General features: G+C 62.0%; 55 protein-coding genes (2 of these 55 running past the window's edge). 28 read left to right on the top strand and 27 right to left on the bottom strand.

The features are described from left to right. The 3 genes in view from V1286_RS19905 to V1286_RS19895 are tightly spaced (at most 56 nt apart) and all read left to right on the top strand, a layout consistent with a single transcriptional unit that may run on beyond the window. A protein-coding gene (locus tag V1286_RS19905; protein ID WP_334481917.1) for an ABC transporter ATP-binding protein crosses the window boundary here: on the top strand, positions 1-828 show its 3' portion. 186 nt of this gene lie to the left of the window's left edge; the window shows 828 of its 1,014 coding nt (coding positions 187-1,014); its start codon lies beyond the left edge, outside the window; the stop codon is at positions 826-828. A gap of 2 nt (positions 829-830) precedes the next feature. After that, on the top strand, positions 831-1,859 hold the full coding sequence (locus tag V1286_RS19900) for an ABC transporter ATP-binding protein (RefSeq protein ID WP_334489784.1): 1,029 nt from the start codon (positions 831-833) through the stop codon (positions 1,857-1,859). A 56-nt stretch (positions 1,860-1,915) separates the two neighbouring features. Then, the gene (locus V1286_RS19895) at positions 1,916-3,412 is read left to right on the top strand and encodes an ABC transporter substrate-binding protein (RefSeq protein WP_334481915.1); all 1,497 of its coding nucleotides are present in this window, start codon (positions 1,916-1,918) and stop codon (positions 3,410-3,412) included. 97 nt (positions 3,413-3,509) lie between these two features. Here V1286_RS19895 and V1286_RS19890 read toward each other — a convergent pair whose 3' ends face one another. Beyond that, complete coding sequence (locus V1286_RS19890; protein ID WP_334481913.1) at positions 3,510-3,668, bottom strand: hypothetical protein; 159 nt, start codon at positions 3,666-3,668, stop codon at positions 3,510-3,512. 325 nt (positions 3,669-3,993) lie between these two features. On the opposite strand from V1286_RS19890, the gene V1286_RS19885 reads away from it, so the two are divergent. From V1286_RS19885 to V1286_RS19870, 4 genes are all read left to right on the top strand, one after another. After that, positions 3,994-4,323, top strand: coding sequence for a hypothetical protein (locus tag V1286_RS19885; protein WP_108512901.1), 330 nt, complete (start codon positions 3,994-3,996; stop codon positions 4,321-4,323). Positions 4,324-4,647: 324 nt separating this feature from the next. Next, positions 4,648-4,728 (top strand): pyrroloquinoline quinone precursor peptide PqqA, encoded by an 81-nt coding sequence (gene pqqA, locus V1286_RS19880; RefSeq protein ID WP_108512900.1) that lies wholly within the window; start codon positions 4,648-4,650, stop codon positions 4,726-4,728. Positions 4,729-5,025: 297 nt separating this feature from the next. Then, positions 5,026-5,898, top strand: coding sequence for a hypothetical protein (locus V1286_RS19875; RefSeq protein WP_334481910.1), 873 nt, complete (start codon positions 5,026-5,028; stop codon positions 5,896-5,898). Between the two features lie 110 nt (positions 5,899-6,008). Next, the gene (locus tag V1286_RS19870) at positions 6,009-6,245 is read left to right on the top strand and encodes a hypothetical protein (RefSeq protein ID WP_108512898.1); all 237 of its coding nucleotides are present in this window, start codon (positions 6,009-6,011) and stop codon (positions 6,243-6,245) included. A gap of 21 nt (positions 6,246-6,266) precedes the next feature. Here V1286_RS19870 and V1286_RS19865 read toward each other — a convergent pair whose 3' ends face one another. Genes V1286_RS19865 through V1286_RS19845 form a run of 5 tightly spaced genes read right to left on the bottom strand, consistent with a single transcriptional unit; the run spans position 6,267 to position 9,901 of the window. Then, on the bottom strand, positions 6,267-6,611 hold the full coding sequence (locus V1286_RS19865; RefSeq protein WP_108513433.1) for a hypothetical protein: 345 nt from the start codon (positions 6,609-6,611) through the stop codon (positions 6,267-6,269). Positions 6,612-6,645: 34 nt separating this feature from the next. Further along, complete coding sequence (locus V1286_RS19860; RefSeq protein ID WP_334481908.1) at positions 6,646-7,440, bottom strand: pentapeptide repeat-containing protein; 795 nt, start codon at positions 7,438-7,440, stop codon at positions 6,646-6,648. A 47-nt stretch (positions 7,441-7,487) separates the two neighbouring features. After that, on the bottom strand, positions 7,488-8,216 hold the full coding sequence (locus tag V1286_RS19855) for an ABC transporter ATP-binding protein (protein ID WP_334481906.1): 729 nt from the start codon (positions 8,214-8,216) through the stop codon (positions 7,488-7,490). Continuing rightward, a complete protein-coding gene (locus tag V1286_RS19850; RefSeq protein WP_108512895.1) occupies positions 8,206-8,943 on the bottom strand; it encodes an ABC transporter permease in 738 nt (245 codons plus the stop codon). Before V1286_RS19850 ends, V1286_RS19855 begins: the two co-directional genes overlap by 11 nt. Position 8,944: 1 nt before the next feature. After that, on the bottom strand, positions 8,945-9,901 hold the full coding sequence (locus tag V1286_RS19845) for an ABC transporter substrate-binding protein (RefSeq protein WP_334489781.1): 957 nt from the start codon (positions 9,899-9,901) through the stop codon (positions 8,945-8,947). Between the two features lie 104 nt (positions 9,902-10,005). Between V1286_RS19845 and V1286_RS19840 the strand changes: the two genes are divergently transcribed. Then, positions 10,006-10,365, top strand: a complete 360-nt coding sequence (locus tag V1286_RS19840; RefSeq protein WP_108512894.1) for a hypothetical protein — start codon at positions 10,006-10,008, stop codon at positions 10,363-10,365. Between the two features lie 21 nt (positions 10,366-10,386). Here V1286_RS19840 and V1286_RS19835 read toward each other — a convergent pair whose 3' ends face one another. Together V1286_RS19835 and V1286_RS19830 are read right to left on the bottom strand one after the other, a co-directional pair. Continuing rightward, positions 10,387-11,205 carry a quinoprotein dehydrogenase-associated SoxYZ-like carrier gene (locus V1286_RS19835; RefSeq protein WP_334481903.1) on the bottom strand — a complete coding sequence of 273 codons (819 nt, stop codon included), beginning with the start codon at positions 11,203-11,205 and terminating at the stop codon, positions 10,387-10,389. A 56-nt stretch (positions 11,206-11,261) separates the two neighbouring features. Then, positions 11,262-12,185, bottom strand: coding sequence for a quinoprotein relay system zinc metallohydrolase 2 (locus tag V1286_RS19830; RefSeq protein WP_334481901.1), 924 nt, complete (start codon positions 12,183-12,185; stop codon positions 11,262-11,264). A 210-nt stretch (positions 12,186-12,395) separates the two neighbouring features. Between V1286_RS19830 and V1286_RS19825 the strand changes: the two genes are divergently transcribed. Both V1286_RS19825 and V1286_RS19820 read left to right on the top strand, forming a co-directional pair. Continuing rightward, positions 12,396-13,280, top strand: a complete 885-nt coding sequence (locus tag V1286_RS19825) for a substrate-binding domain-containing protein (protein ID WP_334481899.1) — start codon at positions 12,396-12,398, stop codon at positions 13,278-13,280. Continuing rightward, positions 13,277-13,852 (top strand): PQQ-dependent catabolism-associated CXXCW motif protein, encoded by a 576-nt coding sequence (locus V1286_RS19820; RefSeq protein ID WP_334481898.1) that lies wholly within the window; start codon positions 13,277-13,279, stop codon positions 13,850-13,852. The genes V1286_RS19825 and V1286_RS19820 overlap by 4 nt, the downstream gene beginning before the upstream one ends. A gap of 132 nt (positions 13,853-13,984) precedes the next feature. Here V1286_RS19820 and V1286_RS19815 read toward each other — a convergent pair whose 3' ends face one another. From V1286_RS19815 to V1286_RS19785, 7 genes are all read right to left on the bottom strand, one after another. Continuing rightward, positions 13,985-14,593, bottom strand: a complete 609-nt coding sequence (locus tag V1286_RS19815; protein WP_334481896.1) for a hypothetical protein — start codon at positions 14,591-14,593, stop codon at positions 13,985-13,987. Then, complete coding sequence (locus V1286_RS19810) at positions 14,590-15,438, bottom strand: ABC transporter permease (RefSeq protein WP_334481895.1); 849 nt, start codon at positions 15,436-15,438, stop codon at positions 14,590-14,592. Before V1286_RS19810 ends, V1286_RS19815 begins: the two co-directional genes overlap by 4 nt. Beyond that, entirely contained in the window at positions 15,435-16,256 is an 822-nt protein-coding gene (locus tag V1286_RS19805) for an ABC transporter ATP-binding protein (RefSeq protein ID WP_417021164.1), read from the bottom strand. The genes V1286_RS19810 and V1286_RS19805 overlap by 4 nt, the downstream gene beginning before the upstream one ends. Beyond that, positions 16,253-17,224, bottom strand: coding sequence for a YVTN family beta-propeller repeat protein (locus V1286_RS19800; RefSeq protein ID WP_334489775.1), 972 nt, complete (start codon positions 17,222-17,224; stop codon positions 16,253-16,255). Before V1286_RS19800 ends, V1286_RS19805 begins: the two co-directional genes overlap by 4 nt. 17 nt (positions 17,225-17,241) lie before the next feature. Continuing rightward, positions 17,242-18,423 carry an ABC transporter substrate-binding protein gene (locus V1286_RS19795; RefSeq protein WP_334481893.1) on the bottom strand — a complete coding sequence of 394 codons (1,182 nt, stop codon included), beginning with the start codon at positions 18,421-18,423 and terminating at the stop codon, positions 17,242-17,244. Between the two features lie 107 nt (positions 18,424-18,530). Continuing rightward, positions 18,531-19,376, bottom strand: coding sequence for an S-formylglutathione hydrolase (gene fghA, locus V1286_RS19790; protein WP_334481891.1), 846 nt, complete (start codon positions 19,374-19,376; stop codon positions 18,531-18,533). Positions 19,377-19,409: 33 nt separating this feature from the next. Beyond that, on the bottom strand, positions 19,410-20,030 hold the full coding sequence (locus tag V1286_RS19785) for a response regulator transcription factor (protein ID WP_108512885.1): 621 nt from the start codon (positions 20,028-20,030) through the stop codon (positions 19,410-19,412). A gap of 185 nt (positions 20,031-20,215) precedes the next feature. On the opposite strand from V1286_RS19785, the gene V1286_RS19780 reads away from it, so the two are divergent. Next, a complete protein-coding gene (locus V1286_RS19780; RefSeq protein ID WP_334481889.1) occupies positions 20,216-21,568 on the top strand; it encodes an ATP-binding protein in 1,353 nt (450 codons plus the stop codon). Between the two features lie 177 nt (positions 21,569-21,745). After that, a complete protein-coding gene (locus V1286_RS19775; protein ID WP_417021163.1) occupies positions 21,746-24,190 on the top strand; it encodes a TonB-dependent receptor in 2,445 nt (814 codons plus the stop codon). A 103-nt stretch (positions 24,191-24,293) separates the two neighbouring features. On the opposite strand, the gene V1286_RS19770 is transcribed toward V1286_RS19775, so the two are convergent. After that, positions 24,294-25,262, bottom strand: coding sequence for a helix-turn-helix domain-containing protein (locus tag V1286_RS19770; protein WP_334481888.1), 969 nt, complete (start codon positions 25,260-25,262; stop codon positions 24,294-24,296). A gap of 414 nt (positions 25,263-25,676) precedes the next feature. On the opposite strand from V1286_RS19770, the gene xoxF5 reads away from it, so the two are divergent. The 6 genes from xoxF5 to V1286_RS19740 all read left to right on the top strand — a co-directional run bounded on the left by xoxF5 (position 25,677) and on the right by V1286_RS19740 (position 32,726). After that, complete coding sequence (gene xoxF5, locus V1286_RS19765; protein ID WP_334481886.1) at positions 25,677-27,482, top strand: lanthanide-dependent methanol dehydrogenase XoxF5; 1,806 nt, start codon at positions 25,677-25,679, stop codon at positions 27,480-27,482. 108 nt (positions 27,483-27,590) lie between these two features. Then, entirely contained in the window at positions 27,591-28,070 is a 480-nt protein-coding gene (locus tag V1286_RS19760; RefSeq protein WP_334489770.1) for a c-type cytochrome, methanol metabolism-related, read from the top strand. A gap of 73 nt (positions 28,071-28,143) precedes the next feature. Next, complete coding sequence (locus tag V1286_RS19755) at positions 28,144-29,250, top strand: S-(hydroxymethyl)glutathione dehydrogenase/class III alcohol dehydrogenase (RefSeq protein WP_334481885.1); 1,107 nt, start codon at positions 28,144-28,146, stop codon at positions 29,248-29,250. A 35-nt stretch (positions 29,251-29,285) separates the two neighbouring features. Next, complete coding sequence (gene gfa / locus V1286_RS19750; protein WP_334481883.1) at positions 29,286-29,855, top strand: S-(hydroxymethyl)glutathione synthase; 570 nt, start codon at positions 29,286-29,288, stop codon at positions 29,853-29,855. A gap of 477 nt (positions 29,856-30,332) precedes the next feature. Beyond that, positions 30,333-31,523 carry a fumarylacetoacetate hydrolase family protein gene (locus V1286_RS19745; RefSeq protein ID WP_334481881.1) on the top strand — a complete coding sequence of 397 codons (1,191 nt, stop codon included), beginning with the start codon at positions 30,333-30,335 and terminating at the stop codon, positions 31,521-31,523. Positions 31,524-31,556: 33 nt separating this feature from the next. Further along, the gene (locus V1286_RS19740; RefSeq protein WP_334481879.1) at positions 31,557-32,726 is read left to right on the top strand and encodes a Gfo/Idh/MocA family protein; all 1,170 of its coding nucleotides are present in this window, start codon (positions 31,557-31,559) and stop codon (positions 32,724-32,726) included. Positions 32,727-32,934: 208 nt separating this feature from the next. On the opposite strand, the gene V1286_RS19735 is transcribed toward V1286_RS19740, so the two are convergent. Both V1286_RS19735 and V1286_RS19730 read right to left on the bottom strand, forming a co-directional pair. Further along, the gene (locus V1286_RS19735) at positions 32,935-34,245 is read right to left on the bottom strand and encodes an ABC transporter substrate-binding protein (protein ID WP_334481877.1); all 1,311 of its coding nucleotides are present in this window, start codon (positions 34,243-34,245) and stop codon (positions 32,935-32,937) included. A gap of 309 nt (positions 34,246-34,554) precedes the next feature. Continuing rightward, positions 34,555-35,526, bottom strand: a complete 972-nt coding sequence (locus V1286_RS19730) for a LysR family transcriptional regulator (RefSeq protein WP_334481876.1) — start codon at positions 35,524-35,526, stop codon at positions 34,555-34,557. A gap of 148 nt (positions 35,527-35,674) precedes the next feature. Between V1286_RS19730 and V1286_RS19725 the strand changes: the two genes are divergently transcribed. The 7 genes from V1286_RS19725 to cbbX all read left to right on the top strand — a co-directional run bounded on the left by V1286_RS19725 (position 35,675) and on the right by cbbX (position 43,752). After that, positions 35,675-36,712 carry a class 1 fructose-bisphosphatase gene (locus V1286_RS19725; RefSeq protein ID WP_334481874.1) on the top strand — a complete coding sequence of 346 codons (1,038 nt, stop codon included), beginning with the start codon at positions 35,675-35,677 and terminating at the stop codon, positions 36,710-36,712. A gap of 13 nt (positions 36,713-36,725) precedes the next feature. Next, positions 36,726-37,601 (top strand): phosphoribulokinase, encoded by an 876-nt coding sequence (locus V1286_RS19720; protein WP_334481872.1) that lies wholly within the window; start codon positions 36,726-36,728, stop codon positions 37,599-37,601. Then, a complete protein-coding gene (tkt, locus tag V1286_RS19715; RefSeq protein WP_334481871.1) occupies positions 37,598-39,637 on the top strand; it encodes a transketolase in 2,040 nt (679 codons plus the stop codon). Before V1286_RS19720 ends, tkt begins: the two co-directional genes overlap by 4 nt. Before the next feature lie 35 nt (positions 39,638-39,672). Further along, positions 39,673-40,758, top strand: coding sequence for a class II fructose-bisphosphate aldolase (fba, locus tag V1286_RS19710; protein ID WP_334481870.1), 1,086 nt, complete (start codon positions 39,673-39,675; stop codon positions 40,756-40,758). Positions 40,759-40,813: 55 nt separating this feature from the next. Beyond that, the gene (locus tag V1286_RS19705; RefSeq protein ID WP_334489768.1) at positions 40,814-42,274 is read left to right on the top strand and encodes a form I ribulose bisphosphate carboxylase large subunit; all 1,461 of its coding nucleotides are present in this window, start codon (positions 40,814-40,816) and stop codon (positions 42,272-42,274) included. 12 nt (positions 42,275-42,286) lie between these two features. Next, the gene (locus tag V1286_RS19700) at positions 42,287-42,706 is read left to right on the top strand and encodes a ribulose bisphosphate carboxylase small subunit (RefSeq protein ID WP_334481868.1); all 420 of its coding nucleotides are present in this window, start codon (positions 42,287-42,289) and stop codon (positions 42,704-42,706) included. A 152-nt stretch (positions 42,707-42,858) separates the two neighbouring features. Beyond that, the gene (cbbX, locus tag V1286_RS19695; protein WP_334481867.1) at positions 42,859-43,752 is read left to right on the top strand and encodes a CbbX protein; all 894 of its coding nucleotides are present in this window, start codon (positions 42,859-42,861) and stop codon (positions 43,750-43,752) included. A 43-nt stretch (positions 43,753-43,795) separates the two neighbouring features. Here the strand turns inward: cbbX and V1286_RS19690 are convergent, their stop codons facing one another. Then, positions 43,796-44,269: an Lrp/AsnC family transcriptional regulator gene (locus tag V1286_RS19690; RefSeq protein ID WP_334481866.1), complete on the bottom strand. Its 474-nt coding sequence runs from the start codon at positions 44,267-44,269 to the stop codon at positions 43,796-43,798. Positions 44,270-44,413: 144 nt separating this feature from the next. Here V1286_RS19690 and ald point away from each other — a divergent pair, with 144 nt between their 5' ends. Continuing rightward, on the top strand, positions 44,414-45,529 hold the full coding sequence (gene ald / locus V1286_RS19685) for an alanine dehydrogenase (RefSeq protein ID WP_334481864.1): 1,116 nt from the start codon (positions 44,414-44,416) through the stop codon (positions 45,527-45,529). 79 nt (positions 45,530-45,608) lie between these two features. Here ald and V1286_RS19680 read toward each other — a convergent pair whose 3' ends face one another. From V1286_RS19680 to V1286_RS19665, 4 genes are all read right to left on the bottom strand, one after another. Further along, entirely contained in the window at positions 45,609-46,514 is a 906-nt protein-coding gene (locus V1286_RS19680) for an amino acid ABC transporter substrate-binding protein (RefSeq protein WP_334489765.1), read from the bottom strand. A gap of 383 nt (positions 46,515-46,897) precedes the next feature. Then, the gene (locus V1286_RS19675) at positions 46,898-47,161 is read right to left on the bottom strand and encodes a hypothetical protein (protein ID WP_334481862.1); all 264 of its coding nucleotides are present in this window, start codon (positions 47,159-47,161) and stop codon (positions 46,898-46,900) included. 55 nt (positions 47,162-47,216) lie between these two features. Then, entirely contained in the window at positions 47,217-49,535 is a 2,319-nt protein-coding gene (locus tag V1286_RS19670; protein WP_334481861.1) for a xanthine dehydrogenase family protein molybdopterin-binding subunit, read from the bottom strand. 2 nt (positions 49,536-49,537) lie between these two features. Then, the gene (locus tag V1286_RS19665) at positions 49,538-49,990 is read right to left on the bottom strand and encodes a (2Fe-2S)-binding protein (RefSeq protein ID WP_108512864.1); all 453 of its coding nucleotides are present in this window, start codon (positions 49,988-49,990) and stop codon (positions 49,538-49,540) included. A 724-nt stretch (positions 49,991-50,714) separates the two neighbouring features. On the opposite strand from V1286_RS19665, the gene V1286_RS19660 reads away from it, so the two are divergent. Beyond that, positions 50,715-51,302 carry a QcrA and Rieske domain-containing protein gene (locus tag V1286_RS19660; RefSeq protein WP_334489762.1) on the top strand — a complete coding sequence of 196 codons (588 nt, stop codon included), beginning with the start codon at positions 50,715-50,717 and terminating at the stop codon, positions 51,300-51,302. Between the two features lie 75 nt (positions 51,303-51,377). Continuing rightward, a complete protein-coding gene (locus V1286_RS19655; protein ID WP_334481859.1) occupies positions 51,378-53,102 on the top strand; it encodes a methanol/ethanol family PQQ-dependent dehydrogenase in 1,725 nt (574 codons plus the stop codon). A gap of 142 nt (positions 53,103-53,244) precedes the next feature. Here V1286_RS19655 and V1286_RS19650 read toward each other — a convergent pair whose 3' ends face one another. The 4 genes from V1286_RS19650 to hutC all read right to left on the bottom strand — a co-directional run. Then, positions 53,245-54,030 carry an ABC transporter ATP-binding protein gene (locus V1286_RS19650; RefSeq protein ID WP_334481857.1) on the bottom strand — a complete coding sequence of 262 codons (786 nt, stop codon included), beginning with the start codon at positions 54,028-54,030 and terminating at the stop codon, positions 53,245-53,247. Then, positions 54,027-54,800 carry an ABC transporter permease gene (locus V1286_RS19645; RefSeq protein WP_334489759.1) on the bottom strand — a complete coding sequence of 258 codons (774 nt, stop codon included), beginning with the start codon at positions 54,798-54,800 and terminating at the stop codon, positions 54,027-54,029. The genes V1286_RS19650 and V1286_RS19645 overlap by 4 nt, the downstream gene beginning before the upstream one ends. A gap of 91 nt (positions 54,801-54,891) precedes the next feature. Beyond that, on the bottom strand, positions 54,892-55,836 hold the full coding sequence (locus V1286_RS19640; protein WP_334481856.1) for an ABC transporter substrate-binding protein: 945 nt from the start codon (positions 55,834-55,836) through the stop codon (positions 54,892-54,894). 105 nt (positions 55,837-55,941) lie between these two features. After that, a protein-coding gene (hutC, locus tag V1286_RS19635; RefSeq protein ID WP_334481855.1) for a histidine utilization repressor crosses the window boundary here: on the bottom strand, positions 55,942-56,227 show its 3' end. Its footprint extends 449 nt past the window's final position; the window shows 286 of its 735 coding nt (coding positions 450-735); its start codon lies beyond the right edge, outside the window — the gene reads right to left on this strand; it ends in the stop codon at positions 55,942-55,944.

Genomic DNA, 56,227 nt, shown 5'->3' with positions numbered 1-56,227 from the left:
CTGCCCGACAGCGCCGTCGTCAGCGGCAGCATCCGGCTCGATGGCAGCGAGCTGGTGGGCCTGTCGGATACGAATTACTGCAAGCTGCGCGGCAATCGCATCAGCATGATCTTCCAGGAGCCGATGACCGCGCTCAATCCGATGCACACGATCGGCCGTCAGGTGGCCGAGCCGTTGCGGCGCCACACCAATTGCTCGGCGGCAGAGGCCCGCAAGGAAGCCATCGCCTTGCTCGATCGTGTCGGGCTTCCCGATGCGGCGAAACGCGTCGATGCCTATCCGCACCAGTTCTCCGGCGGACAGCGGCAGCGCGTCACTATTGCCATGGCGCTGGCCTGCCAGCCCGACGTGCTGATCGCCGATGAGCCGACCACCGCGCTCGACGTCACCATCCAGGGACAGATCCTCGACCTGATCGCAGACCTCGTTGCCGAGCGCGGCATGTCGATGGTTCTGATCTCGCACGATCTTGGCGTCATCGCCGAGAATGTACAGCGTATGATGGTGATGTATGGCGGCACCGTCGTTGAGAGCGGCGCGACGAATGCCGTGTTCACGCGCATGGGGCATCCCTATACGCAGGGCCTGTTTCGCGCTCGCCCGCGCCTCGGTGCGCGGAAGGGGACCCGGCTGCAGACCATTGCCGGCACCGTGCCCGAGCTTGCCGATCTGCCCTCGGGATGCACCTTCGCGGACCGTTGCGCGATCGTCGAAGACCGTTGCCGCGTGGCGTTGCCGGCGGCGGTTGATGTCGGCGCCGGCCACGGCGTGCGCTGCCTCAGGACGGATGTTTCGATGGCTGAGGCGGCCGGAGTTTTGAGTGCATGACCATGCTGGACCAGGCGTCACCGTCCGCCGAACCGCCGCTGCTCGAGGTCAAGGATCTGGCCCAGCGCTATACACTGCCGCGCGAAAGCGTGTTCAAGCCGGCCGGGCAGGTGCATGCGCTCAACGGCGTCACCGCGCAGGTGATGGCGGGCCGAAGCCTCGGCGTGGTTGGCGAGTCCGGATCGGGCAAGTCGACCTTCGCGCGGCTGGTGATGGCGCTGGAACAGCCGTCGTCGGGATCGGTGTCGCTGATGGGCCGTGACCTGCACCGGATGCCGGCTGCCGAGTTGCGCCGCGCCCGGCGCGATTTCCAGATGGTGTTTCAGGATCCCTATGGCTCGCTGGACCCACGACAGACCATTGCGCGTATCGTCGCGGAGCCTTTGACCGCGCTCGGGCGCATGGATCGCGCCGCGCTGCGTCAGCGCGTTGCCGGCGTGCTGCGCCAGGTCGGCCTGCGCGACGCCGACATGGACAAGTTCCCGCATGAATTCTCCGGCGGCCAGCGCCAGCGCATCGCGATCGCGCGTGCGCTGATCACCCAGCCAAAACTGATTGTCGCCGACGAGCCGGTCAGCGCACTCGATGTCTCCGTGCAGGCGCAGGTGCTCAATCTCCTGCAAGACCTGCAGGATGAGTTTGGATTGAGCTACATCCTGATCAGCCACGATCTGGCGGTGGTGGATTATCTCTGCGACGAGATCGCGGTGATGTATCTCGGCCGGATCGTCGAGCAGGGCCGGCCGGAAGATCTGTTCGCGCACTGCGCCCATCCTTATACGCGAGCGCTGCTTGAGGCCGTGCCGCGCGCCCGCGCGGGTGGGCTACGCCGCCGCCGCGGCGCCCAGTCGATCGCCTCCCAGTCGACCGGCGCGGCAGGATGCGCCTACGCATCGCGCTGTCCACTGGCCGATCAGCATTGCCGCGACACCGCGCCGGCGCTGCGCAATTTCGGCATAGCGCACCTTGCGGCATGCCATCACGCTGAGGCCGTGATGGCATTGCCTGCAGTGTCGTCGGAGGAGAGTTAGTCTTTTGTGCGGGACTGGCTTAGTCTGGTCACGCGATATGTCAGGGGAGCAAGCGAATGTTCAGGAAGCTAGCCGTTTTTGCACTTATCGCCGCGTTCGCCGCAACGCCGCTGCCGAGCCTCGCGCAGGGCAAGAAGGACAGCGTCGTCATAGGCATGGGGCTGGAGCCGCCGGGGCTCGATCCCACCAACGCGGCGGCTGCGGCGATCGCCGAGGTCACGCTCTATAACCTCTATGAGACGTTGACCAAGATCAACGAGGACGGTTCGGTATCGCCGCTGCTCGCCGAGAGCTGGCAGGCGTCGGCCGACCTGAAGACCTATACGTTCAAGCTTCGCAAGGGCGTCAAATTCCATAACGGCGAGCCGTTCGATTCCGCGGCGGTAAAGTTCTCCTATGATCGCAACGCGGTGCCGACCAGCACCAATAAGGACAAGAGCCTCTACCAGGCGTTTGAGCAGGTCACCGCGCCCGATGCGGAGACGATCGTGGTCGCGCTCAAATATTCCGAACCGAACCTGCCGTTCCTGCTCGGTCAGGCGGGTGGCTCGATCGTCGAGCCGAAGAGCGCGCCGACCAATGCGACGCAGCCGGTCGGCACCGGACCCTATACGCTCGGCGCCTGGGCCAAGGGATCGTCGATCACCCTGAGCAAATGGCCGGATTATCGCAACGCCGCCGCGATCAAGCTTTCCAAGGTGACCATCCGCTTCATCAGCGATCCCTCAGCGCAGGTCGCGGCGCTCCTGTCGGGCGACATCGACGCATTTCCGCGCGCCGCAGTGGCGCGCAGCGTGGCGCAGTTCAAGGCCGATCCGCGCTTCAACGTGTTGATCGGCGGCTCCAAGGCCAAGACCATCGTCGGCATCAACGAACGGAAGAAGCCGCTCGATGATGTGCGGGTTCGCCGCGCCATTCTCGCTGCCATCGATCGCAAGGCGATGATCGACGGCGCCGTTGATGGCTTTGGCGCGCCAATCGGCAGCTTCTATACGCCGGGATCGCTAGGCTATGTCGACACGACAGGCATCAATCCCTACGACCCCGAAAAGGCCAAGAAGCTGCTGGCGGAAGCCGGCGTGAAGACGCCGCTTGAGCTCAGCCTCAAGCTGCCGCCGCCGCCCTACGCGCGGCAGGGCGGCGAAGTCCTCGCAGCCCAGCTCGCCAAGGTCGGCATCATCGCCAAGATCGAGAACGTCGAATGGGCGCAGTGGCTGTCGCAGGTGTTTGCCGGCAACGGTCCGCATAACTTCGATCTCACCATCGTCTCGCATGTCGAGCCGTTCGATCTCGTGAAGATAACCGAGTCCGATTACTATCTCGGCTATAACAACGAGGCCTTCAACGCGCTTTACCAGCAGATCAGGGCAACACCGGCCGAGGCCGAGCGCGCCAAACTGCTTGGCGACGCACAGCGCATGCTGGCGACCGACGCGGTCGCCGGCTTCCTGTTCCAGCCGCAATGGATCACCATCGCGAACAAGAAGCTGAAGGGCGTGTGGAAGGAAGTCCCGCAATTCGAGAACGACTTCTCCGCCTGGTCCTGGGATTAGCCGGCTGGGATTAACCGCGGCGGGCACGAGCCTGCCGCGGCTTTGGCTTCCATCGCACGGCTGATGCCGTGCGGCTGAACCGCGGCGCTGCTTGAGTTCACTCGGTCGGTGTCGTCGTGTCGCGGACAGCGCGGCGGCGCTGGATCACATTGCGCAGCCGTGGCGTTGCACCGTCGTCGCCGATCATCCCGACGGAACATGCGGGCAGGTGCTGGATCGTGGCCTGCTCCCGCGCTTGTCGATCGGCACGTTGCAATTGTCGATCCGTTGCTCGTCCATCCACTTCTTGCCCATGCGCTCTTTTCCGGTCAGTGACGGCCCGTTGGCGGGATCAGCGGTCTCGGCCTTTGGTGCGGTTTGGTCAGGCTGCCTGTCCTGCGCAAAGGCCCCCGACGCAAAGCACACCGCGAAAAGAAAACTGATCAACCCTCGGTGAATCGGTTCCATCGACTGTCCTCACCAAAAACCCGGACGTCAGATTAAACATGCCGAGATTCGCGTAGCCACCCGGAACCTGCAGGCAGCGGGTCGGTTGCCTCTCATCATGTCGAGCGTACTTCACGAGAACAGGAGTGAGACAGATGAAAATGAAACAGCTCATGATTGCTGGTTGCTCCGTCCTGGTTTTGAGCACCGGCGCAGCATTGGCTGGTCCCTGTGATACGAGCCGTGCCGCCAACTTGAAGGATGCAGGCTCCGGACCGGCCAAGATGGGCGACAGCCAGACCACGGGTATGGCCAGCAGCACCGATCGACATCCGCCGACCGAAACGATGAATCAAAAGACCGGAGACGTTGCGGCGTCTTCGCAGGATACGCAGCGGCAGATGCAGGGCGAACCAACGGCGGCACAGCAGGCCGAAGGCGCCAAAGCGGACAGCAAGACCGCAGACGCAGACAAGGATTGCTGAGGGCGTGTAGCTGAGGCGGTGTCGGATTGTCGGCGCTTCGGCCGGCGCTCCGACATCCCCGAGGTGTCCGACTGCAACAGACAGTTTTTGCAGGCGAACCGAATTCGCCAATAGTGACCGACGCGACGTATACGTCGATTCGTCGCTTTCGCTCCTTCGCCTTGTCCAAGAGTGAAGTGGCTTTGCCCAAGAGGGAAGTTTCCGGCGTCAGATGCGCCGGGATGCCGTCAATGTCTGATGTTCCGAGCTTGCGCTACGTTCGAGGTCAACCTAGTTTTGGTGCCGGCACGAATGTCGTGCCAGCACTGCTTGGGAGAAACCCTGATGAGTTGGAAAACTCCGAAGATTGTGGAAGTGCCGGTGGGCATGGAAATCAACATGTACGCCTGCGCGGCGCGTCAATAGACGCGTCGAAACGGTCTGCCCGGCTCCGACAACTGCTTGTTGCTGCGGGCCGGGCAAGCTGTACGATTCCAAGCTGTATGATCCCTGGAAGTTCTCCACTGCCTGCAGCAAGAGCAGGGCGCGGATCCTGCCAAAGTGGACGGGACCCCCTTGTAGACGGCCGCCGGAAGGCGATCCGGTCCTGATTCCTCTCTCCCACATGTTCGCATGGCTCGCCCACGGTCCCCGCACCATGCTAAGGGTATGTTCTCGGCTGACGCCGCCGGAGTTACCCGTTTCAACCCCATGACCCGCTGAATGCGAATATCTACGCGTGCAAAGGCCTTCCAGGCGGCGGTCGTATCTCTTGCAGCGCTGCTGCCGGCCTGCGCCCACGCCGAGGGCATCGATACCGAGCATCTGTTCGGCTTCATGATCGGTACCGATGTCGGCAATGTCGGCGAACGGGAGTTTCAAAGCGAGACGACCGGCCGCTTCGGCAGGAACGGCGGGCGTTATCGGGCCGTCGGTCAGGAGTTCGAGCTTGAGTTTGTGCCGGTCCAGAATTTTCGAATCGAGATCGGGAGCGCGTTTGCGTCACATCTGATCAATGGCGTACCAGGTCTTGACGACCAGCGCCGGATGTCGTGGCAGGGCGGGTCCGTCGATTTGCGCTACCGCTTTCTCGATCGGGAAACGGCCCCATTCGGACTCACTTTCGCGACGGAAGCGCATGCTCATCGGATTGATGAGACAACGGCAGAAAGGGTCCGGAGCTTCGGAACGGAATTCAGGCTGGCGTTCGACCGGGAGCTCGTGCCGAACCGCGTCGTCGCGGCGTTCAACCTGATCTACGAACCGGAGTGGACGCGCCTTGTCGGCAGTGGAGTGATGGAGCGGGAATCCACCGCAGGTGCGGCGCTTGGGCTAATGGCGCAGTTGCATCCCGGTTTCCTGTTGGGCGGGGAAGCGCGTTACCTGCGGAAATATGAGGGGATCGGCCTGGAGGAACTGGCAGGACAGGCATTGTTTGTCGGTCCGACCGCTTATTTCCAGTTGTCGAAACGCTCGCGGCTTACCGCAAGCTGGAGCGTTCAGGCGTGGGGGCGTCCGGCCGGGTCAATTGCCAGCCTTGATCTCGTCAATTTCGAACGCCATCAGGCGCGGCTGGTATTTGGCGTTAACTTTTAGGGTTGAGGCGCGGCCGGGTTCCGGCTTTTCACGGGGTAGTGAAACTTTACGCCGCCCGTTACCGTAGCTTTTGCGTTATCCATTCGGGAGCAATTCAAGGGATATCGAGCATGACCCCGATAGATTTGATCGTGACCGTCTGTGCGGTGCTCTCGCCGGCCACCTGCGAGGAAACCCATCTGGTGTTTTCTTCAGATGTTTCGTTGCGGCAATGTGCCATGGCCGCGCAGCCCTACATCGCCCAGTGGGTGGGCGAACACCCGAAATGGACCGCGGTCAAATGGCGTTGCGAATACCCCCGCAACAACCAAAAGGCTTCTGGAGAGGCCGTGTGGTCTCTCGGCTGAATATTCGTCCAGTCGTAGCGGCTACTTGTTGCAGTCTTTCAAATCCTTGTCTGCGACCGAAAACACGGCATCAGCCTTGATTTCAATGTCGCGAACGAAGCAGTGCTTTGCGCCGCGATAGCCGACCTTGGCGTCATAGCGTCCCGGCTGTACCCCCGTGATGCGCAGGCGCTCGTCGTGATCAACTTCCTTGTCCTTGTCGTTCAGGGTCTGGTTGGGGCCCCAGTCGCTCTTTCCGGCCGGGGAAAGCTGAAACTCCGAAATAGTCGCGGTGGTCAGATTCCACAATCGGATGCCTTTTCCTTGCGCGGCCAGTTCATTGACGCTCGCTGACAACAGCGCCACCAAAGCCAGGATCCATCGCATCGGGCAGTCCTTCATCAGGGAATGTCTAGAGCAGTCATTGCTTTATCAGGCGGTCTCGATTTTTTGCTTTATCGAAGTTTTTCGCCCGGTCGAGGCCGATTGGGGCGATCAACCTGGCTGAATCGAGATCGGCACCATCGAAATCGGTATCGATGACGGTGATGCCGGTCAAGTCGGCTCCCCCAAGCTGGGCTCCCTTGAGAGAAGCGCCCGTGAGGTCGCTACCCTTCAGCGCGGCAAATTCGAGATCGACGCGGGACAGGTCGGCGCCGCGCGCATTCAGCCGTTCCAGATTGGCGGATTTCAGTATTGCGCGCATCAGGCCCATCGACTGGTTACGCATGTCGGCGCCCAAATTCGCGTCCGCGATCGAGGCTCCGACGAGGCTCGCGCCGGTGAGATCGGCGGCGATGCGCGAGCCTGAGAGATCGGCGCCGTCGAGGCGGGCGCGAGGCATCTGCGAGGCGAACAGGTTTGCGCCCTTCAGGCTTGCGCCAGTCAGGTCCGCCTCCAGCAGCCATGCCTGGTCGAGGATGGCACGGTCGAGCCTGGCGCCGGCGAGCCTTGTCTTGTTGAGCCGTGCCGCGCGGAAAATTGCGCCGGACAAATTGAGCCCGGAGAGGTCGAGGCCGGATAATCTCTTTCCCGTGAAATCGGCGGGCGCGACGGTGGTCGCCGCAGCGAGCGCTGCCTCGACCTCGGCGCGGGTCATTTCGGCAGAGACCATGTCGGGCGACGACAGGTCCACATGACGCATCATGTCCTGCGCCGTTGCCGTTATGGTCAGAAGCGCGAGACCGAGCGTTGCGATTCCGATCGAGCGTTTCATCTCCAACCCCGTCGGTGCTGCATGTTAGCACCGGTCTCTGGCAATGCCTATGAGGCATCCCGCTCGGCGGGAGCGCCGTTGATCCGCCGCATGACGTCCAACTTGATCGCGGCGATCTCGGCGTCGCCGCGCTTGCTGCGCGGTGTGCGGATAGGCAGCTGGGCGAGAATCCGAGCCGGTCGCGGCGAGAGCAGGAACAGGCGGTCGCCCAGACGAACCGCGTCGTCCACGTCATGGGTGACCAGCAGCGTTATCATGGAACGGCCGTCCATCAACATGGCAATCTCATCGCGCAGACGGGCGGCGAGGGCGGCATCGAGCGAGGCCAGTGGTTCGTCGAGAATGAGGAACTCCGGCTCGACGGCGAACGCACGGGCGAGCGCAACGCGCCGGGCTAGACCTAGCGATAGTTCGCCGGGAAAGTGATTACGATGCGCTTTCAGTTCGAGAGTTTCGAAGAGGGCTGAAAGCTTCGCTTCATCGGCCAGGGGCGCAGCAAGCCGCACATTTTCTTCGACCGACCGCCAGGGCAGCAGCCGTGGCTCCTGAAAGACGAAGCCTACTCGTGCGCCAGCGGGGCGCGAGACGCGCCCTTGAAATTCGTGGTCGAGGCCGGCGAGAATCCTGAGCATCGTACTCTTGCCGCAGCCGGATGGACCGACAAGGACGCCTACCTCTCCGGCATCAAGCGCGAAGGCCACGCCGGCGATCACGTCGTGCTGCTCGCCCGCCGCGTTCTTGAACGTCTTGCTGGCGATATCGACCTCAAGCCGCACGGGGACGCCACCGGGATAACCGGGCCTCAAACGGCTGCACCAATACGGTTTCAATGAGGAGCACGACCACAGCGAAGCTCAGTGAATAGGCCAGCAATAGCGGAATGTCGAACAGCTGGAACGCCACGCCAATCTCGAAACCAACCCCGTTCGGACGTCCGAGTAACTCCGCAACAAGGACGATCTTCCAGACCAGGGAAAGTCCTGATCGTGCGGCGGCTGCAATGTAGGGCGACAGTTGCGGCAAAATAACGTGCCGGAATTTCTTCCAGCGCGACAACGCAAATACGGTCGCCATTTCGTCGAGCGCCGCATCGAGGGCGCGCGCCCCCTCGCGCAGCGTAACGACGGCCGTCGGGAGCTTGTTGATGGCGATTGCCGCAATTGCGGCGACTTCAGTCAATCCAGCCCAGATGTAGGCGAGCACGATGACCACGAGCGCCGGCAGATTGAGCAGCAGGATCAGCCAGGGGTCGCCCAGCCGGTCGGCAAGCCGTACCCGGCCCATCAAATATCCAATCGCGGCGCCCAACGACATCGCCAGCGTGAAGGCGAGCGCAACGCGCGCCAATGTCACGCCGAGATGGAAGAACAAATTACCCGATCTTGCTTCCGCAATCATGACCGCGAGCACGGTGGGGGGAGGTGGCAGTTTCGCATCACCGGCAAGCAGCGAGCCGATCCACCAGGTTGCGAGGAGCACGGCAAATGACAGCAGGCGCGGCACCTCAGCCTCCCGGGATCGCGTGATAGAATGTTCCGGAATCGAGCTCAGGCGCCGGCCCGACAAGTTCGCGGCCGCCGATTTCAGCCAGCACGCGGTAGAGAATGCGCGCGTCGGCTTCTTCGTCGGCGACCGGGCGACGCGGAATTCCTTCCCGATAGCGATCGCGATAGGCGCGCAACGTTGCAGCGTCGGGAGCACCGGTTAGAGGCACAATTTTCTCCCATTCCGCATCCGAGGTCGACAGGATCTCTTTCGCCGCGCGGGTGATGGCGATGAAGCGGGCAAGCTTGTCCTGGTTTGCGTTCGCCCATTTTTCGTCGAAGACGTAGCCGATCATCGCGGTGCGGCCCTTGGCGCCGAGTTTCGGCAGCAGATCCTCAATGCCGGCAATGCGGCGGAAGCCCTTTGCTTCCAGTGCGGCGCAGAAATTCCAGTAGTTCAGGGTCGCATCCATTTCGCCGCTGAGCGTCTTCGCAGCCAGCAGCGGTGGCGCGCCGTAGGCGATTGTCGCCTCCGACTTCAGGTCGATTCCCCCTTGCTTCAACCACGCCAGCAGCAGCAGCCAGCTCTTGTCGATCGGGCCACCAGCGACGGCGAGCTTGCGGCCCTTGAGATCGGCCAGGGTCTGGATCGGTGATGGGGCAGGTACCATCACGGCGCCGAGCGCGCTCGAATAAGGATAGAATGTCAGCTTGGCGCCAAGCCCGCGTTCGCGCGATACCCAAAGCCAATCGGTGACCACAATGTCGGCGTTCCCGGCGCGAAGCGCGATCTTGCCCGCCTCGGGGCTCGCCAGTTCGAGAACCTGGACCGAAAGGTTGGCCCGCTTGTCGAGGCCATGCGCACGGATGACAGCGAGTTCCCAGGCGAATGTTCCGGTCTTCTGCACCGCAACGCGCAAAACCTCGGCGCTGCAGCACGTGCCGAGCGAGACTGAAACAATCGCAGCGAGCAGCATGCGAACAAAAAACTTCATGGCGCCTTGAGCCGTTTCCTCGAACATCCGCTTTTCTGTGGGACAGTCATAGCATAGCTTCCACAATTACTAGCGGGAGGAAGACGATGACCCTTGTCGGATTGGTACGACCTATTGTCGCCGTGTCGACGGCGCTGTTGACGATGACAGCGGTCACGCGCGCCCAGGACTTCAACGATTATCCGACGTCGACGCGCGTCGAATACGCGTTTGGCTGCTTGAAAGCGAACGGCGAGAGCCGGCAGTCGATCGAGCAATGCTCCTGTTCGATCGACGTTATCGCTTCGCTCGTGCCCTATGATCGCTATGTCACGGCCGAAACCGTGCTCAGCCTGTCGCAGGTGCGGGGCGATATGGGCGGCCCGTTCCGCACGTCGGAGCAGGCGGCAAATGCGCTCAACGAACTCAGGCGGGCCCAGGCCGAAGCGGAAGTGCGCTGTTTCTGAGGCGCTGCACGCGGCCCTGCGTCACATCCCGGAATCGTCGATCTTCCATTCGCGCTGGAAGACATGTCCCTCGGTATCCTTGGCCTCGGCGCGGAAGCGCTTCGCGCCATTCGAGACATAGGTGAACCTGATATTGGGATCCTCCGAAATTGAAATGCCGCCTTCCATCGTCAACACCAGGCTGTCGTCCTGCCAGAGACGCAGTTCGTTGACGAAGAATGCCGGCACATACAATTGCGTGACCTGGTCCATCTGCAGGCCGGAATTGTTGGGATGCCCGATCATGATCTGGGCCTCGCGCGCGCCGCTGGCGGGGCCTTCGCCGGTTTTTGCGAACTGCCGGTAGCGCATCTGGCCGAGCCTGCCTTTGGCTTCATCGGCGTTCTTGGCGGCAGGCGCCGAGCAGCCGCCGGATGCCTTTACATAGGTCTTGGTCATGTACAGTTTGCCGTCGCTGAGTTCGGCCACCGCATGAACATCGGTGTAATTGTTAACGCGGACGCGGGTGGAGATCTCAGACACCTTGGCGTCCGGCCCGAGCTGGAATTTGGCCGCCATCGGCGCAGGGTTCTGGTCGATGACCAGCGTAATGCTCAGCACCTGCCTGCTGTCGCCGGGCGACAGCTTCGTTCGCAAGGTCACCGGGACGATTGCAGCATCCTCGGCACGGGTGGGCATTTCGATGCCGATCACGTCGTTGCCATCGTTCATCGGGCGGTTGTTGAAGATGTCTTGCGCCAGGCCGGGCCAAGGGTCATTCGCCTCGGCGGCAAGCGCCAGCGGCGCGCCAAACAGCAGCAGGCCAGCGACACCGAACAGGCGGACGAAAGATCCGGGCATGCACCACCTTCACAGGGATGAAAGCAACGAAAGGGCAATATAGGGCAATGCGCCTGCTATTCCCATTCAATTTCCGAAAATGCTGCGGTTGCGTTGCGGGTGTTGAAGTCGTCGAACAATTCCCATCGGGATCGCTCGGAGCCCGCTGCCGTGCCTGCCGCCGCAATCGGCTCGCCGCGAGCGACGAGCCCGCGTATGTCTGCGGCCAGTGTTTGGAGATAGCGGCGCTCGTCGGCGAGGGCGGCCGGCCATCCGCTCACAGGGCCGTGACCGGGAACCACGCGTAGCGCAGGCAGGGCGCCGAGTTCGCCGAGTACGCCCAGCCAGCCGCGGATGCTGCCGTCCAGCACGGGCGTGTGGGCCAGAAACACCAGATCGCCCGCAAACAGGGTTCCGGATTTTTCATCGAGCACTGTGAGATCGCAATCGCTATGCGCAGCAGGCCACGCCCGCAGGACGAGGGTTCGTGCGCCAAGATCCAGCTTCAGCGTGCCGCTGACGAGCAGCGTTGGCGGCACAATGCGTATCTCGTCGATCAGCTCGTCGCCCATGGTACGGCGAAATGCATCGAGATAGAATTGTCCGCGCGTGGCCAGGGCGCGTGGCAGGTTCGCGTGGCCGACAAAGGTCGTTTCGTTCTGCACGAAAGCGCCGTTGCCGAAAAAATGATCGGGGTGGCCATGCGTATTGATAACGTACCGGATCGGCTTGTCGGTCCGGGCACGAATAGCTGCCATCAATCGTCGTCCCTCGCGGACGCTGCCGCCGGTATCGATCACCGCGACTGCATCCTCTCCAACGATGAAACCGACATTGGCGATCGCACCGTCGTTCTCACGTGTCATCTGCGCGGTTCGGCCGTTGTGAACGAATACGCCATCCGCAATGGAGTTGACGGGCAACTCCTGTTGCTGCGCGCGCGAAGTTGTCATCGTAGCGAGCATCGCGAGCGCAGTCAGGATCCATGCGGCATGAGCCATATTTGGGCCTCGGCAATTCCATGTTTCATCGCAGCGACGTTTGCGTCGCAGCACAGGCGGCGAGTCCGCTACGGGGATTATTCCTGTTGCGCGCTCCAATTGACAAGCATAGCATTTTGCTCATCTGCGGCTTCAACGGAACTTGGTTCGTCGAGGTTGCCGATATTCTTCTGAAGCAACCATGGTGGACCGGAAGTGCAGCAACTTTCGATGACATATGCCGGACAAAGGCGCTGGCTGGCGATCGCAATATTGGCGATCCTCGCCATACTCATCGGGCGCGACTGCGCGCGTGCGCAGATCAAGGAAACCGGCGATCTGTCGATCGAGCTCGTCGATCCCAAGGTGTTGCGCGTCTGCGCCGACCCGCACAATCTGCCGTTCTCCAACGACAAGGGCGAGGGATTTGAGAACAAGCTCGCCGAGCTGTTCGCCGAGAAGCTGAACAAGAAGCTGGACTACATGTACTTCCCGCAGGCGACCGGATTCGTCCGGATGACGCTTGGGGCCCATCGTTGCGACGTCATCATGGGCTTTCCGCAAGGCGACGACCTGGTCCAGGGTACCAATCCCTACTACCGCACCGCCTATGCACTGGTCGCCAAGAAGGGCAGCGGCCTCGAGGACGTTGCGACGCTGGAAGACGAGCGCCTGAAAGGCAAGCATATCGGCATCGTGGCCGGCACGCCGCCTGGCACGAACATGGCAGTCAACGGCCTGATGGCGAATGCCAAACCCTATCAGTTGATGGTCGATACGCGTATCGACTCGTCAGCGGAGGCCATGATCGGTGACCTGATGGCGGGCAAGATTGACGCCGGCATCCTGTGGGGGCCGATGGCGGGCTTCCATGCGAAGAATGCGAACCCGCCGCTCCATGTCACGCCTCTCGTGAAGGAAAAGACCGGCCCGCGACTGGCCTTCCGCATCGGCTTGGGGGTGCGGGCGGCTGACCAGAACTGGAAGCGGCAGCTCAACCGCCTGATCCAGGAGAACCAGCCCGCCATCAACAAGATATTGCTGGACTACGGCGTTCCCTTGCTCGACGACAACGACCGGCCGATCGGCGCAGAGACCGCAACGAAAGCGCCATGAAGGAAGCGCTCGCAGGCCTGATCCTTGCGGCACTCACATTCATCTTTTCGACATCAGCGCAGGAAAAACCTCCCGAGCCCGACGGGTATCGCATGGAAGACTATCGTGCGCCGGTTCCCGCAACCCTTGCCGGCGCGCGTGTTCTGGCAACAGCTGAGGCCGAGGCGATCTGGCGAACCAAGGCGGGCGTATTCATCGACGTCATGCCGCGCGCGCCGAAACCGCCAAACCTTCCTGAAGGAACGGTCTGGCGCGACCAGCCGCGGCTCAACATTCCTGGCAGCGTGTGGCTGCCCGATACCGGCTACGGAAAGCTGGCGGCTGTGACGGAAGACTACCTGCGGCGCGGGCTCGTCCGCGCGACGGCGGGCAACAAGACCGCGCTGGTGGTGATTTACTGCCTGGCCGATTGCTGGATGTCCTGGAACGCGGCAAAGCGAATCCTGACCTTCGGCTACTCCAACGTTGCGTGGTACCCCGAAGGAACGGATGGTTGGGAGCGGGCCGGCCTGGCTCTGACGGAGTCGCAACCGGAACCGCGGGCAGGTGGGGCGACGCCGTCGCCGCACTAGAGCGGGACACAAAATCGCGAAAACAACCCCATGCAAAGTAGAATGGCCCCGGCGGTCGCGGCCCTCAAGCCGCTTGGGTCGGGGGCACGAGAGGGTCCGTCACGGCCCAGCCCAATCTCATTCCGCCAGCGACTATTCGATTTCCTGCTGAATCGTTCGTCCGAGCGCGAACAGCCGCTGGTCGATCGCCGTCGGCACCTCGCAGACGAATTTGATGACGCGCTGCCGGTCCTCGAAGATGCGCGTCTGCCAAACAAGCTGATTGCCGAGGTCGTCGATCTTGGCCTGGTCGGGCGGTGTTTCGCCCTGCAACGCATGCAAGGCAAGCGTGTCGCTGCGGATTTTCTCCGCCGCCTCGCGCTGCTTGCGGGTGACGCGTTCCAGCCCGTTCAGAACCTGGGAGCGTTGAGCATTGAGGGAGTCGAACAGGCCGGCAAACAGCAGCTTTCCGCTTCCGGTCTTGTCGGCCGCACCGTTCAGATATTCCGCAATCGCCTTCTGCGCTTCCTCGAGCGGGGTCCGCCGTGCCGCCAGCTTCGCGACCAGCGCGCTGACCTTGGCATCGTCTTTCCATTTGCCGGAGACGTCGTCGAGCGGCGGGCCTGCCCACACCGCTGCGAGAGAAATCTCCGGTACTTTGGCCTGGGTACACGGCCAGTCCGGATAGCGCGGATCGGCATGGGCGACGCCGATCGTCGCCGTAACGGCAAGCCATGCTGCGATCGCGGTCCGATATTTCATGTCTCGCCTCCGGCCGGCCCGCGGCGGATCAGGCCGCGCGATGGATCGTAGGCGAGGATTGCGCCGACCATGAAGGCAATCGTGCAGCCCCCTACGACCGCGAGCGCAATCCAGTTGATCTGTCCGTACAGCGCAAAACGTATCAGCTCCACGGCATGCGTGAACGGATTGAACAGGCAGACATAATAGAGCATCGGGCTGCTCTCCAGGATACGCCACAGCGGATAGAGCGCTGAAGAAGCGAAGAACATCGGAAAGATGACAAAGTTCATCACGCCCGCAAAATTCTCAAGCTGCTTGATGCCGGAGGAGATCAGCATCCCCAGCGCGCCGAGCATCAGGCCTGATAGCACCAGCGCCGGCAGCACGGTCAGATAGCCGGCCGGCGGCGGCGCGATATCCCAGAACCAGGCAATCAGCAGGAAGGCATACACCTGGAGCAGCGAGACCGCGGTTCCCGCCAGAAGTTTGCAGGACAGGAGAAACCATCGCGGCAGCGGGCTCACCAGCAAGGTGCGCATATTGCCCGTCTCGCGGTCGTAGACCATGGAGAGCGAGGACTGCATGCCGTTGAAGAGCTGGATCATCGCCATCAGGCCGGGCGCGATGTAGACCTCGTACAGGATGTAGGTTTCGTAGGGCGGGATGATGGAGAGACCGAGCACCTGACGGAAGCCGGCGGCGAAGATGAACAGCCATACCAAAGGCCGCACCAGCGCCGAGATGAAGCGTTCGCGCTGATGGAGGAAGCGAAGCGCCTCGCGCCAAACGATGCCGTTGAGGCAGGTGAAATACTCGGCGAGCGAGAAGCCGCTCCTGACTGGCCTTATGGTTGCGGAAGTCATGATGTCGGGCTCCCGCTCTGCGCGGTGGAGCCGGTCAGCCGCATGAATGCCGTGTTGATATCGCTGCCGCCGGCATCGGCGATGACCTGCGCGACTTTGCCCTGGGCCAGTACCCGGCCCTGATGCAGGACAACGAGATCATCGTTCGAACCGATCTCGTCGAACAGATGGGTTGCCCACAGCACGCTTATTCCCTGTTCGGTAACGAGCTGGCGGACGTGGTTGAGGATGTCGGCGCGGGCCTTGACGTCGAGGCCGACGGTTGCCTCGTCGAGCAGCAGCAGGCGCGGGCGGTGCAGCAGCGCGCGGGCGATTTCCAGTCGTCGCATCTGGCCGCCGGAGAGGTCGCGCACCTTGCTGCCGTCGCGGTCGGCGAGGCCGATGCGCGCCAGCACCTCGCGGCTTCGTTCGCGGGCATCGCGCCTGGCGATGCCGTGCAAGGCGGCGTGATAGAGCAGGTTCTGCGTCACCGAGAGGTCGAGATCGAGCGTGCGGGGCTGAAAGACCACGCCGAGCAGCCGCAATGCTTCGCCGGGCGCTTGTGCGACGTCATGGCCGAAAATGCCGATATGTCCGCGCTGGATTCCGAACAGCCGCGTGATCAACGAGAACAGGGTGCTCTTGCCGGCGCCGTTCAGGCCGAGCAGCGCGGTGAAGCTTGCCGGTGCGACGGTGAAGCCAATGTCGATCAGTGCCTGCCGCGCGCCATAGGAATGGCTGACGCCGTCGATCGACAACGCAGGAATCTCCGCGGCGTCCAGCCGGGAAGGGATGTCCCGCTTATCGTGACCGGCGGAAAGTGCGTCAGTGGCCATCATGGCTGTGCAATCGTGATACCCCAGGGCAACTCGCCGACCTGGATCGTCTTGATGACTTTTTGCGCGGCAACGTCAATCACCGAGACGTCGTTCGACACGCCATTGGTAACCATCAGATATTTCTCGTCCGGGGTGAATGCCATGTGCCACACCCGCTGACCCACCAGCAGATACTTCGTGACCTTGTGGCTGGCGGCATCCACAACTGCGATGCGATTGGCAGGGCCGAGCGCGACGAAAGCGGTCTTGCCGTCTTTGGTCATGCCGATGCCGACCGGCTGGATGGCTTCGCTCCGCAGGCCTGGAATGTTGAAGGTGATCTTGTCCGTCACCACCCGCTTGACCGGATCGATGATCGAAACGGTGCCGCCGATTTCCGACGACACCCACACTTCGGAATTGTCACGCTTGAACTCGGCGAAGCGCGGGCGCGCATCGACCAAAACGTTGGCGACGATCTGGCGCGTCGTGGTGTCGATGAAATGCGCCATGTTGGTCGTCTCGGACGTATTGATCAGGATTTTACCGTCCGGACTGATCGCCATGCCCTCCGGCTCGACGCCGACCTGGATTTCGCCGAGACGGGCGCGCTTCTCGACGTCGATGATCGTCACTGTATTGTCGTTTTCGTTGGCGACGTAGAGCATCTTGCCGTCAGCATCGAGGGCGAACAGTTCGGGGTCCGGACCGGAGGGCAGAGTATCGACGACCTCCTGCTTCGCAACGTCGATGACCTGAATGCTGTCGTCGTCGCCGACGGCCACGAATACAAACTTTCCGTCCCTCGTGAACTCAATGCCGCGCGGCCGCTGGCCGACCTTGATGGTCTTGGTAACGGTCCAACTGTCCGTATCGATCACGGTTACGGTGTTGCTCTTCTCGTTCGACACATAGGCGATGAAGGCCGAGGCGGGGGCCGCCGTCGCGAGCAGGAAAGCCATTCCGGAAAGCAGGCAATAACGCCACATACGCAATCTATCCTCCTTCATTGCAGCCTGCATTTGGTTTCGGGCCGATCGCCGCCAAGCGTATCGAGCTCCGACACCTGGTGCAAAAATCCTTCCTGCGGCGAAACCGAAACCACCATGCGTCCATCGACCAGCAGGATTGGCTGACGAAGCTGCAGGTTCCAGTCCCGCAGCGTCAGCCGCCGGCCCTTGAACGCCGCAATGGAAAAGTCGGGCCCTTTAAGGAACGCCGATACCGCCTTTGGGTCGCCAGACTTCGTGCGCGACGCCGCTTCGCCGATCATACGCGCGGCCGTCCAAGCCTGCATGTCCAGTGCGGTCATGTGTCGCGAGTTTAATTTTGCAAACCGGTTCTGGATCTGGATCGCGCCCCACTGATCCTGTGCGGCGTGCCAACTGGTTGGAACCAACCCCGCTGAGCCGGCAACCGGCCGCGGATCCCAGGTGCGGTAGGGCAGGTAGGATGCGAACACCTCACTCTCATCCGCCGCAACGAGGACGTCATAGGCCGGCGCCTGCTGGGTGAATACCGGCATTTGCCGCTGGATCAAGGTGACGCCGCTATCGGTACGACGCGCGCCGCCGGTATCTTCGAAGGTTCGCTCCTGAACGATCTTGGCGCCGAAGCGCGTCGCTGCGCGGCGCAATGCGTCGGCGTACAGCCTGTCCTGCTCATGCGAGCCGACAACGAATAGCCAGCGCTTCCATTGCTTCCATACCAGATACTGGGCGAGCGCATCCGCCAGCATCGAGCGCGTCGGCGCGACGTGAATTACGTTGGCGCGACAGTCCTGCTCGCGCAACCGGTCGTCGATCGCGCCGGCATTCAATAGCAGCGTCCCGCGATCGCGGAGCGCGTCGGCGGCCTTCAACAAATCGTCCGCCGAAAGGTCGGCAATGATGAAGCCGGTGCGCTCGGCGAGTGCTGCTGCGGCCTTCGCGACATCCTCACCATCCTTCAGCCGGACTTCCTCCAGCGTGAAATGCTGGTTGAGGAACTTGCCCGTGGTGTTGTTGTCCTCGATTGAAAGGCGCGCGCCGGCAAAACCGTCGTTTTCCGCCGGCAGTTCGACGAGTGATAATTTCGCTTTGACCCCGGCGCGGCCGAGATAGCCGATGCCGATCTCGATCGGATCGGCCGCGAGCACGGGATTGGCCGCGACGCTCAAGCCGATCGCAATGACCAACCATCGGAACATGGCTTCTCCCTGACAGGTCTTCTCGAATTCGCCGTATGGCGGACCGTTTGACCTGAACCATGACCGAATTGTTTTGGCTTGCAACCACAATTCTCTGTGGGGTGGCTTCAGCCCTTCAGGCGCTCCGCGTGCCAGCGCAGATGATCGGACATGAACGTGGAGATGAAGTAGTAACTGTGGTCATAGCCGGGCTGCCGGCGCAAGGTGAGGGGGATCCTGGCTTTCTCGCACGCGGCCTGCAGCAGCTCCGGGCGAAGCTGCTCGGTCAGAAACGGATCGGCATCGCCGTAGTCGACCAATAGATCGGACACTCTGGCGCCGTCCTCGATCAACGCCACGGTATCGTGCTTGCGCCATGCCTGCCTGATGTCGCCGAGATAGCCGCCGAGCGCCTTGATGCCCCACGGCACCTGCGAGGGCGCGACGATCGGCGCAAACGCGCTTGCCGCGCGATAGCGCCCGGGATGACGCAGCGCGACCGTCAGTGCGCCGTGACCACCCATGGAGTGGCCGAGGATGGATTGTCGATTGGGATCGACTGGAAAGTTCTCGGCGACCAGTTTCGGCAGCTCTTCCGTGATATAGCTCCACATGCGGTAATTGCGCGCGAACGGCTCCTGCGTCGCATCGACATAGAAGCCGGCGCCTAGCCCAAAGTCGTAGGCATTGGCGCGATCGCCGGGCACGCCTTCACCGCGCGGGCTGGTGTCGGGCGCAACGAAGATCAGTCCAAGCGCGGCGCAGGCGCTGCGGAATTCACCCTTTTCCGTGACGTTGGCGTGGGTGCAGGTCAGGCCGGAGAGATACCAGACCACCGGCAGCCTGGCGCCGGCGGTGTGCGGCGGGACATAGACCGAGAAAGTCATGTCGGTCCCGGTTTCGCGGCTGGCGTGTCGATAGACGCCCTGCGTTCCGCCGTATGACATGTTGAGCGAAACCGTCTGCATGGTCATGATCTCAAAACTCCTGCGCCGCGCGGCACGCGCTTACGCCACGCCGCTTTCAATTGCCAGCCGTACCAGTTCGGCGGAGGTTCGCACACCGAGCTTCTGGCGCATGATCGAGGACGTATTGGCAACCGTCTTGTACGAGGAATGAACCATCCACGCGATCTCGGAAAGGCTCTTGCCGGCGCTGAGCAGGCGCAAGATCTCCATCTCCCGCGAGGTGAGCCTGGAAAGCGGGCTGCGGGCGAATGCAGGACCGGCGAATGCGATGCTCCGGGCGATCGCGGAGGGCAGGTAGACCCCGCCCTTGCCGACTTCACGAATCGCCTCGACCAGATCCTGCGGATCGCCGGTCTTGGCGACATAACCCTTGGCGCCGATGTCGATGGCGCGCGCGGCGAAGACCGGATCGTCGTTCATGCTGAACATGATGATCCGAGCGGAAGCGGCGCGTGCAAGAATGCGCCGCGCCAGTTCGAACCCCGACACGGTCGGCAGGTTGATATCGATCACGCAGATGTCGGGGCGCTCAGTGACGAACACGCGTTCGCCGCTTTCAGCGTCGGCGGCCTCCAGCAGCACGACCTCCGGGTCGTCGGCAAATACGGTACGGCAGCCCGAAGCAACGATGGGATGGTCGTCGACGATCAGAACACGCATTGCATCGATCCCCGAACTGCTTCCGTTCCGTTGCTGCATCGCGTCAGGCCATACTGACGCCGGCGCGAGGTCGAATATGCAACACCCGCGAGATTACTGTACGCTTCAATCTGATCGTCGGTTTTTCGACTGTCAACGGTCCTCTCGAGGGAGGAACTGATTGCGACGCGATTGGGGCAAACCTCATGTGGCAGAAATTATCGTTGCGTGGGCGGATCAATTTGCTGCTGGCGTTGGGCCTGACGCTCGGTCTGGCCATCAATATCGCGCGGCTGGTGGTGGAGGCGGCACCCCGCGTGCGGGCCGAGGATCAAAGCGTGATACGGCTGGCGCGCGAATTCGTGGAGACGATCGTTCCCGGTCTCAACGAGGCACCGGACCCGGATGCGCGGCTGAACCAGATCGTTCGCGACCTCAGCCGGCTCCGGCACGTCAGTATCACGCGGCAGGGTGATACCTCCGCAGGCGAGCGCTCCGGTAACGGCGATGACCAACGCTCGCCGCCGGCCTGGTTCATCGCGCTCGTTCATCCGGAAACGACCGCCGTGAGCGTACCGATCACCATCCATGGAAAGCCGCAGTCGCTCGTGATCACGTCGCATCCGAACGATGAAATGGCCGAGATCTGGGACGGAATCATCACCCAGCTTGCGGTCAGTTCCGCCCTCGCCATCGCGCTCTTTCTGGTTACCATGATGGTGGTCGGCCGCGCGTTGGCGCCGCTGCAGGCACTTTCGCAGACCATGGCGAATATCGAGGCCGGGCAATATGGTTCACGCGTCGAGCCCGGCGGCGCGCCCGAACTGGCGGCGCTCTGTGCCAAGCTGAACCACCTTGCGGGCGTCCTCGGCGAGGCGATCGAGGACAAGCGCCGGCTCGCCGAACGCACGGTCTCGCTGCAGGATCTGGAGCGCAAGGAGATTGCGCGCGAGTTGCATGACGAATTCGGGCCCTATCTTTTCACGCTGCGCGCCCACGCCGGCGCCCTGATGCGGCTTTCGGAAGACGGGCGCTCGGTCGCTGCGGATGCACTGCGCAAGCATGGCACCGCCATCATGGAGCAGATCAATGCGCTCCAGCAATTCAATCGCAGGATACTGGAAAAGCTGCGGCCCGTCGGGCTGGCGGAGCTCGGATTGCGTGAGGCGCTCGGCGTGCTCTTGCGTTTGTGGCGTGAGTCGCGTCCCGACGTGACCATCGACGCGAACATTGCATGCGCGCCTGAAGCGACCGGAGAAGTCACCGACTTGACGGTTTACCGCATCGTTCAGGAAGCTCTCACGAATGCCTTCCGCCACGCCGACGCGACCTCCGTCAGCGTCACGGTCGAACAGGCCACGGGAATGCATGGAAATCGCGGCTGCGCTCTGGTGCGCGTCAGCGACAACGGGCGTGGTTTGGCGCCGGATCACAAGCACGGCTTCGGCCTGATCGGCATGCGCGAAAGAATATTGGCGCTGGGCGGAACGCTGAATGTCGTCTCTGGCCACGGAGGCGTAACGGTAGAGGCGGTCGTTCCCCATGGGTCGCACCATTGATGGATTCGACGCGCCGTTCGGGAATTTCTCCCGGTCTCTTCCGGGACGAATGCATTTCGGGAACCCGACCTTTTGCGGCTAGCGCGCGTCGTTGCCTTCTCACTAGTATCGTCCGCAACCTGACCGGCGGGACAATGCCGGAACGTAGTGGGTGGGGACAGAGTGGGGGTGGGGTACATGGGCACGCGTTTAGTGTTGGTCGGGACAATCTCGATGTGCCTCGTCCCCGGGAGTGACTGTGCTCAGGCCCAAACGGCGTCCCGCGATAGCGAAGTCTTGCCGGCCATCGAGGTAACTGCCCCAACGACATCAGCCAGACCAGCGACCCGACCAGCCCGCGGCAGTACTGCACCTCGAGCCACCCGAAATGTGCGCAGGGTCTATGTCTATCCGACCGCGCCGACGCCGACGGTCGGCTCGGGAATGGACGTCGACAAGGTGCCGGCAGCGGTCAACGCCGTTGGCGCCGGGCAGATCGCGCGCACGGGCTCGCTGAACATCGCGGACGCACTGCAACAACAGGTACCGGGTATCATCATCAGTGATACTACCGGCAATCCGTTCATGCCGGACATCCAGTTTCGCGGCTTCGTTGCATCGCCGGTCGCCGGTACCCCTCAGGGACTGGCAGTTTACCAGAACGGCGTGCGAATCAATGAGGCGTTCGGCGACACCGTCAATTGGGACTTGATCCCGACCGCGGCGATCAGGTCGGTCACCGTCGTGACCAATAACCCCGCATTCGGCCTTAATGCGCTGGGCGGCGCCGTCAACGTCCAGATGAAGGATGGATTCAACTATAAAGGTGCCGAAATCAACACGATGGGTGGCTCGTTCGGACGCATCCAGAGTTCGGCACAGTATGGCAAGCAGATCGACAATTTTTCCGTCTATGGTGCGCTCGAGGGAGTGCGTGACAACGGCTACCGCAATTTTTCGGAATCGGCTATCCGGCGCTTCTATGGCGATGTCGGCTACCGGACCGACAGCAGTGAATTTCACCTCAACGTGGGTGTCGCCAAGAACAATTTCGGCGCCTCTGCAGCGGTTCCGGTCGAATTGCTGCAGAAGTACTGGGGCGCGACCTATACGACGCCGCAGACTACGGACAACCGCGTTGCCTACGGCAATCTGACCGGAAAGGTCGAGGTCACACCTACCTGGACCATCGAAGGCTCGGCGCGCGTCCGCACGTTCCGGCAGAAGACGGTGGACGGAAACCCGACCGAGACGGCGCCATGTGCGGCCGATCCGGGGCTGCTTTGCTTCAACGAAGAAGACACCACGCCGGGAGCGCCGGCGAACGGGCTCAACGGAGTCCAGCTTGCAAATCCGTTCCCCACGGATGCGGTGCTGGGCCAGATCGACCGGACGACCACCCGTTCGACCACGACCGGGGCGACCCTGCAGGCAACCAACACCGACCAGTTGTTCGGACACAACAACCAGTTCATGGTTGGCACCAGTTTCGACTCCGGCGTTACCCGCTTCGGGGCCAGCGCGGAATTGGGCACGATAGGCTCAAATTACGTCGTCAGCGGCAGCGGCATATTCCTCGGCCGGTCCGGCGAACCCGTATCCATCGGCCCGGTCTCGCTTCGTGCCACCAACCGATACACCGGACTCTATGCGCTCGACACGTTCGACGTGACGGATGCGTTTTCAATCTCGGGCGGCGGCCGGTTCAACTATGCAAGCATCGTCCTTCAAGATCTGATCGGCACCGACCTCAACGGCAACCATACGTTCAGCCGCTTCAATCCGATGATCGGCGGCACCTACAAGATCACGCCTGAAATGACGGCCTATGCTGGATACTCCGAAGCCAATCGCGCACCGACCCCGCTGGAACTCGCATGCGCCGACCCTGCGCGCCCCTGTATCGCCGCAGCATTCCTGATCGCGGATCCGCCGCTGAAGCAGGTCGTGTCCCGCACCGTAGAGGCGGGTTTGCGCGGCACAAAGGAGCTGAATATCGGGACGCTTGGGTGGAAAGTCGGCGCGTTCCGCGCGACCAATGCTGATGACATCCTCGCAATCCCGAGCCCTGAGCTGCAGGGATTTGGCTATTTCCAGAACGTGGGCAGGACGCGGCGCCAGGGTATCGAGGCGCAGGTGAATCTGACGTCGAAGACGCTGCAACTATACGCCAGCTATGCCCTCGTGGATGCACGCTTCCTCGACGCCCTGCAGATCGGATCCAACAGCCCCTTCGCCGTTGACGACGTAGTCCAGATCCTGCCGGGCAACCGAATTCCAGCGATACCCCGCAACCGGGTCAAGTTCGGTATCGATTATTCGGTCACGGACGCCTTCAAGGTCGGGGGCGATGCGCTGTTCGTCGGCAGCCAGTATTTTGTCGGCGATGAATCCAACCAGGCAGCGAGGCTACCAGGGTATTCGGTCTTCAACCTGCACGCCTCATATCAGATCAACAAGACGTTTCAGATCTACGGCCGCGTCGACAATATTTTCGACAATCGCTATGCGACCTACGGGACGTTCTTTGATACTGGTGACGTGCCAAATTTCGCCAATGGCGGCGCGGAGTTCACGGACCCGCGCTCTGTCAGCCCGGCGCGGCCGCGGGCGTTCTATGCAGGGCTGAAGGCAACCTTCTAGCTAGGCCAGCGAAACGGATTGCAGTTTCCGTTGCCCGATGCAGGGGGAGGCAGCGCTGAGGCGCCGCAAAATATCGGCTTTCCGCAACCGTGACGTTCCGCTTTCAGGAAGCGCTGGGCGACGGATCGGCGCAATGCGCCTTGTGGATCGCCGAGGGTACGAAGCCAAAGTGCTTCCGGAACACGCGGCTGAAGTGCGACGAACTGGAAAAGCCCCACGAAAATGCGACATCCGTGATGGTCTTGCCGTGCTGCGTCTCCAGCTCCTGGCGGCAGTGCAGCAGCCGCGCCCGCCAGATATAATCGCTGACGGTCATGCCCTTGTCGCTGAACAGCATGTGCAGATAGCGCTTGGTGCAGCCCAATGCCGCCGAGATCTGGTCGATGCACAGCTCCGGGTCGCGCAAATGTTCGCGGATGAAGGCTTGCGCCCGGATGTACATCGCCTCGGGACCGACGCGATCGAACATCGTGTCGGCCTCGCGCAGCGGCAACAGCAGCAGATCGATGAGCGAATCAGCAACGCCGATGGCGTTGTAGGGCGACAGCCGGTTCGCTTCGTCGAACGCGGTGTGCACGAAGTCATAGGCGATGCGGCCGGTGCCGTTACGCGCCGAGAGCTTGCACGGCAGCATCTTCGCGGTGCGGAAGCCGCGCTCGTGAAGCAGTGCCTTTGGCACGATCACGACCTCGTGCCGGGTCAATGAGGGGCTGACGATCGTGTGCGGGCAGGAGACGTCATAGGCGAGGCAATCGCCGGGCATGATGTCGATGCGACGGCCGCTTTGTTCGAAATGCGAGATGCCGTAGGTCTGGAACAGTATCTTGACGTAGGGATGTTCGCTCAGTTTTGTGCCTGAAACCGTGTGCGCGATGCGATGCTGGCTCGCCTCGATCTGACACAGTTTCAGCTGCGAGACGGTTGTGTAATTTATCCGCGCCTCGAGCGAAGAACCCTCAAGTGGATCGACATCAAACTGGCCGCAGAGATCGGTCAGCGCATCTGACCAAGTTTGGATCTGCCTCTTCGGCGTTAACCCGGAAGTGCTGAGTGAACGAACTGTATCAGACATTGCCCAGCCACCAATTTGAGAACAGGCTACGACCTCCGCCAAAGCGTCGGTCAGATGGTCGTACCATTTGGCCCCAATTTAGGCAGTCGTCCGGGAAGTTGCGCAGATTCTTCCCAATATCCCTTTGACAATCCTCCAACTTAGTTTCAGCGGCGTCAAGGGAAACCTCGACCGAGGGCCGCGCAGGGAAGGTCGTGGGAACACGCCCACCGAATGATGCTTCGCAGCACGGCAGAGCCGGAACGTCGCGCGCCGGTCCGAATTTAAAAAAATGATTAAGTTTCGCTATTGAGCAAACGCGCTTCGCTCTTGGGCAAGTTTCCTATTTCCGAACGGGATAGGAATAGGGACCAAGAATGGAAAATGGGCCGTCTCGGCGGAAACCCAAAACTCTTAATCTGGGAGGAAACCACTATGCGCAAGGTGCTACCCGCAGCCTGTCTCGGCGTCATGGCGGCATTCGCCGTCGGCGTCGCGTATGCCAATGAAGAGCTGAGCAAGATGGCGCAGAACCCGAAAGATTGGGTGATGCCGGCCGGCGACTACGCAAATACACGCTACTCGAAGCTGAACCAGATCACCGCAGCCAATGTCGGCAAGCTCCAGGTTGCCTGGACCTTCTCGACCGGTGTGCTGCGCGGCCATGAAGGCGGGCCGCTCATCATCGGCAACATCATGTACGTCCATACGCCGTTCCCGAACAAGGTCTACGCTCTTGACCTTTCGCAGGAGAACAAGATCGTCTGGAAGTACGAGCCGAAGCAGGATCCGAACGTCATTCCGGTGATGTGCTGCGATACAGTCAATCGCGGCGTGGCCTATGGCGACGGCAAGATATTCCTGCATCAGGCAGACACCACGCTGGTCGCGCTCGATGCCAAGACCGGGCAGGTGGCGTGGAGCGTCAAGAATGGAGATCCGGGCAAAGGCGCCACGGGCACCTCCGCGCCGCTCGTCGTCAAGGACAAGGTCCTGATCGGCATCTCCGGCGGCGAGTTCGGCGTGCAATGCCACGTCACGGCCTACGACCTCAAGAGCGGCAAGCAGGTATGGCGCGCCTTCTCCGAAGGGCCGGACGATCAGATCATGGTCGACCCCGTGAAGACGACCGAACACGGCAAACCGATCGGCAAGGATTCGAGCGTCAAGACCTGGCAGGGCGATCAGTGGAAGATCGGCGGCGGCTGCACATGGGGCTGGTTGTCCTATGACCCCAGTCTGAACATGGTCTATTACGGGTCCGGCAACCCCTCGACCTGGAACCCGAAACAGCGTCCGGGCGACAACAAGTGGTCGATGACCGTCTTCGCGCGCAACGCGGATACCGGCATGGCCCACTGGGTCTACCAGATGACGCCCCATGACGAATGGGACTACGACGGCGTCAACGAAATGATCCTCAGCGACCAGCAGATCAATGGCCAAGAGCGCAAGCTGTTGACCCATTTCGACCGCAACGGTTTAGCTTACACGATGGACCGTACCAACGGCGAACTCCTGGTCGCCGAGAAGTACGATCCGAAGGTGAACTGGACCACCGGCGTCGACATGAACAAGAGCTCGCCGACCTTCGGACGTCCCAAGGTTGTCGATCAGTATTCGACCGAAAAGGGCGGCGAAGACAAGAACACGAAGGGCATCTGCCCGGCCGCGCTCGGCACCAAGGACGAGCAGCCGGCAGCCTATTCGCCCGATACGCAACTGTTCTACGTGCCGACCAACCACGTCTGCATGGACTACGAGCCGTTCAAGGTGAGCTACACCGCGGGCCAGCCCTACGTCGGCGCGACGCTCTCGATGTATCCGCCTCAGGGCGAGAGCCACATGGGCAACTTCATCGCCTGGGACAACAAGACCGGCAAGATCGTCTGGTCGAACAAGGAGCAGTTCTCGGTGTGGTCGGGAGCGCTCGCGACAGCCGGCGGCGTGGTGTTCTACGGAACGCTCGAAGGCTATCTGAAGGCAGTCGATGCCAAGACCGGCAAGGAGCTTTACAAGTTCAAGACCCCGTCGGGCATCATCGGCAACGTCACGACCTATGAGCAGGGCGGCAGGCAGTATGTGGCTGTGCTGTCCGGCGTCGGCGGCTGGGCGGGTATCGGCCTTGCCGCAGGTCTGACCGATCCGACGGCAGGACTCGGCGCGGTCGGTGGCTATGCCGCGCTGAGCAACTACACCGCGCTCGGCGGCACGCTCACCGTGTTCGCACTGCCGCAGTAAAGCAGGACCACCTCGTCCGGCGCGTGGCTCGTTCCACGCGCCGGTTGATCTAGATCTGATATCGAGGATGAGCTCTTGCGTAGAATCTGTTTGATTGTAGCCACTCTCATGCTTGTGGCGCCGGGATTGGTTGCCCACGCTGCCGACGATCCGACCGCCATCAAGTCCGAGGATGGCAAGTATCTCGACAAGGAAGGAAACCCGACCTTCAAGGTCGGGGCCGACGGGACGGTCGATTGGTACACTTATTCCGGATACCGCCGCTATCACTCCGAATGCCATGTCTGCCATGGCCCTGACGGGATGGGATCGACCTACGCGCCGGCGCTACAGGAGTCGTTGAAGACGATGAGTTACGGCGATTTCCTCGGTGTGGTCGCCAGCGGTCGCAAGAACGTCAACACCGCGCAAGAGAGCGTCATGCCGGCGTTCGGCGATAACCCGAATGTCGCCTGCTACATGGACGACCTCTACGTCTATCTGCGTGCCCGCGCTTATGACGCTGTCGGGCGCGTGCGGCCTGCCAAGCGTGAAGACAAACCCGAGGCCTACACTGAGGCAGAGAAGTCCTGCATGGGAGCCAAATGATCATGCCGAACATGCGAGGTTTGCGTCTCGGCAGGTCCGTGCAGCGACTTGAAAAGAAAATGTGGAGCTTAAGATGAAGACCCGCGCTGCTGTCGCATTCGAGGCCAAAAAGCCTCTTGAAATCGTTGAGGTCGATCTGGAAGGCCCGAAGGCCGGTGAAGTCCTCGTCGAGATAAAGGCGACCGGAATCTGTCACACCGACGCTTACACGCTCGATGGATTCGACAGCGAAGGAATCTTTCCTTCGATTCTCGGTCATGAAGGCGCAGGCATCGTCCGGGAGGTTGGGCCGGGTGTGACGTCCGTCAAGGCCGGCGATCACGTGATCCCGCTCTACACGCCGGAATGCCGCCAGTGCAAAAGCTGCCTGAGCGGCAAGACCAATCTTTGTACCGCCATCCGCGCCACGCAGGGCAAGGGGCTGATGCCGGACGGCACCTCGCGCTTCAGCTATAAGGGCAAGCCGATCTACCACTATATGGGTTGTTCGACCTTCTCGAACTTTACCGTGCTGCCGGAAATCGCAGTGGCAAAGATTCGCGAGGACGCGCCGTTCGACAAGAGCTGCTACATCGGTTGCGGGGTGACGACGGGCGTTGGCGCCGTGGTGAATACCGCCAAGGTGACACCGGGCGCCAACGTCGTCGTATTCGGTCTCGGCGGCATCGGGCTCAACGTCATCCAGGGCGCGAAGATGGTGGGCGCCGACAAGATCGTCGGCGTTGACATCAACGACTCCAAGGAGGATTGGGGTCGCCGTTTCGGCATGACGCATTTCGTCAACCCGACCAAGGTCAGCGATATCGTCCAGCATCTGGTCGGACTTACCGACGGCGGCGCCGATTACACCTTCGACTGCACCGGCAACACCACCGTGATGCGGCAGGCGCTCGAAGCGTGCCATCGCGGCTGGGGCGTCTCGGTCGTTATCGGGGTCGCGGAGTCCGGCAAGGAAATCGCTACCCGGCCGTTCCAACTGGTGACCGGCCGTGTCTGGAAGGGAACGGCATTCGGCGGCGCGCGCGGCCGAACGGATGTGCCGAAAATCGTCGACTGGTACATGAACGGCAAGATCGAAATTGATCCGATGATCACGCACGTCCTCAAGCTGGAGGAGATCAACCACGGCTTCGATCTCATGCACCAGGGCAAGTCGATCCGCTCAGTTGTCGTGTTCTGAAATTAGAGAACCTAAAACACAAGGAGGATAGGCCCATGACTGTTCATATTCATCCAGCGATTGATAGCGGCGTAAAGAAGGGGACCGGCAACTTTGCCGGCGGCACTCTTGTCTGCAAATGCACGGACAGGCCGGTCAAGGTCGCCATCAAGGGCGATGTCGCCCACAACCACGCCTGCGGCTGCACCAAGTGCTGGAAGCCCGCGGGGGCGACATTCTCCGTTGTCGCCGTCGTTCCGCGTGACAATGTGAACGTGACCGAGAACGGCGACAAGCTGCAGATTGTCGACGCGTCGGCGGCGATCCAGCGCTATGCCTGCAAGGCCTGCGGCACGCATATGTATGGCCGGATCGAGAACACCGGGCATCCATTCTACGGCCTCGACTTCATCCATCCCGAACTGTTCCAGGAAGGTGGATGGGCAGCCCCCGGGTTCGCCGCATTCGTGTCGTCCGTGCTGGAGTCCGGCGTTCAGCCGGCCGAGATGGACGGAATCAGGGCCCGGCTGAGGGAACTCGGGCTCGAGCCCTATGATTGCCTGTCGCCGCCTTTGATGGATGCGATCTCGAGCCACGTGGCAAAGTCCAAGGCCAAGGCAGCCTGAACAAGGCAGCCTGAACAAGGCGGCCTGAACCGGGCGCTGGCCTGATCCTCCGCGATACCGGACTCGCGCTGATGGCGATCGCCATCAGCGGAGCCGGACGCCGGGAGCGTCACGCGGTTGTGCCATTGCTTCGTTGATGTCGGTAGGCGAAGAACGCCTGCCGGCCAACGAAGCCATGCACCCGTCTCGGGCAGGCGGCTCTCCGGCGCGGCCCGTCCGGCGCATAATTCCCTGACATCGATGCCCTCCGAGGTCTTTGCTCAATCGCCATGCAGTCCATGGCGAGGGGTGGCGTGGCCCAATCGGCTGCACTTGACCGATCGTCTGATTTTGCATGCTGCAGCGCGATGAGCTTTGTCGTGGCGGCCACAATGCTGCAGGCGGATATCTTCGGGGGTGTTGACCCGTCGCGTGGTTCCCTTCTATGGACGATGCTGCCCTGACCGCACAGGCGCTACCTCGCGAGGATTCCCCACGATGCCGATCGTCACAGATGCCGCATTCATTTTACCCGACGATTTCGCCGGCGCCGCGCTGATGGGGCGGATCTGGCGTCCTGATCTTGCCGGCCCGTCGGTGGCTGCGATCCGCCAGGACGGCGTGTTCGACATCACCGAGGATTTCCCGACCGCCAGCCAGCTTGCCGCCGCCGCCGATCCGGCGCGGGCGCTGCGCGCCGCGCGTGGCGAGCGGGTAGGCACGCTGCAGGATCTGTTGAACAACACGCCGCCCGACACCCGCGATCCGACCAGGCCATGGCTGCTCGCCCCGATCGATCTGCAGGTGATCAAGGCTGCCGGCGTCACGTTCGCCGTATCGATGCTGGAGCGGGTGATCGAGGAGCGGGCACGAGGCAATCCGGATTCGGCGCAAGCCATCCGGGCCGAGGTAACACGGATCGTCGGCACCGACCTGTCGCGGCTGAAGCCGGGCTCGGCGGAAGCGCAGCACGTGAAGGACGTGCTGGTTACCCAGAATGCCTGGAGCCAGTATCTCGAAGTCGGAATCGGGCCGGACGCGGAAGTGTTTACCAAGGCTCCGGTCCTGTCGGCGGTGGGCACATGCGTGGATGCGGGCCTGCATCTGAAATCGACCTGGAACAATCCAGAGCCCGAGGTGGTGCTGGTGGTGACGCACGACGGGCGTATCGTCGGCGCGACGCTTGGCAATGATGTCAATCTGCGTGACTTCGAGGGACGCTCGGCGCTGCTGTTGTCCAAGGCCAAGGACAACAACGCGTCCTGCGCCATCGGGCCGTTCGTGCGGTTCTTCGACGCGGACTTCACGCTCGACGACGTCAGGAAGATGGATATCTCGCTGGAGGTGAAGGGGCCGGAGGGTTTTGTCCTGCATGGCGCATCTTCCCTGACCCAGATCAGCCGCGACCCGGCCGACATCGTCGGGCAGACGATCAACGAGAACCATCAATACCCCGATGGTTTCGTGTTGTTCCTGGGCACCATGTTCGCACCGATCCAGGACCGTGCCGCGAAGGGGCAGGGGTTCACCCATGTGGAAGGCGATCTGGTGACGGTCGCCACGCCGAAACTCGGCCGGCTGACCAACCGCATGCGCCACAGCGGCGATTGCGAACCTTGGAAATTCGGCCTGACCGAGCTCTTCGCCGCGTTGATGCGCCGCAAGGGTGTTGGCCGAAGCGGCAATTAGCCTCTAGCCGCGACAGCCGGGAGGCACTTCGCAATGGCGAAAATCAGGGTCGGCCTGGCGGGGTGCGGCTTCGTGTCCGAGCTGCACATGCATGCCTACCGGCGCGTCTACGGCGTGGATGTCGAAGTCAGGGCCGTTGCGGCGAGGGGCGATCATGTCGTCGAGTTTGCCCGTCGTCACCAGATTCCGACGGCGTATCGCAGCTTTCGCGACTTGGTCGTCGACGCTGATATCGATGTCATCGACATCTGCACGCCGCCCAATTTGCACACGTCGATGATTGTCGACGCGATGCAGGCCGGTAAGCATGTGATCTGCGAAAAGCCGTTCGCAGGCTATTTCGGCCGGGACGGCGACAAAGCGCCGATCGGCAAGCATGTGTCGAAAGCGTTGATGTATGAGCGCGTGCTGGAGGAAATGGAAAAGACCCGCGCGGCGATCAACCAGACCGGCAGGCTCTTCATGTATGCGGAGGATTGGATCTACGCGCCGGCGGTGACCAAGACCGTGGAGATCCTCAAGGCCACCAAAGACAAGATCCTGTTCATGAAGGGGGAGGAGAGTCACTCCGGCTCGCATGCCGCGCACGCCGCGCAATGGGCGATGACCGGCGGCGGCTCGCTGATCCGGATGGGATGCCATCCGCTCTCGGCGGTACTTTATCTCAAGCAGGTAGAAGCGAAGGCGCGTGGCGAGGCGATCAGTGTCGCGGGCGTGACGTGTGACGTCGGCAACGTCACGGCATGCCTGCGTTCAGATGAACGAACCGTGCTCAAGGCTAATCCCGTCGATGTCGAGGATTGGGGCATGCTCACGGCCACCTTCTCCGACGGCACCAAGGCCACGGTTTTTTCCGGCGACATGATCCTCGGCGGCGTGCGCAACCTGATCGAAACCTATACCAGCAGCGGCGCGCTGTTCGCCAACATCACGCCGAATACGCACATGATGAGCTATCAGACCAGCGAGGAGAAACTCGCAAGCGTCTACATCACCGAAAAGGTCGACCGGAAGACCGGTTGGCAATATGTCTGTATCGAGGAGGAATGGACGCGCGGCTACGTGCAGGAAATCCAGGACTTCATGGAATGCGTCGCGACTGGCCGGCAGCCGCTTTCGGATCTGGCGCTGGCCTTTGAGACCATCAAGGTCAACTACGCCGGCTATTGGGCCGCCGAAGAGGGTCGCCGCGTCACGCTGTGATCGGCACCGGTGCTCGTGTCACCTCGCCCCGCGTGCGGGGAGAGGTCGGATCGCATCGAAGATGCGATCCGGGTGAGGGGGGACTCTCCGCGCACTCACGTCTTTCGAATTTGCTGAGACAGCCCCTCACCCACACCCTCTAAGGGCGAGCTTCGCTCGTCTCGACCCCGCAAGAGCGGGGCGAGGGAGATCGACAGCAATGGCGGCGCTACGCCGCGTACACCGACGATTTCGGCAGCGGGAACACCGGATCCTGCGTTCTTATGTTGGTCGGCCAAACCACCGAGATATGCTCGCCGGCATTCTGCATCACGACCGGGGTCGAGCGCTCGTTCTGGCCGGAGAGCGGCGTGCCGGGTGGATAGAATTTCACGCCATAGCCCTGAATGGTGCCGCCCGGCGGGATATCCACGTCGAGCGCCGCCTTGCGAACCGCCTCGGGATCGAAGCCGCCGTATTTCTCTTTTGCCACGGGCAGCACATTGTTGAGCAGGATCCAGGTCTGGTTGAATCCCATCGAACAATGCGGCGGCACGTCGGTCGCGCCGGTCTTCTCCTTGTAGCGTGCGACCATGATTTTGGTGAGATCGCCGATCCCGGGAGCGAGTTTCGAAGCATCGAGCAACTGCGCCGGCACCGGATCGATATTGCAGAAATTGTCGATATCGGCGCCGAACGTCGCGCGCAACTTGTCGAGCTGGCTGTAGCCCGCCCCGGCGCCGAACAGCATTTTGAACTTGAGGCCGTTCTCGCGCGCCTGACGCAGGAACAGGGTGATATCAGGATTGTATCCCGCGTGTGAGATCACGTCGGCCTTGGCACGCTTGAGCTTGGTCACCAGCACCGAGAGGTCGGGCGCGGATGCGGAATAGCCTTCCTTGAGCACGACCTGGAGGCCGCCCTGCTTCGCATAGGCCTCGTCGGCGGCCGCGACGCCGACGCCATAGGGGCCGTCCTCGTGAATCAGTGCGACCTTGACGTCCTTGGGCTCCATGCCGAGCTTGGCTTTGGCGTGCTCGGTGATGAAGCTCGCGAAGGCCTGGCCATACTGGTCGGAATGAATCTGCGCGCGGAACACGTATTGCAGGTTCTTGTCCTTGAACACGGCGGTCGAAACCGCGGTCGTGATCCAGAGGATTTTTTTCTGCTGCTCGACCTTGGCGGCGAGCGGGACCGCGTGCGAACTCGCATAAACGCCGTTGATGATGTCGATCTTCTCCTGGTCGATCAGGCGATTGGCCTCATTGATCGCGACATCAGGCTTGCTCTGGGAATCGGCGGCGATGGGGGAGACCTTGTACTTGCCGCCGATGCCGCCCTTCTCGTTGACGAGGTCGATGGCAATCTGCGCGCCGATCGAGGAGGCGACCGAGCCGCCGGCAGCAAAGGGACCGGTCAAGTCGTAGATCAGGCCGATGCGTACCGTTTCGGCTTGAGCCTGTGCGCGTGTCCAATCGAGGCTGAATGCGGCGGCGGCAGCGGCGGAAGCCTTCAGCAGCGTTCTGCGTGAAGTCGGCATCGTGTCCTCCCACTGAATTATCATTATCGCCGGGACCGGTTTTTCCGGCTTTCAGGCAAGTATTTGGACAATGCGGAAAGAAGTCAACCTACGGACGCGCTCCATAGGGGCGGTCATGGCTGCGGAAACGTGTGGTTACGTGGGCAGGGGCGGCGAGGCTCGCCAACTAAAGTCTGAGAAGGAATGGGTGGAGGCGGCCCGCCGCGGGGAATGGTCCACCGCGAAATGAGCATGAAGCGCGCTGCTTGCTGTCATTGCCAGGCCGACCAGTTTGGCGCTCAGTCAGCCGGTCGGCATTCGCATATCGCGCTATCGGCGTCTGCCGCGTGCCGACGTGCGGGTGATCCTTATCCTGCCATGGGTTCGCGGCAGGAATTGCGCGCCGCGGGCGCTGAGGAATTCCAGCATGGCGCGTGCCGGCGGCAGCAGGATCTTGTCCTTGCGGGAAAGGGCGAACCATTGCCTGATGACGGGAAGACCAATCACGTCGAGCGTGACCAGTCGCCGCTCGTCGAGTTCGGTGGCAACCGTGTGTGCCGAAATGAACGCAATTCCGAGACCGGCGATCACAGCCTGCTTGATTGTCTCGTTGCTGTCCATCGTCATGCCGATTTTCGGTCGAATTCGCGCCGTTTCGAACAACTGCTCCATCAGGCCGCGCGTGCCGGAACCGGGTTCGCGCGTCAGGAATGTTTCGTCAGCAAGGTCGCTCAACGGGATGCGGGATTTTCGCACCAGGCGATGGCTGGTCGGCGCGATAATGACATGGGGATGATCGCCGATCGGGTGGACGTCCATGTCGATATCAGCCGGTGGGCGGCCCATGATCGCGAAATCGAGATCATAGCCGCGTAGCGCCGTGCCGATCTCCTGCCGGTTTCCGATCGAGAGCGCAACATCGATGTTCGGATGGCGTTTTGAGAATCCGGAGATCATGAACGGCACGAAATATTTTGCGGTGCTGACGGCGCCGATGGAGATGCGGCCCGCGGTCGTTCCCGCCATCATCTCGAGCGAGGTCTCGCAGTCCGCAATCGCCGCTTCGATACGCTCGGACAGCGAGAGCACCTCCCGCCCGGCGTCGGTCAGCAGCATCCCGTCACTGGTGCGCTGAATCAGCGGCAGACCTGCAAGCTCCTGCAGATTGCGGATCTGCAGCGTGACGGCCGGCTGCGTGAGATGCAGGTGTTTGGCGGCGGCGGTAACCGACCGGTCCCGGTGAACGGCTGCGAGCGCGCGCAGCTGGCGAATGGTCAATTCCCGCGGAAACCTGCCTGCCATGGCTCACCCAATATAAGAAAAACTTTGCCAAAGCCAAAGATAAGAAAATTTCACTAATTTTACAAACTGGGGTGTTGTTAGGCGCGGCGTGCCTGATGGCATGACGCATTGGAGTGGCTCCGAAGAGGGCGCCAATCGGGGAACGGCCATGGACGCACGCATAACCCTATGCTCGCATCTCGATCATGCAGGGTCGGAGACGCCGACCGGTCCCGCCGTGGCCGCCGTGATCGAGACGATTGCCACTGCTGCGATCGGGCTTTCCGATCTCATCGCCGACGGACCGTTGGCCGGCATCACCGGACAAACCCGTGGCGTCAATTCCGATGGCGACCATCAGAAGGATATTGACCTCGTCGCCGACGCGATGATGCGCGCAGCGTTGCGTGCCGCCCCAGTCGCCGCCGTCCTGTCCGAGGAATCGGACCTGCCTGAAGTGCTCAATGCCGAGGCATCTCTCTGCGTCGCCATCGACCCGCTCGACGGATCGGCCAACCTCGAAAACAACATCTCGGTCGGAACCATCTTTTCGATTCGCTCGCGCGGCAACGATATCATCTCCACCTTCTTCGAGCCGGGCACGGCGCAGTGTGCCGCAGGTTTCGTGGTCTACGGCCCTCAAACCACGCTGGTCCTGGCGTTCGACGAGCGTGTCGACATCTTCGTTCTGGACAGGCGTGCCCGGGAATTCCTGCTGATTGCGCGTCGCGTGAGGATTGCGCCCAATACGCCGGAATTCGCCATCAACGCGTCGAACCGGCGGCACTGGCATGGGCCGGTGCGGGCCTATATCGACGAATGCCTCTCGGGTACGAGCGGCAACGGTTCGGTCGATTTCAATATGCGCTGGATCGGCTCGCTGGTTGCAGAGTCGCTTCGCATTCTCGTCCGCGGCGGCGTGTTCCTGTACCCGGCGGATGCGCGGCCGGGATATCGCGACGGACGTCTCCGCCTGCTTTACGAAGCGCATCCGATGGCCCTCGTGATGGAGTGGGCGGGCGGAGCCGCGACCACCGGCCGCCGGCGCATTCTCGAGCTTTCGGCGAAAACACCACACCAGCGGGTGCCGCTGATCATGGGCTCGATGCGTGGCGTTCGCGACGTTGCCGCCATTCACGAAGCGATCGAGCCGATGTTCGACAATAGCGATGCGCCGCTGTTTGCGCGTCGCGGCCTGTTTCGCTGACCGGAAAGAGCAGATGTCACGCAGCTATCCCATCATATCGATTACCGGATCATCGGGTGCCGGCACGACCTCGGTGAAGAAGACGTTTGAAAACATCTTCCGCCGCGAGAAGGTCGAAGCCGCCTATGTCGAGGGCGACGCCTTCCACCGCTACAACCGCTTTGAGATGCGCACAAAAATGGCCGAGGAGGCCGAGCGCGGTAACAAGCATTTCAGCCATTTCAGTCCGGAAACAAATCTGTTCGAGGAACTGGAGAAATTGTTCCGCGACTACGGCGAGTCCGGGACCGGAACCGTCAGGCACTATGTCCACGATCATGAAGAGGCCAGGCTCTATGGCGCAGATCCGGGCACGTTCACGGAGTGGGAGCCGTTGCCGGAGAAGTCAGATCTGTTGTTCTATGAAGGTCTGCATGGCGCTGTTGTGACCGACAAGGTCAATATCGCGCAGCATGCCGATCTCAAGATCGGGGTCGTTCCCGTCATCAATCTGGAGTGGATCCAGAAGCTGCATCGCGACCGCAGCGACCGCGGCTACACCGCCGAGGCGGTCACCGATACCATCCTGCGGCGGATGCCGGATTACATAAACTATATCTGCCCGCAATTCACCGAGACCGACATCAATTTCCAGCGGGTGCCCACGGTCGACACGTCGAACCCGTTCATTGCGCGCTGGATACCGACGCCAGACGAATCGATGGTGGTGATCCGGCTCAAGAATCCGCGTGGCATTGACTTTCCCTACCTGTTGTCGATGATTCCGAACAGTTTCATGTCGCGCGCCAATTCGATCGTAATCCACGGATCGAAGCTCGATCTCGCGATGCAGCTCATCCTCACCCCGCTCATCCTGCAACTGATGGAACGCAAGAGGCGCATGCTATGACCGATTCCGCTCTGTCCCGTATCGCCGTCCAGCCGGTCGTTTCGCACGCTGAAATGGCGAACGCGATCCGCTTTCTGGCCATCGACGCCGTCGAAAACGCGAAGTCGGGTCATCCCGGCATGCCGATGGGCATGGCTGATGTCGCCACCGTGCTGTTTTCGCGCTTCCTCAAGTTCGACGCCTCCGATCCGGCGTGGCCGGATCGCGACCGGTTCGTATTGTCGGCCGGCCACGGCTCGATGCTGCTGTATGCGTTGCTGCATCTGACTGGTTATGCGGGCGTGACGACGGACGAGTTGAAGGCGTTCAGGCAGTGGGGATCGAAAACCCCCGGCCATCCGGAATACGGGCATACGCCCGGGGTGGAGACGACGACGGGACCGCTGGGGCAGGGGATCGCGACCGCGGTCGGGATGGCGCTGGCGGAGCGCCTGATGAATGCGCGCTTTGGCGAGGATCTTGTCGATCACTACACCTATGTGATCGCCGGCGACGGCTGCCTGATGGAGGGCATCAGCCAGGAAGCGATTTCGCTGGCGGGACACCTCAAGCTCGGCCGGCTGATCGTGCTGTATGACGACAATGAAATCTCGATTGACGGATCGACTTCACTGTCATGCTCGGATGACCAGCTTGCGCGCTTCAAGGCGTCAGGCTGGTCAGCGAGCCGGATCGATGGCCACGACCCCGAGGCGATTGCCGCGGCGATCCGGCACGCCCGCCACGACACCCGGCCATCCCTGATCGCCTGCCGTACGGTGATTGGCTTCGGCGCACCCAACCGTCAGGGGACAGAAAAGGCGCATGGCGCGCCGCTCGGTGCGGCGGAAGTCGAGAAGACGCGCAGCGCGTTGGACTGGCCGCACGCGCCATTTCAGGTTCCGGGAGCCGTAGCCGACGCCTGGCGCGAAACAGGTGCACAAGGACATGCGGCCCGGCGGGCGTGGATCGAGCGCAGCCGACGCCATAGTTCGATGGGACGGTCGCTGTTCCACGACGCGCTGAATCGAAAGCTGCCCTGTGGATATGCCGACGTCATGGCGCAGATCCGAACCCGGTTCGGTAGCGAACGGCCGAAAATCGCGACCCGGCAGGCGTCGCAATTGGTGATCGACGTGATCGCGGAAGCGCTGCCCAATCTGCTTGGAGGCTCGGCCGATCTTACCCATTCGAACCTGACGCGCGCGAAGACGCAGCAACCGGTGCGGCCAGATGCTTTCGATGGCAGCTATATCCATTACGGCGTCCGCGAGCATGCCATGGCGGCTGCGATGAACGGCATCGCGCTGCATGGAGGCTTTATCCCATATGGCGGCACGTTTCTCAGCTTTGCCGATTACAGCCGCCCTGCGATCAGGCTGGCTGCGTTGATGGGGATCCGCGTCATCCATGTGATGACGCATGACTCGATCGGGCTCGGTGAAGACGGTCCGACGCATCAGCCGGTCGAGCATCTGGCATCACTGCGGGCGATCCCGAACCTGCTGGTGTTCCGCCCGGGCGACGCGGTCGAGACCGCGGAGGCGTGGGACTGCGCGTTGCGGGCAGATACGAGTCCTTCGGTGCTGTGCCTGTCGCGGCAGGCGCTCCCGACGTTTCGTGACGGTGAGGGCGAGACCAATCTGGTCACGTTCGGCGCCTACGTCGTTGTTGAACCGGAGGAAGGCCGCGACGTCACCTTGATCGCAACCGGCTCCGAAGTATCGATCGCGCTCGAAGCGGCAGGACTGCTCGAGAAAGACAACGTCCGCGCCGCGGTCGTCTCGGCGCCGTGCTTCGAGCTGTTCCGCCGGCAATCTCGCGAGTACCGCACCGCCGTTCTCGGACGCGTGCCGAGGGTCGGCGTCGAAGCCGCGATCGAGGGCGACTGGGCGCGCTGGCTTGGCGATGACGGCGAATTCATCGGCATGACCGGCTTCGGCGCCTCGGCGCCGGCGGAAACGCTCTACCGCGAATTCGGCATCACCGCCGATGAGGTGGCGAAGGCCGCGCTGCGCAGCATCGCGCGCTCGCGGACGGCGTTGACCTGCGCATGACACCACGAACGACGATCAACGACACGGAGGCTCAGATGGCGCGAATTACCCTGAGGCAGTTGCTGGACCATGCCGCCGAGCACGATTACGGCGTGCCGGCATTCAACATCAATAATATGGAGCAGGGACTCGCGATCATGGATGCGGCGGCTTCTGTCGATGCGCCCGTGATCATCCAGGCCTCGCGGGGGGCACGCTCCTATGCGAACGACATCATGCTGTCGAAGATGATCGACGCGCTGGAAGAGATGTATCCGCAGATTCCGCTCTGCCTGCATCAGGACCACGGCAACGAGGAATCGACCTGCGCTACCGCTCTGCAACACGGCTTCACCTCCGTGATGATGGACGGTTCGCTGAAGGCCGATGCCAAGACCGCGGCGAGCTATGAATACAACGTCGACATCACCCGCCGTGTGGTCGACATGGCGCACTGGATCGGCGCCTCGGTGGAAGGCGAGTTGGGCGTGCTCGGCTCGCTCGAACATGGCGGCGGTGAGCAGGAGGACGGCCATGGCGTCGAAGGCGAGGTCAGCCACGATCAGCTGCTGACCGATCCGGACCAGGCCGTCGATTTTGTCCGTGCTACCAAAGTCGATGCGCTGGCGATTGCGATGGGGACCTCGCACGGCGCGTATAAATTCTCGCGCAAGCCGGACGGCGACATTCTGGCGATGCGGGTGGTGGAGGAAATCCATCGCCGGCTGCCCAACACGCATTTGGTAATGCATGGTTCATCCTCGGTACCGCAGCCGCTGCAGGACGCTTTCAACGCATTCGGCGGCGAGATGCCACAGACCTGGGGGGTGCCGGTCGAGGAAATCGTCCGTGGCATCAAGCATGGCGTCCGCAAGGTCAATATCGACACCGACTGCCGGCTAGCGATGACCGCGGCGTTCCGCAAGGTGGCTGTGCAAAACAGAAACGAATTCGATCCGCGCAAATTCCTCAAACCGGCGATGGATGGTTTGCGCGACCTCTGCCGAGAGCGCTTCGAACAGTTCGGCACCGCAGGCCACGCCTCAGAGATCAAGGTCATTCCGTTGGCCGAGATGGCAAAGCGCTACCGCTCGGGCGCGCTAGATCCACGTATAGGAGGAATGGCCGATGCCGCCGAATGAGCTGATGACCGCCTCGATCCCGACCAGTCGCCGCACACCACCTGAGGAGAGCAACATGAACATGCACTCGATGACCGTTCGCGGCAAGGATCGCTACAAGTCCGGCGTCCTCGAATACAAGAAAATGGGTTATTGGGAGCCCGACTATCAGCCAAAGGACACCGACATCATCGCGCTGTTCCGGGTGACGCCGCAGGACGGCGTCGATCCGGTCGAAGCCTCCGCAGCGGTGGCCGGCGAATCCTCGACCGCGACCTGGACGGTGGTGTGGACCGACCGGCTGACGGCGGCGGAAAAATACCGCGCCAAATGCTTCCGGGTCGATCCCGTGCCGAATTCGCCGGGCCAGTATTTCGCCTACATCGCCTACGACCTCGACCTGTTCGAGTCGGGATCGATCGCGAATTTGTCGGCCTCGATCATCGGCAACGTGTTCGGCTTCAAGCCGCTGAAGGCGCTGAGGCTGGAGGACATGCGGTTGCCGGTGGCTTACGTGAAGACCTTCCAGGGACCGGCGACCGGCATCGTGGTCGAGCGCGAGCGGATGGACAAGTTCGGCCGCCCGCTGCTTGGCGCCACCGTGAAGCCGAAGCTCGGCCTCTCGGGGCGCAACTATGGACGCGTGGTCTATGAGGCGCTGAAGGGCGGGCTCGACTTCACCAAGGACGACGAGAACATCAACTCGCAGCCCTTCATGCACTGGCGGGAGCGGTTTCTCTATTGCATGGAGGCCGTCAACAAGGCGCAGGCTGCGTCCGGCGAGATCAAGGGCACCTATCTCAACGTCACCGCGGGCACCATGGAGGACATGTACGAGCGCGCCGAATTCGCCAAGGAACTCGGCTCGGTCATCATCATGATCGATCTCGTGATCGGCTACACCGCGATCCAGTCGATGGCCAAATGGGCCCGCCGCAACGACATGATCCTGCATCTGCACCGGGCAGGGCATTCGACCTATACGAGACAGCGCAGCCACGGCGTCTCGTTCCGCGTCATTGCGAAATGGATGCGGCTTGCGGGCGTCGACCACATCCATGCTGGCACCGTGGTCGGCAAGTTGGAAGGCGATCCCGCGACCACGCGCGGCTATTACGATATCTGCCGCGAGGACTATAACCCGGCGCGGCTGGAGCACGGCGTGTTCTTCGACCAGCATTGGGCGAGCCTCAACAAGCTGATGCCGGTGGCGTCGGGCGGCATCCATGCCGGGCAGATGCACCAATTGCTCGATCATCTCGGCGAAGACGTGATCCTGCAGTTCGGCGGCGGTACCATCGGCCATCCCATGGGCATTCAGGCCGGCGCGACCGCCAACCGCGTGGCGCTGGAAGCGATGATCCTCGCCCGCAATGAGGGCCGCGACTATCTGCACGAAGGCCCGGAGATTCTGGCCAGGGCGGCAGAGACCTGCACGCCGTTGAAAGCGGCGCTCGAGGTCTGGAAGGACGTCACCTTCAACTATGAATCGACCGACATGCCGGACTACGTGCCCACGCCCTCTGTGGCGATGTAAGGAGTGGAAACCATGCGCATTACCCAAGGCTGCTTCTCGTTCCTGCCCGATCTCACCGACGAGCAGATTTCCCGCCAGGTCCAGTATTGCCTGGAGCAGGGCTGGGCGGTGAACATCGAATTCACCGACGATCCGCACCCCCGCAACAATTTCTGGGAAATGTGGGGATTGCCGATGTTCGATCTCCGCGACGCCGCCGGCGTGATGATGGAGCTGAATGAATGCCGCAAGGTGTATGGCGAGCGCTACATACGCCTGTCGGCGTTCGATTCCAGCCACGGTTGGGAATCGGTGCGGCTGTCCTTCATCGTCAACCGGCCAAAGGAGGAGCCCGGCTTCCGCCTCGAGCGGCATGAAATGGCCGGGCGCAATATTCGCTATTCGACCAGATCATATGCCGCCGATCGTCCTGAGGGCCGGCGGTACGGTTAGGCACGCGTTCGGTCCGGCGGACGAGTTCTCCCTGAACGTGCCTGCGTCTGCCGGATGCACTGCTCCGTCGCCGCGGAAGCGGCGACGGAGTCTTTTCCGAAGCGACCCGTGCAGCACATTGAGGTTAGCAGATGGATGTGGATACCGCCCCAATGACTGATGCGGTTAACCTGCGCGATGAACTCGAGGCCGTCGGCATCGAGGAAATCCTCTCGCAACTCGACCGCGAACTGATTGGCTTGAAGCCGGTAAAGACGCGTATCCGCGAGATTGCGTCGCTGCTGCTGATTGAACGGATCCGCAAGCGCATGGGACTGGCGTCGGGCGCGCCGACGCTGCACATGTCGTTTACGGGAAATCCCGGAACCGGAAAGACGACGGTGGCGCTGCGGATCGCCAGTATCCTGCACAGGCTCGGTTTCGTGCGCCGCGGCCAGGTGGTGTCGGTCACGCGCGACGAACTGGTTGGGCAATATATCGGCCACACCGCGCCGAAGACCAAGGAGATCCTGAAGAAGGCGATGGGCGGCGTGCTGTTCATTGACGAGGCTTATTATCTGCACCGGCCCGACAACGAGCGCGACTACGGCCAGGAGGCGATCGAGATCCTGCTGCAGGTGATGGAAACGCAGCGTGAGGATCTGGTCGTGATTCTCGCCGGCTACGGCGACCGCATGGACAAGTTTTTCGCCAGTAATCCCGGCTTCCGTTCGCGGATCGCGCACCACATCGACTTTCCGGACTATGCCGACGATGAATTGCTCGCCATCGCAGAGCTGATGCTGCGCGACATGAACTATCGCTTCACACAGGATGCGCGCGCGGAGTTCGTTCGCTACATCGCATTGCGCAAGAACCAGCCGCTGTTCTCCAACGCGCGATCGATCCGCAACGCATTGGACCGTCTGCGGCTGCGCCAGGCCAATCGCCTTGTCGCCGATCTCGATCGTGTCCTGACAGCGGACGATATCAGGTCGATCGAGGCGTCGGACGTGCTGGCGAGCCGCGTGTTCGGGAAGGGCGGAAAATCCGCCGAGGCGGGTTAGCGTCCGCCTTCTCTGGATGCCGAGACAACTGCGATAGACGAAGCTAACGCTGTAACGCCGTTTCAGGGATCGCCCTGCGAACCACTTCGCGCATCGCAAAGCTCGAATGGATACGCGCGACGCCGGGCATCCGCGACAGATGCTGCTTGTGGATCCGCTCGAAGTCCGCGATGTCGCGCGCGATCACCTGCAGATGATAGTCATCGCTGCCCGACATCAGGTGACAGGACACCACGTCGGGACAACGGGCGATCGCTGCTTCGAACGCGGCGAGATATTCCTCGCTCTGTTTTTCCAGTGTGATGGTGACGACAACCGTTGTGACGAGCCCGAGCGCAGTCGGTTCGAGATCGGCCCGATAGCCGCGAATGATGCCGGCTTCCTCGAGCTGACGAATGCGACGCGCGCAGGCGGTTGGCGACAGGCCGACCTTTTCGGCGAGTTCGATCTGGCTCGCCCTTGCATCGGAGAGCAATTCAGTCAGAATCCGCAGATCAATACGATCCAGCTCAGTCACGCCGTAATTTCCTAATATTTGCACATAACACGCAGGATATCTGCGCGAATTCCTTCCGACAAGCCGCAATTCGCAGAGAAGCGTTTCTCGTTCACAGGTAGGTTCCTGGCATCGGACAGCAGCTTCCAATGCAGGAGCAAGGCGATGCGGATCGGTGTGCCCAGGGAGATCAAGGTCGAGGAATATCGCGTCGGCCTGACGCCGGCCTCGGTGCGGGAATATGTGATGCAAGGACATGACGTGATCGTCGAGCAGGGCGCCGGGCTCGGCATTGGCGCCGGGGACGAAATCTACCGTTCGGCTGGCGCTGCGATCGTGGACACGGCAGCGGAAATCTTCGCGACCGCCGACATGGTGGTCAAGGTCAAGGAGCCGCAGCCGACGGAGTGGTGCCAGCTTCGCGAGGATCAAATCCTCTTCACCTATTTGCACCTGGCGCCGGATACGGCGCAGACCAAAGGGCTCCTGGCATCCGGCTGCACCGCGATCGCCTACGAGACGGTGACCGACGCCCATGGCGGACTTCCGCTGCTGGCGCCGATGAGCGAGGTGGCGGGGCGGCTGGCGATCGAGGCGGCGGGCGCCGCGTTGCGAAAGTCGGCGGACGGCATGGGCAAGCTGATCGGCGGGGTGCCCGGTGTTGCGCCGAGCAGGATCGCCGTGATCGGCGGCGGCGTGGTCGGTACGCACGCCGCGCGGATGGCTGCAGGTCTCGGTGCCGACATCGTCATCCTTGACCGCTCGCTGCCGCGCCTTCGTGTCCTCGACGAGATGTTCCTCGGGCGCGTTCGCACACGCTACGCGACGCTGGAAGCGATCGAGGAGGAGGTGACCGGCGCGGACGTCGTCATTGGCGCCGTGCTGGTGCCGGGCGCCAGCGCGCCGAAACTCGTCACCCGCGCGCATCTCGCCCGCATGAAGCGCCGCGCCGTGCTGGTCGATGTCGCGATCGATCAAGGGGGCTGCTTCGAGACGTCGCGGCCGACGACCCATCAGGCGCCGACCTATCTGGTCGACGAGATCGTGCATTATTGTGTTGCCAACATGCCGGGCGCCGTGCCTGTCACGTCGAGCCACGCGCTCAACAATGCCACGCTGCCGTTCGGCCTTGCGCTGGCCGGGAAGGGCATCCGCGCCCTGATCGAGGATCCGCATCTGCGCGCCGGGCTCAACGTGCATCGCGGTCAGATCACCAACCGCGCGGTTGCCGACAGCCAGAATTTGCCGGTGGAGACGCCCGAGAAGATTCTGGCGGCATGACGTCCGCCGGCTGAAAGGAGAGCAGGGCCGTGCGAAGCCTCGGGAAGGGCTGATGGCGGCTTGCTGCGGTAGCGTGCTCTCAACGCTCGTAGCTTGCGGGGTCCGGACTATCCGACGGATGCGCAAATGCGCTGCGCAGTACCGCCGTCATCGAAGTCTTGAAATTGAGACCGTTGGGCGGGACCGGCGATTCGAACCACTTTTTGTAAATCGCCTCGATCTCCGGGCTGCGGTAAAGGTCGGCAGTTACGCGGTCTGCCACGGCCTTGAAGGGCGCATCGTCCTTGCGCAGCATGATCCCGTAGGGTTCGGCTTTCGAGAAGGCTTCGTCGCTGATGATGTAGGCAGACGGGTCTTTCGACCTTGCGATCGCGACGGCAAGCTGCACGTCATCGAGGACGTAGGCGGCGGCGCGGCCGGTCTCCAGCATGAGAAAGGCTTCCGCCTGATCCTTTGCCGCCAGCGGCGTGACGCCGAGATTACGCGCGGCGTTGGCTTGGTTGAGCTGCACCATGTTGGTCGAGCCCGATATCGCAACGACCGGCTTGCCCTTCAACTGGTCGATCGTGCCGATGTTGTCGGCCTTCCGTGCGGCAAACCGCGTCGCCGACAGAAAATGTGAATTAGTGAACGCCACCTGGCGCTGCCGTTCCGCATTGTTGGTGGTGGAAGAGCAGACGAGATCGACGGTGCCATTCATCATGAGCGGAATGCGGTTGGACGACGTCACCGGCAGCGTTTCAACGGTCACGTTGGAGAGGTTGAGTTCGTGCTTAACCGCGTCCACGATTTTCATGCAGATGTCGACGGCGTACCCGATTGCCTTCTGGTTGCCGTCCAGATAGCTGAAGGGCACCGAGGCTTCCTGGATGCCGAGGATGATCTTGTTGGTCTCCCTGACTTTCTGGAGTGTCCCGGCCAGTTCGCTTGCATACGCAGGGACGGCAATCAGGGCAACGGCAAGCATGGTCAATGGCAGGCGCATCACGGTGGACCTCATCGGATAGTGAACGGGTTTGCAGCGACCGAGCGGATGGCCGTCGTGCCAATCGATAGCGGGCGACCGTAGTCGATCAGCCGCCACTGCTGAATTAGTGACCGTGAAAACCGGCTATATCAAAGTTGCATTGCTGGCGGGCGCTGCAGCGCAGCCGGATTTGGCGTAGGCGTTAACGGGCAACGCATCTACGATGCGTTGGCGACCACAATAGTGTAGGTGTCGAGGACAACGTGCCGCACGGCGGCGTCGTTTGGGTGTTCGCGATCGGTAGGCATTGCGCCAGCTCGGTATTGACCAGAGATCAGAAAACGGGCGGCCGGCGAATCTGCGCCGCCGCCCTTCGTTGCTCGTGGTTTCCGGTGCTGGCGCTACTTGCCTTTGGTCTCGACCTTCTGCTTTTCGTTCTCGTTCATTTTCTTCACGACGGGGTCGCGACTGGCTTCGCCGGTGGTCTGAGTTGTGCTGGCCGGCGGGTTTTCGTTTGGCATGGAGGTTTGCCCGGGCGGTGTCGTCGCCGGCCGTGTTGCGGTTGTGCTCGGCGGCGACGTCGTTTGAGCGGTCGCCGCCTGAGCGTTCAATAGAAGCACGCTCGACAGTAGCGACACCGCGAGCGCCGTTACGTTGGGTTTCATCGATCTGAACTCCTCTCAGATCAAGGAAAACGGCCCGCTCGGTCTAACGTTGCCTTTACGCCTCCAATTGTTTGCCGATCGGCAGTGCGCGGATGCGCTTGCCGGTCGCGGCGAAGATCGCGTTGATCAGCGCCGGCGCAAAGGGCGGCACACCCGGCTCGCCGACGCCGCTGGGCGGCGTGTCGGGGCCGGCGGGTACGATGTAGACGTTCGTTACGGCCGGGGACTCGTCGATCCGGATTACCGGGAAGTCGTCGAAATTGCCCTGTTGCACCTTGCCGTCCTTGAAGGTGATTGCGCCATGTTTGACGAGGCTCATGCCCATGATCGCGGCGCCCTCGATCTGCGACTGGATCCGCTCCGGATTGACGTAGGTTCCGCAATCTATGGCGGTATCGACCCGCGGCACGGTGAGCTTGCCCTTGTCGTCAACGGCCACCTCGACGATCGTCGCGATATAGCTGACGAAGCTGCGGTGCGCGGCAATGCCGAGCCCGTGTCCCTTGGGGACGGACCGGCCCCAGCCGCCCTTGTCCGCGACCAGCTCGACGACCTTGCGAAGACGCGCGGTATCGATCGGATAGCTCTCATAAGGCTCGCCGTAGTTCCAGAGGTCTTTCACCGAATCGAGCTTGACGATCCGGGGCGAACCGATCAGCTCCAGCAGCATGTCCTTTGGATCGCGGTTGGTAGCTTTAGCTATTTCGGCGACCATCGACTGCACCGCGAAGGCGCGCGGAATGTTCGATACCGAGCGGAACCAGCCGATGCGGGTATGCGCCGCCGCTTCCGGATTCTCGCACTGGACGTTGGCGATCTCGAAGGGCATGTCGACAAGCCCCATGCCGAGTTCAAACGGCGCCTGATGCACCGTATTGGCGGCAAAGGTCGAGGCGATGCTCGGCGCGACGCTGCGATGGCGCCAAGCCGTCACCTTGCCGCTCTTGTCGAGGCCGGCCTCGATGCGTTCCACCGAGACAGTGTGCAGGAAGCCATTGCGAACGTCGTCTTCCCGCGTCCATTGCACCTTTACGGGCGCGCCGAGCTCCTTTGAAAGCAGGGCGGCTTCGATGGCGTAATCGCACTTCGACTTGCGCCCGAAACCGCCGCCGAGCAGGGTGACGTTGACGGTGACATTCTCCTCGGGAATGCCAAGCGTTTTGGCGACGTCCTCGCGCGTTCCGCCCGCGCTTTGCACCGGTCCCCAGATCTCCGCCTTGTCGCCTTTGACGTCCGCGACTGCAACCGGCGGCTCCATGGCGACATGGGCGAGATGCGGCAGATAGTATTCACCCACGATCACCTTGTCGGCGCCCTTCAAGGCGGCTTCCACATCACCCTCCTTGCGTACGACCAGGCCGGGCTTCCGTGCGGCTTCCTCCAGTTGGGTCCGGTAGGCGACCGATTCGTATTTGCCGTTGGCGCCGTCGTCCCAGACGATCTTCAGGGCGTCGCGGCCCTTGATCGCCGCGCCGGTGTTGCGAGCGATCACTGCAACGCCGCCGAGCGGCTGGAATTTTGAGGGCCACGGCCAGCCCTTCACTTCCATGACCTTCTCGACGCCGGAAACTTTCATCGCCGCCGCCCCGTCAAACGACGCGACCTTGCCCCCGGTCACCGGCGGCCGTGCAATAACGGCGTATTTCATGCCGGGCAGGCGGACGTCGGCGCCGTAACGCGCGGTGCCTACCGTGATGTCGCGGAGATCGACCATGCTGATCTGGCCTTTGCCCAGATAGCGGAAATCCTTTGGGTCTTTCAGCTTCAGGCCTTCGACGCTCGGCACCGGCTGCTTGTCGGCATCGGCTGCCAGATCGCCAAAGCCGATCCGGCGTCCGCTGGCACTGTGGACGACCTCGTGATTGACCGCTTTCACGTCGGTCGACGGCACACCCCAGCGTTTCGCCGCTGCGGCTTCGAGCATGGTGCGGGCCGAAGCGCCGATCTGACGCATCGGCATCAGGTAGTGACGCGTGCTGCGCGATCCATCGGTGTCCTGGTTGCCGAATTTGACCTCGTCGCCATGCGCCTGCTGGATGCGAACGCGCGACCAGTCGGCCTCCATCTCTTCGGCCACGATCATCGGCAGGCTGGTGCGGACGCCGGTTCCCATCTCGGCGCGATGGGCGACGATCGTGACAATGCCGTCCGGTGCGATCGCGACGAACACGCGCGGGTCCACCACGGTGCCGTGCGGCATCTTGTCGGCGCCGGTCTGATAGGCGGCAAGGCCGGGGCGCGACATTACGGGGGCGGCCAAAACGAAGCCGCCGGCCAGCCCGAGGCCCTTGAGGATGCTGCGGCGTGAAACGTTGTCGACTTTGACGTATCGCTCAAAGCCACGGAGCTTCTTGGGATTGGTGAGAATGTTCATGGTCAGACCCCCGTGGAGGCGAGGTGGACCGCGTTCTCGATGCGCTGGTAACAGCCGCAGCGGCAGATATTGCCCGCCATCGCCTCGCGTATCTGATCGTGCGTCGGTTTCGGGTTTTCGATCAGCAGCGCGGCCGCCTGCATGATCTGGCCGACCTGGCAAAAACCGCATTGCGGGACGTTGAGTTGGCGCCAGGCCTTCTGAACCGCGTGATCGCCCGTCGGATGAAGGCCTTCGATCGTTGTGACCTCCCGATCGACCACGTCGGAAACCGAGGTGATGCAGGCGCGTATTGCCTGCTTGTCGACGATCACGGTGCAGGCGCCGCAAAGCGCCTGGCCGCAGCCGTATTTCGTACCGGTCAATCCGGCTTCATCCCGGAGAAACCAGAGCAGTGGAAGATCGGGATCGCCGTCCCAGTTCTTTTGCTGGCCGTTGATCTTCAAAGTAATCATGATCGATCCTCGCTCTTCGTAAGCTGCTGATGGTAGCTCCGACCTGAGCGAAAAACGGTACGGCTGACCGCTCAATGCCGGCGCTTCGAAATTCCTTGCTATCTGGCTGGGATTTCTTTGAGCCATCCTCCTGATCATTATTATTGGCTGTTGTTCAGTAGGTCGCGCTTGGCGGATCTCCGCCGCAAGGTGTTCTCCATTTGCGTCCGCATGTTTGGCGAAAGCGGGGCATCGGCAAAGAATTGCATTTGGTCAATAACGCTGACGCAGCGACACAGCAAAACAAATTGTCGTTAAACTTGAAGATCGTTGTCATGACACACGATGCAGGGATTCGTCTCTTCCACGTCGCCCGGCGCTGCACAGTCTTTACCATTTGCACGCCACGGACACCGGCATTCGCCGAACGCTTCACGACGACTCCTGCAATTCTCGATCTTGACCGCACGCGCGATAACGCACCGCACACTGCGGAAGGCTGAGCTGTTCTGCGAAATATGCATGAGGAGGCAAGCTGCAGTGATGATCGCATGAAATGCGATGGACGCTTACTATTGCTGGCTTTTCCTGGAATCGGCGATGCAACCGGAAGGGGAATTGCGCGAAAGACAAATTTGTCGGTCGCCATTTTTTTGACCGACTCCCTCCATCAGTTTGCGTGATGTGCAAATCCGATCAGCCCACAACATCGATCACAAGCACAGACGCGGAACTCGCGACAGCGATGTGTCAGGATCCGACGCGGCGCGCGCTCATCCTGACGGCTCTCGCCACCGGGGCCTGCCTCGCGTCGCCCCAGTCCTCCATTGCCGAGGAAGATTCGCCGGGCAGCAATGAGCGACCCCAGAAAGCCGACGTTCTGGTTTTCGCCGAAGGGGACCATGCGGGCGAGGTGATCAAGCCGCAGGATCTGAAAACCGGTGGACCGCCGGTGCGGGCCTGGCCAAAGGATCCCAAGACATCGGTTGTCCGCAAGGGCTCGCGCCTGAACGAGGTGCTCGTCGTAAGGCTAGACCCGGCCGAGCTGGACGAAGAGACGCGCTCGCGCGCTGCCGGCGGCATAGTCGCCTATTCGGCAATCTGCGTCCACACGGGCTGTCCGATCACGGCATGGGTGAAGGCGGCAGGCGGCGACAAGGACGTGTTCAAATGCGTTTGCCATAATTCGGAATTTGACCCCAGGCAAAGCGCGCAAGTTGTGTTTGGGCCGGCGCCCCGGCGCCTGCCGGCGCTTCCGCTGGCGGCAGACGACGGTCCGCTGACGGTGGCCGCAACATTTGTTGGAAAGGTAGGTGCGCAACAAGCCAGGTGACGGCGGGCCGCTGTCGATCCACGACAAGTACAAAAAACAGAATTCGTGAGATGAAAACAAAGGGGAGGTTGCCTTATGGCCTTGAAGCAATGGCTTTTGTCGGGTTTGCTCGCGTCCACATGCCTCGTTTCGATCGCTGCCGCCGGCCCGATCGAGAACTACAGCCCGGTGACGGCCGAGCGACTCAAGAATCCCGAACCCGGCAACTGGATGCATTATCGCCGGACCTATGACGGCCAAGGGTACAGCCCGCTCGACCAGATCAACACCTCGAACGTGAAAAATCTGGTGCCGGTGTGGACGTTCTCGACCGGTGTGGTCGAGGGACACGAGGCGCCACCGATCATCAACAATGGCGTGATGTTCGTCGCAACGCCGATGGGGCAGGTGATCGCGCTCAACGCCAAGACCGGCGACGAGTACTGGCGATACAAACGCCAGCTTCCCGACGACCTCTTCCAATTGCACCCGACCAACCGCGGGGTGGGACTGTGGGAGGACAAACTCTACCTCGCCACGACGGACGACCATCTGGTCGCGCTTGATGCCAAGACCGGCAAAGTGGTCTGGGATACCAAGGTTCAGGACTACAAGAAGGGACAGTACCTGACGCTGATGCCTCTGGTCGTCGACGGCAAGGTGATCGTCGGCGGTTCCGGTGGCGAGTTGGGCGTGCGCGGTTACGTCGTTGCCTTCGATGCCAACACCGGCAAGGAGCTGTGGCGGACCTTCACCATTCCCGGCACGGGTGAGCCAGGTAACGAAACGTGGAAAGGCGACGACTGGAAAACGGGCGGCGGATCTGCCTGGATGACAGGCAACTACGATCCAGACACCAAGACAGTCTATTGGGGCACCGGCAACGCCGCACCTTGGCCGGGCGACACTCACCCCGGCGACAATCTTTACACAAGTTCAGTGCTCGCGCTCGATCCCGATAGCGGCAAGATGAAAACTTACTTCCAGTACCATCAAAACGATTCCTGGGATTGGGACGAAGTGGACGCACCCATGCTGGTCGACCTGCAAAGGGATGGCCGCACCATCAAGAGTCTGATCCATCCGGGACGCAACGCGATTTTCTGGATACTGGAGCGCAAGCCGGACAGCATCAAATATGTGGCCGGCTGGCCTTTTGTTCATACCGACGTCTGGAAAGGCATTGAGCCCGAGAGTGGCAAGCCGATTGTCGACCCGGCTCGCAAGCCGGTTATCGGCAAGCGGGTCGAATTCTGTCCTTCGTTATGGGGCGGCAAGGATTGGCCGTCGGCGGCGTATAGTCAGAAAACCGGATTGGTCTACGTTCCGGCCAACGAGAATTTCTGCGGCGGCTTCACCGGCGAGAAAGTGCCGCTGGTTGCCGGCCAGCTCTGGCTCGGGACCAAGCCCGAGGATATCGGCTTGACGCCTCGTCCCGGCGCTACCCACTTTGGCGAACTGCAGGCGTGGGATCCGGCCACGGGCAAGAAAGCCTGGTCACATAATTTTCCCAAGTCACATCTGTTCGGTTCGGTGACCGCTACCGCGGGCGACCTCATCCTTGTCGGCGGCACCAATGACCGGATGTTCCGCGCCTTCCATGCCAAGACCGGCGAACTGCTGTGGGAGCAAAAGACCAACTCCGGCATTATGGGCATGCCCATCGCCTATGAGGTGGACGGCACGCAGTATATCGCCGTCCAGTCGGGCTGGGGCGTCGACGCGCAGCGCATCCAGGATGCATTGGTGGGCAAGGTCCCCGGCTTGGAGAATAACGTGCCGCAGGGCGGCGTCGTGTGGGTGTTCGCCGTCAGGAAGTGACCGCGAGAAAGATCCGGCGCCTGGCCGCTGCAGGAAGCGGCCGGGCGTCGCTGCGATCCTGGCAACCCGCACCGCGGCTGTAATGCAATCTGATCGCTGAAGCATCGGTCTTCAATACGCTCGTCGACACGCGCGCGGCCATTTAGGCATCAACCGCAACCTTCAATGCCTCGGCCCGGATTTCCTCGACGAGCCGTTCCTTCAGCGCGACGAATTCAGGGGCGGTTTTGATCTTGTAGGATCGCGGGTGGGGTAGATCGATCGCGATCTCGGCCTTGATGCGGCCGGGGCGGGCGCTCATGACGATGACGCGGCTGCCGAGGAAAATCGCCTCCTCGATATCATGGGTAACGAACAGCACAGTCTTCTGGTCGCGTTCCCAGATGCCGAGCAGCATTTCCTGCATCAGCACGCGGGTCTGATTGTCCAGCGCCCCGAACGGTTCGTCGAGCAGCAGGATCTTGGGATCGTTGGCAAGCGCGCGGGCGATCGCCGTGCGTTGCTGCATGCCGCCTGAGAGTTGCTTCGGCCAGTGATTCTCAAAGCCGGACAAGCCGACCCGGTGGATGAATCCATCGGCGATCCCGCCGCGATCCGCCTCAGATATCCCGCGCTCGCGCAGGCCGAACGCGATGTTTTCGCGCACCGTCAACCACGGGAACAGCGTGTAGGACTGAAACACCATGCCGCGATCGGCGCCGGGGCCCGTGACTTCTTGCCCGTCCAGAATGACGCGGCCGCTGGTCGGCCGGTCAAGGCCTGCGATGATCCGTAGCAGCGTGGATTTTCCGCAGCCGGACGGGCCGAGGATGGTGACGAAATCGTTGTTGCCGACGCTGAGATTGGTCGGTTCCAGCGCCCGCGTCGGCGCACTGCCCTGTCGCGCGGGGAAAATGCGTGAGACCTGATCGATCTTCAGCGTGGTCACGCTAATCTCCACGGAAACAGCCAGGCGTTGAAGGCCTTGAACAGGAAGTCCGAGACGAGGCCGATCAGGCCGATGACGATGATGCCGAAGATGATCTGGCCGGTGTTGAGCAGCGCCTGGCTGTCGGTGATCATGTGGCCGATGCCCGACGATGAACCGATCAACTCGGCGACGATGACGTAGGTCCACGCCCAGCCGAGGACGAGCCGAAGGATTTCCGCGATCTCGGGGGCAGACGAGGGCAGCAGCACGCGGCGGATGATACCGCTGTCGCCGGCGCCCAGCGTGTAGGCGGCTTCAACGAGGTCGCGCCGCGTATTCCCGACATTCACGGCAATCATCAGGATAATCTGGAACACCGCGCCGATGAAAATGACCAGCAGCTTCTGCAGTTCGCCGATGCCCGCCCACAGGATCAGCAGCGGGATGAAGGCCGAGGCGGGCAGATAGCGGGCGAACGAGACGAACGGCTCGAGGAAGGCCTCGATCGGTTTGTAGGCGCCCATCAGAACGCCGAGCGGCACCGCGATGATGGCCGCCAGCACGAAGCCGCCAATGACCCTCCATATCGTCATGCCGATGTCGAACAGGAAGCCGTGCTTGGTCAGGAGTTCAAAGCCCTCCTGCAGCATGGTCAGCGGGTTCGCAAGAAACGTTTTCGACACGTAGCCACCAAAAGTTGCCCATGCCCACAGGGCAACAAACAGGACGAAGAACGCAAAGCCATACGCTGCGCGTTGCTTCGACGTCACGGGATCCAGGGGACGCATCACAGGGCGTGTTCCTCAAAGCGGTGCGCGGATCGCGGACAGCCCCGCATCCACATGTGTGGATGCGGGACCAGCGCGGCGCTGAACGAACCTACTTGATGAAGCTCGTGTCAACGAGGTCGTCGATTTTCGGAATCGATTTGATGATGCCGATCTCGAGCAACAGGTCTGCGGCTTCCTTGGTGAAGGCCTGGAACTCGCCCGCGAAGAACTTCTGGTTTGCGGCCTTGTCCTGCCAGCGCAGATATTTTGCCGAGTTGCCGAACTGCTCGCCGGACTGCTTCACGTCGGAGCCCATGATCTCGTAGGATTTTGCCTGGTCTTTTTCAATCAGGGCAACCGCCTCGAAATAGCTGTCGGCCAGCGCTTGCGCGGCTTTCGGATTTTCGGTCAGGAATTTCGGCGTGCAGCCGAACGTGTCCATGATCATCGGGTAGTCGAGCGTGGTGGCGATGATCTTGCCCTTGTCGGGTGCCGCCCGCACGGTCGAGAGGTAGGGCTCATACGTCATGGCTGCATCGTTCTGACCGGCCACGAAAGCTTGCGCGGCTGCAGCCGGCTCCAGGTTCACCACGGTCACGTCCTTGACCGAGAGGCCGTTCTTCTTGAGCATCCAGGCCAGCGTGAAATAAGGCGCGGTGCCGGGCGCGGACGCGGCGACCGTCTTGCCCTTCAGATCCTTGATCGATGCGACATCGTTTCGCGTGGCCATGCCATCGGCGCCGTAGCTCTTGTCGAGCTGGAAGATCTGCTTGGTCGCAACACCGTTGGCATTCCAGGAAATCCAGGTTTCGACCGTGGTCGCCGCGCACTGGATGTCGCCCGATGCAACAGCCAGATGGCGGTCCTTCTGCGGGATCTTCTTGATCGTCACATCGAGGCCGTTCTTCTTGAAGATGCCGGCCTGGCTTGCGAGCGTAAGCGGCGCAAAGCCGGTCCATCCCGAAATGCCGATGGCGACCTTGACGTCTTGTGCGACGGCTGGCGCGGACACCAGCAGAGCGGCGGTTGCGGCGAATACTCTATAACTAAGCATGATTGTCTTCCCTCTGTCGGTTTATGGATTGCGCTCTGTTCGTCCTACTGCTGCATGAACTGTTGCATAAATTGTGCCGGACTTTATTTTGCATTGATATCCCTCTCAGCCGCCCTTGAAGCGGGCAACCAGTTTGTGGGACTCGCCGGGATAGACGAGGCGCACGGCGGTCAGCGTCCGTGCGCTGCGCCAGGTGTGCCGCTCGATCACGAGGCAGGGCGCGCCGATCGCAATGTCCAGCGCCGTTGCGGTCTGCTCGTCAGCCACGATCGCGCTGATCGAATGTTCGGCCTCCGTCCAGGGGACATGGTGGAGCAGCCACGTGCCGGGCGGCTCGATCGCAAAATCCGCCGTGGCGGCTTCGGGCACAGCGTCGAGATCGATCAGCCTG

It is taken from the genome of Bradyrhizobium algeriense (assembly GCF_036924595.1).
GTDB classification, from domain to species: domain Bacteria; phylum Pseudomonadota; class Alphaproteobacteria; order Rhizobiales; family Xanthobacteraceae; genus Bradyrhizobium; species Bradyrhizobium algeriense.
Note: the sequence above shows the minus strand (reverse complement) of the source record. Positions and strands in the feature narration are given on the sequence as shown.

What these genes read in the sequence shown, in the direction of transcription:
- V1286_RS19700 (WP_334481868.1), top strand. Translation starts at nt 42,287, where the DNA reads ATGCGCATTACCCAAGGCTGCTTCTCGTTCCTGCCCGATCTCACCGAC.
- xoxF5 (WP_334481886.1), top strand. Translation starts at nt 25,677, where the DNA reads ATGCGCAAGGTGCTACCCGCAGCCTGTCTCGGCGTCATGGCGGCATTC.
- V1286_RS19705 (WP_334489768.1), top strand. Translation starts at nt 40,814, where the DNA reads ATGAACATGCACTCGATGACCGTTCGCGGCAAGGATCGCTACAAGTCC.
- V1286_RS19675 (WP_334481862.1), bottom strand. Translation starts at nt 47,161, where the DNA reads ATGAAACCCAACGTAACGGCGCTCGCGGTGTCGCTACTGTCGAGCGTG.
- V1286_RS19805 (WP_417021164.1), bottom strand. Translation starts at nt 16,256, where the DNA reads ATGATGGCCACTGACGCACTTTCCGCCGGTCACGATAAGCGGGACATC.
- V1286_RS19815 (WP_334481896.1), bottom strand. Translation starts at nt 14,593, where the DNA reads ATGAAATATCGGACCGCGATCGCAGCATGGCTTGCCGTTACGGCGACG.
- V1286_RS19900 (WP_334489784.1), top strand. Translation starts at nt 831, where the DNA reads ATGCTGGACCAGGCGTCACCGTCCGCCGAACCGCCGCTGCTCGAGGTC.
- V1286_RS19760 (WP_334489770.1), top strand. Translation starts at nt 27,591, where the DNA reads ATGCTTGTGGCGCCGGGATTGGTTGCCCACGCTGCCGACGATCCGACC.
- V1286_RS19645 (WP_334489759.1), bottom strand. Translation starts at nt 54,800, where the DNA reads ATGCGTCCCCTGGATCCCGTGACGTCGAAGCAACGCGCAGCGTATGGC.
- V1286_RS19820 (WP_334481898.1), top strand. Translation starts at nt 13,277, where the DNA reads ATGAAGGAAGCGCTCGCAGGCCTGATCCTTGCGGCACTCACATTCATC.
- V1286_RS19835 (WP_334481903.1), bottom strand. Translation starts at nt 11,205, where the DNA reads ATGCCCGGATCTTTCGTCCGCCTGTTCGGTGTCGCTGGCCTGCTGCTG.
- V1286_RS19755 (WP_334481885.1), top strand. Translation starts at nt 28,144, where the DNA reads ATGAAGACCCGCGCTGCTGTCGCATTCGAGGCCAAAAAGCCTCTTGAA.
- V1286_RS19825 (WP_334481899.1), top strand. Translation starts at nt 12,396, where the DNA reads ATGACATATGCCGGACAAAGGCGCTGGCTGGCGATCGCAATATTGGCG.
- ald (WP_334481864.1), top strand. Translation starts at nt 44,414, where the DNA reads ATGCGGATCGGTGTGCCCAGGGAGATCAAGGTCGAGGAATATCGCGTC.
- tkt (WP_334481871.1), top strand. Translation starts at nt 37,598, where the DNA reads ATGACCGATTCCGCTCTGTCCCGTATCGCCGTCCAGCCGGTCGTTTCG.
- V1286_RS19865 (WP_108513433.1), bottom strand. Translation starts at nt 6,611, where the DNA reads ATGCGATGGATCCTGGCTTTGGTGGCGCTGTTGTCAGCGAGCGTCAAT.
- V1286_RS19745 (WP_334481881.1), top strand. Translation starts at nt 30,333, where the DNA reads ATGCCGATCGTCACAGATGCCGCATTCATTTTACCCGACGATTTCGCC.
- V1286_RS19775 (WP_417021163.1), top strand. Translation starts at nt 21,746, where the DNA reads ATGGGCACGCGTTTAGTGTTGGTCGGGACAATCTCGATGTGCCTCGTC.
- V1286_RS19655 (WP_334481859.1), top strand. Translation starts at nt 51,378, where the DNA reads ATGGCCTTGAAGCAATGGCTTTTGTCGGGTTTGCTCGCGTCCACATGC.
- V1286_RS19735 (WP_334481877.1), bottom strand. Translation starts at nt 34,245, where the DNA reads ATGCCGACTTCACGCAGAACGCTGCTGAAGGCTTCCGCCGCTGCCGCC.
- V1286_RS19840 (WP_108512894.1), top strand. Translation starts at nt 10,006, where the DNA reads ATGACCCTTGTCGGATTGGTACGACCTATTGTCGCCGTGTCGACGGCG.
- V1286_RS19785 (WP_108512885.1), bottom strand. Translation starts at nt 20,030, where the DNA reads ATGCGTGTTCTGATCGTCGACGACCATCCCATCGTTGCTTCGGGCTGC.
- cbbX (WP_334481867.1), top strand. Translation starts at nt 42,859, where the DNA reads ATGACTGATGCGGTTAACCTGCGCGATGAACTCGAGGCCGTCGGCATC.
- V1286_RS19845 (WP_334489781.1), bottom strand. Translation starts at nt 9,901, where the DNA reads ATGCTGCTCGCTGCGATTGTTTCAGTCTCGCTCGGCACGTGCTGCAGC.
- V1286_RS19640 (WP_334481856.1), bottom strand. Translation starts at nt 55,836, where the DNA reads ATGCTTAGTTATAGAGTATTCGCCGCAACCGCCGCTCTGCTGGTGTCC.
- V1286_RS19800 (WP_334489775.1), bottom strand. Translation starts at nt 17,224, where the DNA reads ATGTGGCGTTATTGCCTGCTTTCCGGAATGGCTTTCCTGCTCGCGACG.
- V1286_RS19660 (WP_334489762.1), top strand. Translation starts at nt 50,715, where the DNA reads ATGTGTCAGGATCCGACGCGGCGCGCGCTCATCCTGACGGCTCTCGCC.
- pqqA (WP_108512900.1), top strand. Translation starts at nt 4,648, where the DNA reads ATGAGTTGGAAAACTCCGAAGATTGTGGAAGTGCCGGTGGGCATGGAA.
- V1286_RS19795 (WP_334481893.1), bottom strand. Translation starts at nt 18,423, where the DNA reads ATGTTCCGATGGTTGGTCATTGCGATCGGCTTGAGCGTCGCGGCCAAT.
- gfa (WP_334481883.1), top strand. Translation starts at nt 29,286, where the DNA reads ATGACTGTTCATATTCATCCAGCGATTGATAGCGGCGTAAAGAAGGGG.
- V1286_RS19885 (WP_108512901.1), top strand. Translation starts at nt 3,994, where the DNA reads ATGAAAATGAAACAGCTCATGATTGCTGGTTGCTCCGTCCTGGTTTTG.
- V1286_RS19665 (WP_108512864.1), bottom strand. Translation starts at nt 49,990, where the DNA reads ATGATTACTTTGAAGATCAACGGCCAGCAAAAGAACTGGGACGGCGAT.
- V1286_RS19870 (WP_108512898.1), top strand. Translation starts at nt 6,009, where the DNA reads ATGACCCCGATAGATTTGATCGTGACCGTCTGTGCGGTGCTCTCGCCG.
- V1286_RS19830 (WP_334481901.1), bottom strand. Translation starts at nt 12,185, where the DNA reads ATGGCTCATGCCGCATGGATCCTGACTGCGCTCGCGATGCTCGCTACG.
- V1286_RS19875 (WP_334481910.1), top strand. Translation starts at nt 5,026, where the DNA reads ATGCGAATATCTACGCGTGCAAAGGCCTTCCAGGCGGCGGTCGTATCT.
- V1286_RS19720 (WP_334481872.1), top strand. Translation starts at nt 36,726, where the DNA reads ATGTCACGCAGCTATCCCATCATATCGATTACCGGATCATCGGGTGCC.
- V1286_RS19725 (WP_334481874.1), top strand. Translation starts at nt 35,675, where the DNA reads ATGGACGCACGCATAACCCTATGCTCGCATCTCGATCATGCAGGGTCG.
- V1286_RS19860 (WP_334481908.1), bottom strand. Translation starts at nt 7,440, where the DNA reads ATGAAACGCTCGATCGGAATCGCAACGCTCGGTCTCGCGCTTCTGACC.
- V1286_RS19895 (WP_334481915.1), top strand. Translation starts at nt 1,916, where the DNA reads ATGTTCAGGAAGCTAGCCGTTTTTGCACTTATCGCCGCGTTCGCCGCA.
- fba (WP_334481870.1), top strand. Translation starts at nt 39,673, where the DNA reads ATGGCGCGAATTACCCTGAGGCAGTTGCTGGACCATGCCGCCGAGCAC.
- V1286_RS19730 (WP_334481876.1), bottom strand. Translation starts at nt 35,526, where the DNA reads ATGGCAGGCAGGTTTCCGCGGGAATTGACCATTCGCCAGCTGCGCGCG.
- V1286_RS19680 (WP_334489765.1), bottom strand. Translation starts at nt 46,514, where the DNA reads ATGCGCCTGCCATTGACCATGCTTGCCGTTGCCCTGATTGCCGTCCCT.
- V1286_RS19810 (WP_334481895.1), bottom strand. Translation starts at nt 15,438, where the DNA reads ATGACTTCCGCAACCATAAGGCCAGTCAGGAGCGGCTTCTCGCTCGCC.
- V1286_RS19670 (WP_334481861.1), bottom strand. Translation starts at nt 49,535, where the DNA reads ATGAACATTCTCACCAATCCCAAGAAGCTCCGTGGCTTTGAGCGATAC.
- V1286_RS19740 (WP_334481879.1), top strand. Translation starts at nt 31,557, where the DNA reads ATGGCGAAAATCAGGGTCGGCCTGGCGGGGTGCGGCTTCGTGTCCGAG.
- V1286_RS19770 (WP_334481888.1), bottom strand. Translation starts at nt 25,262, where the DNA reads ATGTCTGATACAGTTCGTTCACTCAGCACTTCCGGGTTAACGCCGAAG.
- V1286_RS19780 (WP_334481889.1), top strand. Translation starts at nt 20,216, where the DNA reads ATGTGGCAGAAATTATCGTTGCGTGGGCGGATCAATTTGCTGCTGGCG.
- fghA (WP_334481891.1), bottom strand. Translation starts at nt 19,376, where the DNA reads ATGACCATGCAGACGGTTTCGCTCAACATGTCATACGGCGGAACGCAG.